Annotated in this window: 44 protein-coding genes and 1 rRNA gene (1 of these 45 running past the window's edge); 27 read left to right on the top strand and 18 right to left on the bottom strand. The window is 69.0% G+C overall.

Going from position 1 to position 57,671, the window contains the following annotated elements; genetic code table 11:
* On the bottom strand, window positions 1-18 hold the start of the coding sequence (locus ACFOWZ_RS21810; protein ID WP_382375270.1) for a PucR family transcriptional regulator. It extends 1,470 nt beyond the left edge of the window; only the first 18 of its 1,488 coding nucleotides appear in the window; the start codon lies at window positions 16-18; the stop codon falls past the left edge of the window.
* A 92-nt stretch (window positions 19-110) separates the two neighbouring features.
* Here ACFOWZ_RS21810 and ACFOWZ_RS21805 point away from each other — a divergent pair, with 92 nt between their 5' ends.
* Window positions 111-425 carry a DUF3099 domain-containing protein gene (locus ACFOWZ_RS21805; RefSeq protein ID WP_382375268.1) on the top strand — a complete coding sequence of 105 codons (315 nt, stop codon included), beginning with the start codon at window positions 111-113 and terminating at the stop codon, window positions 423-425.
* A gap of 472 nt (window positions 426-897) precedes the next feature.
* On the opposite strand, the gene ACFOWZ_RS21800 is transcribed toward ACFOWZ_RS21805, so the two are convergent.
* Window positions 898-1,800, bottom strand: a complete 903-nt coding sequence (locus ACFOWZ_RS21800; protein WP_382375266.1) for a carbohydrate kinase family protein — start codon at window positions 1,798-1,800, stop codon at window positions 898-900.
* 8 nt (window positions 1,801-1,808) lie between these two features.
* Window positions 1,809-2,699: a pseudouridine-5'-phosphate glycosidase gene (locus tag ACFOWZ_RS21795; protein WP_382375264.1), complete on the bottom strand. Its 891-nt coding sequence runs from the start codon at window positions 2,697-2,699 to the stop codon at window positions 1,809-1,811.
* A gap of 31 nt (window positions 2,700-2,730) precedes the next feature.
* Here ACFOWZ_RS21795 and ACFOWZ_RS21790 point away from each other — a divergent pair, with 31 nt between their 5' ends.
* The 5 genes from ACFOWZ_RS21790 (at window position 2,731) to ACFOWZ_RS21770 (ending at window position 21,500) form a co-directional block, all read left to right on the top strand.
* Window positions 2,731-2,982, top strand: a complete 252-nt coding sequence (locus ACFOWZ_RS21790; RefSeq protein WP_030464848.1) for a DUF3039 domain-containing protein — start codon at window positions 2,731-2,733, stop codon at window positions 2,980-2,982.
* Between the two features lie 233 nt (window positions 2,983-3,215).
* Window positions 3,216-12,050 carry an RHS repeat-associated core domain-containing protein gene (locus ACFOWZ_RS21785; RefSeq protein ID WP_382375262.1) on the top strand — a complete coding sequence of 2,945 codons (8,835 nt, stop codon included), beginning with the start codon at window positions 3,216-3,218 and terminating at the stop codon, window positions 12,048-12,050.
* Between the two features lies 1 nt (window position 12,051).
* Window positions 12,052-12,390 (top strand): hypothetical protein, encoded by a 339-nt coding sequence (locus ACFOWZ_RS21780; RefSeq protein WP_382375260.1) that lies wholly within the window; start codon window positions 12,052-12,054, stop codon window positions 12,388-12,390.
* 180 nt (window positions 12,391-12,570) lie between these two features.
* Window positions 12,571-16,899, top strand: a complete 4,329-nt coding sequence (locus ACFOWZ_RS21775) for a ricin-type beta-trefoil lectin domain protein (protein WP_382375258.1) — start codon at window positions 12,571-12,573, stop codon at window positions 16,897-16,899.
* A 254-nt stretch (window positions 16,900-17,153) separates the two neighbouring features.
* Window positions 17,154-21,500, top strand: coding sequence for a ricin-type beta-trefoil lectin domain protein (locus ACFOWZ_RS21770; protein ID WP_382375256.1), 4,347 nt, complete (start codon window positions 17,154-17,156; stop codon window positions 21,498-21,500).
* Window positions 21,501-21,536: 36 nt separating this feature from the next.
* Here the strand turns inward: ACFOWZ_RS21770 and ACFOWZ_RS21765 are convergent, their stop codons facing one another.
* Window positions 21,537-22,610, bottom strand: coding sequence for a YihY/virulence factor BrkB family protein (locus tag ACFOWZ_RS21765; RefSeq protein WP_382375254.1), 1,074 nt, complete (start codon window positions 22,608-22,610; stop codon window positions 21,537-21,539).
* A gap of 168 nt (window positions 22,611-22,778) precedes the next feature.
* On the opposite strand from ACFOWZ_RS21765, the gene ACFOWZ_RS21760 reads away from it, so the two are divergent.
* On the top strand, window positions 22,779-24,464 hold the full coding sequence (locus ACFOWZ_RS21760) for a DEAD/DEAH box helicase (protein WP_382375829.1): 1,686 nt from the start codon (window positions 22,779-22,781) through the stop codon (window positions 24,462-24,464).
* Between the two features lie 273 nt (window positions 24,465-24,737).
* On the opposite strand, the gene ACFOWZ_RS21755 is transcribed toward ACFOWZ_RS21760, so the two are convergent.
* The gene (locus tag ACFOWZ_RS21755; RefSeq protein ID WP_382375252.1) at window positions 24,738-25,529 is read right to left on the bottom strand and encodes a class I SAM-dependent methyltransferase; all 792 of its coding nucleotides are present in this window, start codon (window positions 25,527-25,529) and stop codon (window positions 24,738-24,740) included.
* A gap of 47 nt (window positions 25,530-25,576) precedes the next feature.
* Between ACFOWZ_RS21755 and ACFOWZ_RS21750 the strand changes: the two genes are divergently transcribed.
* From ACFOWZ_RS21750 to ACFOWZ_RS21730, 5 genes are all read left to right on the top strand, one after another.
* Window positions 25,577-26,152, top strand: a complete 576-nt coding sequence (locus tag ACFOWZ_RS21750; protein WP_382375250.1) for a TetR/AcrR family transcriptional regulator — start codon at window positions 25,577-25,579, stop codon at window positions 26,150-26,152.
* 195 nt (window positions 26,153-26,347) lie between these two features.
* Window positions 26,348-27,472: a sugar ABC transporter substrate-binding protein gene (locus ACFOWZ_RS21745; RefSeq protein WP_382375248.1), complete on the top strand. Its 1,125-nt coding sequence runs from the start codon at window positions 26,348-26,350 to the stop codon at window positions 27,470-27,472.
* 73 nt (window positions 27,473-27,545) lie between these two features.
* Window positions 27,546-28,319, top strand: coding sequence for an ATP-binding cassette domain-containing protein (locus tag ACFOWZ_RS21740; RefSeq protein ID WP_382375246.1), 774 nt, complete (start codon window positions 27,546-27,548; stop codon window positions 28,317-28,319).
* Between the two features lie 20 nt (window positions 28,320-28,339).
* Window positions 28,340-29,770 (top strand): sugar ABC transporter permease, encoded by a 1,431-nt coding sequence (locus ACFOWZ_RS21735; protein WP_382375244.1) that lies wholly within the window; start codon window positions 28,340-28,342, stop codon window positions 29,768-29,770.
* Window positions 29,771-29,774: 4 nt separating this feature from the next.
* Complete coding sequence (locus tag ACFOWZ_RS21730) at window positions 29,775-30,932, top strand: ROK family protein (RefSeq protein ID WP_382375242.1); 1,158 nt, start codon at window positions 29,775-29,777, stop codon at window positions 30,930-30,932.
* 60 nt (window positions 30,933-30,992) lie between these two features.
* Here ACFOWZ_RS21730 and ACFOWZ_RS21725 read toward each other — a convergent pair whose 3' ends face one another.
* The 4 genes from ACFOWZ_RS21725 to ppgK form a co-directional block, all read right to left on the bottom strand.
* Window positions 30,993-31,172: a DUF7455 domain-containing protein gene (locus tag ACFOWZ_RS21725; protein WP_030464836.1), complete on the bottom strand. Its 180-nt coding sequence runs from the start codon at window positions 31,170-31,172 to the stop codon at window positions 30,993-30,995.
* A gap of 416 nt (window positions 31,173-31,588) precedes the next feature.
* A complete protein-coding gene (locus tag ACFOWZ_RS21720) occupies window positions 31,589-32,131 on the bottom strand; it encodes a helix-turn-helix domain-containing protein (RefSeq protein ID WP_382375240.1) in 543 nt (180 codons plus the stop codon).
* A 236-nt stretch (window positions 32,132-32,367) separates the two neighbouring features.
* Entirely contained in the window at window positions 32,368-33,696 is a 1,329-nt protein-coding gene (locus tag ACFOWZ_RS21715) for an RNA polymerase sigma factor (RefSeq protein ID WP_030464834.1), read from the bottom strand.
* A 218-nt stretch (window positions 33,697-33,914) separates the two neighbouring features.
* Entirely contained in the window at window positions 33,915-34,676 is a 762-nt protein-coding gene (gene ppgK, locus ACFOWZ_RS21710) for a polyphosphate--glucose phosphotransferase (RefSeq protein WP_382375237.1), read from the bottom strand.
* A gap of 115 nt (window positions 34,677-34,791) precedes the next feature.
* Between ppgK and ACFOWZ_RS21705 the strand changes: the two genes are divergently transcribed.
* Window positions 34,792-35,586 carry an inositol monophosphatase family protein gene (locus ACFOWZ_RS21705; RefSeq protein ID WP_382375235.1) on the top strand — a complete coding sequence of 265 codons (795 nt, stop codon included), beginning with the start codon at window positions 34,792-34,794 and terminating at the stop codon, window positions 35,584-35,586.
* A gap of 218 nt (window positions 35,587-35,804) precedes the next feature.
* Here the strand turns inward: ACFOWZ_RS21705 and ACFOWZ_RS21700 are convergent, their stop codons facing one another.
* A complete protein-coding gene (locus ACFOWZ_RS21700) occupies window positions 35,805-36,071 on the bottom strand; it encodes a hypothetical protein (RefSeq protein WP_382375233.1) in 267 nt (88 codons plus the stop codon).
* A 16-nt stretch (window positions 36,072-36,087) separates the two neighbouring features.
* Window positions 36,088-36,798 carry an envelope integrity protein Cei gene (cei, locus tag ACFOWZ_RS21695; protein WP_382375231.1) on the bottom strand — a complete coding sequence of 237 codons (711 nt, stop codon included), beginning with the start codon at window positions 36,796-36,798 and terminating at the stop codon, window positions 36,088-36,090.
* A 421-nt stretch (window positions 36,799-37,219) separates the two neighbouring features.
* Between cei and ACFOWZ_RS21690 the strand changes: the two genes are divergently transcribed.
* The gene (locus ACFOWZ_RS21690) at window positions 37,220-37,519 is read left to right on the top strand and encodes a DUF4193 domain-containing protein (protein WP_030464829.1); all 300 of its coding nucleotides are present in this window, start codon (window positions 37,220-37,222) and stop codon (window positions 37,517-37,519) included.
* A gap of 60 nt (window positions 37,520-37,579) precedes the next feature.
* Here the strand turns inward: ACFOWZ_RS21690 and ACFOWZ_RS21685 are convergent, their stop codons facing one another.
* Complete coding sequence (locus tag ACFOWZ_RS21685) at window positions 37,580-38,041, bottom strand: DUF3093 domain-containing protein (RefSeq protein WP_382375229.1); 462 nt, start codon at window positions 38,039-38,041, stop codon at window positions 37,580-37,582.
* A gap of 24 nt (window positions 38,042-38,065) precedes the next feature.
* On the opposite strand from ACFOWZ_RS21685, the gene dut reads away from it, so the two are divergent.
* Together dut and ACFOWZ_RS21675 are read left to right on the top strand one after the other, a co-directional pair.
* A complete protein-coding gene (gene dut / locus ACFOWZ_RS21680; RefSeq protein WP_030464827.1) occupies window positions 38,066-38,539 on the top strand; it encodes a dUTP diphosphatase in 474 nt (157 codons plus the stop codon).
* A 3-nt stretch (window positions 38,540-38,542) separates the two neighbouring features.
* Entirely contained in the window at window positions 38,543-39,157 is a 615-nt protein-coding gene (locus ACFOWZ_RS21675; RefSeq protein WP_382375227.1) for a DUF3710 domain-containing protein, read from the top strand.
* On the opposite strand, the gene ACFOWZ_RS21670 is transcribed toward ACFOWZ_RS21675, so the two are convergent.
* Window positions 39,154-39,822 carry an alpha/beta fold hydrolase gene (locus ACFOWZ_RS21670; RefSeq protein WP_382375225.1) on the bottom strand — a complete coding sequence of 223 codons (669 nt, stop codon included), beginning with the start codon at window positions 39,820-39,822 and terminating at the stop codon, window positions 39,154-39,156. The genes ACFOWZ_RS21675 and ACFOWZ_RS21670 overlap by 4 nt on opposite strands.
* A 69-nt stretch (window positions 39,823-39,891) precedes the next feature.
* Between ACFOWZ_RS21670 and ACFOWZ_RS21665 the strand changes: the two genes are divergently transcribed.
* Together ACFOWZ_RS21665 and ACFOWZ_RS21660 are read left to right on the top strand one after the other, a co-directional pair.
* Entirely contained in the window at window positions 39,892-40,272 is a 381-nt protein-coding gene (locus tag ACFOWZ_RS21665) for an OB-fold nucleic acid binding domain-containing protein (protein WP_030464824.1), read from the top strand.
* Window positions 40,269-41,021, top strand: coding sequence for a DUF3159 domain-containing protein (locus ACFOWZ_RS21660; RefSeq protein WP_382375222.1), 753 nt, complete (start codon window positions 40,269-40,271; stop codon window positions 41,019-41,021). The genes ACFOWZ_RS21665 and ACFOWZ_RS21660 overlap by 4 nt, the downstream gene beginning before the upstream one ends.
* 53 nt (window positions 41,022-41,074) lie before the next feature.
* Here the strand turns inward: ACFOWZ_RS21660 and ACFOWZ_RS21655 are convergent, their stop codons facing one another.
* Window positions 41,075-43,636, bottom strand: a complete 2,562-nt coding sequence (locus ACFOWZ_RS21655; RefSeq protein WP_382375220.1) for a helix-turn-helix transcriptional regulator — start codon at window positions 43,634-43,636, stop codon at window positions 41,075-41,077.
* Window positions 43,637-43,687: 51 nt separating this feature from the next.
* A complete protein-coding gene (locus ACFOWZ_RS21650; RefSeq protein ID WP_382375218.1) occupies window positions 43,688-46,246 on the bottom strand; it encodes an AAA family ATPase in 2,559 nt (852 codons plus the stop codon).
* Between the two features lie 76 nt (window positions 46,247-46,322).
* Between ACFOWZ_RS21650 and ACFOWZ_RS21645 the strand changes: the two genes are divergently transcribed.
* Window positions 46,323-46,823: an RICIN domain-containing protein gene (locus tag ACFOWZ_RS21645; RefSeq protein ID WP_382375216.1), complete on the top strand. Its 501-nt coding sequence runs from the start codon at window positions 46,323-46,325 to the stop codon at window positions 46,821-46,823.
* Here the strand turns inward: ACFOWZ_RS21645 and ACFOWZ_RS21640 are convergent.
* Together ACFOWZ_RS21640 and ACFOWZ_RS21635 are read right to left on the bottom strand one after the other, a co-directional pair.
* The gene (locus ACFOWZ_RS21640) at window positions 46,820-47,476 is read right to left on the bottom strand and encodes a potassium channel family protein (RefSeq protein WP_030464818.1); all 657 of its coding nucleotides are present in this window, start codon (window positions 47,474-47,476) and stop codon (window positions 46,820-46,822) included. The genes ACFOWZ_RS21645 and ACFOWZ_RS21640 overlap by 4 nt on opposite strands.
* A complete protein-coding gene (locus tag ACFOWZ_RS21635) occupies window positions 47,476-48,138 on the bottom strand; it encodes a potassium channel family protein (RefSeq protein WP_030464817.1) in 663 nt (220 codons plus the stop codon). Before ACFOWZ_RS21635 ends, ACFOWZ_RS21640 begins: the two co-directional genes overlap by 1 nt.
* A gap of 82 nt (window positions 48,139-48,220) precedes the next feature.
* On the opposite strand from ACFOWZ_RS21635, the gene ACFOWZ_RS21630 reads away from it, so the two are divergent.
* The 4 genes from ACFOWZ_RS21630 to ACFOWZ_RS21615 all read left to right on the top strand — a co-directional run bounded on the left by ACFOWZ_RS21630 (window position 48,221) and on the right by ACFOWZ_RS21615 (window position 54,230).
* On the top strand, window positions 48,221-50,206 hold the full coding sequence (locus ACFOWZ_RS21630) for an APC family permease (protein WP_382375214.1): 1,986 nt from the start codon (window positions 48,221-48,223) through the stop codon (window positions 50,204-50,206).
* Window positions 50,203-51,393: a class I SAM-dependent RNA methyltransferase gene (locus ACFOWZ_RS21625; RefSeq protein WP_382375212.1), complete on the top strand. Its 1,191-nt coding sequence runs from the start codon at window positions 50,203-50,205 to the stop codon at window positions 51,391-51,393. The genes ACFOWZ_RS21630 and ACFOWZ_RS21625 overlap by 4 nt, the downstream gene beginning before the upstream one ends.
* Window positions 51,394-51,455: 62 nt before the next feature.
* Window positions 51,456-53,360, top strand: a complete 1,905-nt coding sequence (gene dxs, locus ACFOWZ_RS21620) for a 1-deoxy-D-xylulose-5-phosphate synthase (protein ID WP_382375210.1) — start codon at window positions 51,456-51,458, stop codon at window positions 53,358-53,360.
* A gap of 165 nt (window positions 53,361-53,525) precedes the next feature.
* The gene (locus tag ACFOWZ_RS21615; RefSeq protein WP_382375208.1) at window positions 53,526-54,230 is read left to right on the top strand and encodes a slipin family protein; all 705 of its coding nucleotides are present in this window, start codon (window positions 53,526-53,528) and stop codon (window positions 54,228-54,230) included.
* Here the strand turns inward: ACFOWZ_RS21615 and ACFOWZ_RS21610 are convergent, their stop codons facing one another.
* Window positions 54,231-54,641 carry a nuclear transport factor 2 family protein gene (locus ACFOWZ_RS21610; RefSeq protein ID WP_382375206.1) on the bottom strand — a complete coding sequence of 137 codons (411 nt, stop codon included), beginning with the start codon at window positions 54,639-54,641 and terminating at the stop codon, window positions 54,231-54,233.
* Between the two features lie 86 nt (window positions 54,642-54,727).
* Between ACFOWZ_RS21610 and ACFOWZ_RS21605 the strand changes: the two genes are divergently transcribed.
* From ACFOWZ_RS21605 to ACFOWZ_RS21590, 4 genes are all read left to right on the top strand, one after another.
* Window positions 54,728-55,168: a MarR family winged helix-turn-helix transcriptional regulator gene (locus ACFOWZ_RS21605; RefSeq protein ID WP_382375204.1), complete on the top strand. Its 441-nt coding sequence runs from the start codon at window positions 54,728-54,730 to the stop codon at window positions 55,166-55,168.
* 64 nt (window positions 55,169-55,232) lie between these two features.
* Window positions 55,233-55,916, top strand: a complete 684-nt coding sequence (locus ACFOWZ_RS21600) for a response regulator transcription factor (protein ID WP_030464810.1) — start codon at window positions 55,233-55,235, stop codon at window positions 55,914-55,916.
* 4 nt (window positions 55,917-55,920) lie between these two features.
* The gene (locus tag ACFOWZ_RS21595; protein WP_382375201.1) at window positions 55,921-57,048 is read left to right on the top strand and encodes a sensor histidine kinase; all 1,128 of its coding nucleotides are present in this window, start codon (window positions 55,921-55,923) and stop codon (window positions 57,046-57,048) included.
* Between the two features lie 384 nt (window positions 57,049-57,432).
* Window positions 57,433-57,671, top strand: a 16S ribosomal RNA gene (locus ACFOWZ_RS21590); the annotation flags it as partial.

Raw genomic sequence — 57,671 nt, 5'->3', positions numbered from 1 at the left:
GCGATCAAGGGCGACCACTCGCGGATGTTAACCGCCGACCGGGTGTCCCGAGCGCCACTCGAACGTGGGACGATGAGACACGTAGCCGATGGAGTTAACGAGGTGGTGTCGTGAGCAGTCCCGACCGGAACGACACCCCGGTGCTGATCACCGAGGCAGCTCCGTCGTACGAGGAGCAGCACGCCGCCCGGCGCAAGAAGTACGCGATCATGATGAGCCTGCGCTTCCCGTGCCTCATCCTGGCGGCCCTGTTCGCCCAGACCTGGTGGCTGGCCCTGTTCTTCATCGTGCTGTCCGTCCCGCTGCCGTGGATGGCCGTGCTGATCGCCAACGACAGGCCGCCGCGCAAGGCCGAGAAGGCCAACCGCTACGAGGTGGAGCGCCGCGCCATCGCACCCAAGAGCACCACCGTCATCGACGGCTGAGCGCGCCGAACCCCAGTCCGAACCTGTCAGCCGAACCCCGTCAGTCCGGCCGATGCTGACCGCCTAGGCCTTTGCAACGAGTCTTTTGTGGACGAAGTCAAAAGAGTCATTGCTAGGGCAGCAGCGCTGGGCAGCCATTGCAACGAGTCTTTTGACTTCGTCCGCAAACGTTTTTTGCATCCGGGTGGCTTGTTGGCGGTGAACTGATATATCGGCCGAAGCTCCGCATTGCGATGGGGCGGCGCGTTTCCGCACAAGGGCGGCGCGGATACCGCAGGGCAGGGGCGTCGTTGTCGCCGGTCGAGCTGGCGGAACTGATATATCGGCCAGCCCTTTGGGGTGTGGAGAGCGACCACTGCTGTCGCGAACGCCGCTGAGCACCGGATGCAGCTGCGACCAGGCAACGTGCAGGTCGGCATTGAGGCGTCGCCGTCCACGACGGCGACGACCAAACTGATATATCGGCCCGGCCTCAGCGCGGCGGCTGTGCGCCCACGACGCTGACCGCGCGCGACCCCGCCCGAACCCCGCCCAGCAGCGCATCACGCTTGGACGCCCCTGCCAGCCACGCGGCGAGGAAACCGGCGTCGAAGGCATCGCCGGCGCCCGTCGAGTCGACGCACTCAGTGGTTTCAGCGGGGATCGAGACGATCTCGTCCGCGTCCACCCACGACGCACCGTCCGGGCCCGACGTCACGACGACCGCCCCGACGTGGCTGAGCAGGGACTTCGCCGACGCCGGTTCCGAGGAGCCGGTGAGGGCGAGGAGCTCGTCGGCGTTGGGGAGCAGGAAGTCGACGCCGCGCACGTCCTCGAGGAACGCCTCGGCCGAGTGGATCAGGACGGCTGCCTGCGGGTCCACCGACGTCGTCCAGCCCGCGGCGTGTGCTGCCTCCAGGACGGCCAGGCCCGCGGGGCGGGACGTGGCGTCGAGCAGCACGTAGCCGGACAGGTGCAGGTGGCCGCCGGTGCCCGCGAGCAGGCCCGGGTCGAGGTCGGCCGGGGAGAAGCGGGCGTTCGCGCCGCGGTCGGGGAGCATCGAGCGCTGGCCGTTCTCGTCGACCAGGACGACGACGCAGCAGGTCGCCAGGTCCGGGTCCACAGCGAAGGCGCACTGGACGCCCGCGGAGGTCAGTTCGGCGTGCACCTGGCGTCCGGCCGAGTCGGCGCCCACTCGTGCCACCAGGACCGGTGACGCGCCGCACGCGGCGAGCCACACGGCCGTGTTGGCGCCGGCGCCGCCCGGTTCGATGGTGACCTTCGCTCGCACGTCGCCGCCGTGGGCGATAGGGCCGTCGTGGCGGGCGACGACGTCCAGGCCGGCGTCGCCCACGACCACGACCGGCCTCACTGTGCCACTCGCTGGGGCACCCATTGGCAAACTCACCGGGACAGCTCGACGGCGACGGCGGCGGCGACCGAGGCGTTGTTGACCACGAGCTCCTCGTTGGCGTCGAGGCTCACGCCCTTGCTGGCGGTGTGGAAGTGCTCCAGCAGCACCGGCGAGACGTCCTTGCCGCGGACGTCCTGGTCGATGAGCTCCTGCAGGCCCTCGGCCAGCAGGCGGTCGTGCAGGGCGGCGTCCATCTCGAACGCGTCGGGGATCGGGTTCGCGAGCAGCATGCCGCGCTCGCCCGCGGCGAACACGGCGGCGGCCTCGGCGGGGTTCTCGACGCGCCACGGCACCTCGAACTCCGACTCGCGGCGGTAGAACGCGGGGAAGCGGGAGGTCCGGTAGCCGACGACCGGCACCGAACGGGTCTCCAGCACCTCCAGGGTCGCGCCCATGTCGAGGATCGACTTCACGCCCGAGCAGACGATCAGCACCGGCGTCGTCGCGACCACGTCGAGGTCGGCCGACACGTCCCACGTCTCGCGGGCGCCGCGGTGCACGCCGCCGAGGCCGCCGGTCGCGAAGACGCGGATGCCCGCCTGGTGCGCGAGCGCGGTGGTCGAGGCCACGGTCGTCGCGCCGCTGCGGCCCAGCGCGTAGGCGGCGCCGAGGTCGCGCAACGACAGCTTGACCAGGTCACCCGAGTTGCAGACGCGGTCGAGCTGGGCGGCGGAGAGGCCGATGTGCGGCACACCGTCGAGAACGGCGATCGTGGCGGGGACGGCGCCTGCCTCGCGGACGACCTTCTCCAGGCGTGCGGCGACGGCCAGGTTGCGCGGTGCGGGCAGCCCGTGGGACAGGATGGTGCTTTCAAGAGCGACGACGGGCCGGTTCTCGGCCAGTGCGGCGGCTACTTCCTCGGCGATGTGCAGCGTGGTCACGAGGGGACATCATCCCAGGTACCCTGGGCGGGTGAGCACTCAGACTCTCCCCGAGGTCGACGTACGGCCGGAAGGCACCGACCACACCGGGGACGACGCCCCGAAGATGTTCCACTACGTGCGCAAGGCGAAGATCGCCGAGAGCGCCGTGATGGGCACCCACGTGGTCGCGCTGTGCGGCGAGGTCTTCCCGGTGACGCGGTCGCCGAAGCCCGGCTCGCCGGTGTGCCCGGAGTGCAAGAAGATCTACGACAACCTGCCTTCCGGCGGCGACGGCGAGTAGGCCGCAGCCCCAGAACTTCACACAGCCGCGCCCGGTACCTCGAACCACTCGAGGTACCGGGCGCGGCTGCTTTCACGCGTCTCGGTTCGTGTGACCAGAGTGTGAGCGGGTGGCAGGTACCCTTCGCGCGCACTTCAGCCCTGCGAAGGCGATAACCGAAAACCTGGGGGGACGCGTTGAGACACGCGTGGATCAGCGCTGCGCACAGACGCACGCGCAGACAGTTGTGCCTGTTGCTCGTCTTGCTGATGACGCTGCCGATCCTGTCCGGCGCCGAGTCGCCCTACGGCTGGTCTGGTGCTCTGCCGCTGGGGGCGTCGACCTCCGCACCGGAACAACGCAGCGGCACCGCGGACGGTTCCGGCCACGAGGCCTCCGCCGAGTCCACCCGGATCAACCGTGATCTCCCCAAGCGCGACCAGCCGAGGCCGAAGAACGCGGTCCCCGACCAGGCCGGAGCGCTCCCCGAGGTGAAGGTTCCCCCGGAGGAGGACCGGAAGGTCACGCCGAAGGTCGAGAAGCCCGCTCTCCCTTCGATCGACAAAGACGCCGTAGAACGCACGCAGGACCGCACCGAGACCACTCAGACGTTCGACAACCCGGACGGCAGCCGCACCCTGCGGCTCCACACCGGATCTGCCAACGTGAGGCAGCCGGACGGTTCGTGGCTCCCCGTGGACCTGACCCTGGCACGCGACGGCAGCAGGCTGAAGCCGAAGGTCGCTCCGACCGGTCTGAGCTTCGCCACCGCCAGCGCCGACAGCGCTCTTGTCCAGATCGACGTCGACGGCGACCACAGCATCAGCTACGGCATGCGCGATGTGGCCAACGTGCCGGGAGAGCCGCAAGGCGACCAGGTCACCTACCGCGGTGTGCGGCCCGGTACCGACCTCCGGCTCACCGCCACTCGCGACGGCGTGAAGGAGGACCTGCTGCTCGCCTCCGCGGCGGCGCAGTCGTCCTACTCCTTCACGCTCAAGCTCAAGCGACTCACCCCGCGCATCGACGTCCTCGGCGGCATCGAGCTCGTGGACGGTGACAAGGTCGTCGCGACCATCCCCGCGGGCGTCATGGACGACGCGGCGGGCGTGCGATCGACCGGGGTGAAGTACGCCTTGGACAAGATCGTCGACGACACCTGGACGCTGCGCGTGGACGCCGACCAGGCCTGGCTGCGCGACCCCGCCCGCAAGTTCCCGGTGACCCTCGACCCGACCACCGCGCGGTTCGACACCGATGCCGACGCCATGTTCGTCCGGTCCAACGGCTTCGGTGGCGCCAACGGCGGACTCGAGGTGGGCCGCGTCCAGGGCAACCCGGTCTCCCGCACCTACCTGCACTTCAACAACGCGCAGAACGCGTTGCGCAACCAGTACGTCGTCAGTGCCTCGCTGGCCGTCGACAACGTCTTCTCGACGAACTGCACCGCGCGGCCGGTGTCGGTGTTCGAGGTCACCCAGCCGTGGTCGTCTTCGATGAGATGGCCAGGTGCCGCAGTAGGACAGTCGTTGTCCTCGGCCACGTTCGCGCACGGTGGTGCGGCCGGCACCCCGTGTGCCAACCCGGCGTGGGTGTACTTCGCGCTCGACCCCGACCTGATGACGCGGTGGACGCACGGTTCCGCGCTGGCACACGGTCTTTCGTTGCGCATGTCCGACGAAACGCTGCCGGAGGGACGCCGTTTCGCGTCGGCCAGCACCGTGAACAAGCCGTACCTGGAGGTCCGGTACTCGCCGGAGGGCGCTTCCTACGAGGCCACTGGCGTCACGTTGCCGTCCAACGTCAAGGAAGGGAAGCTCAGCGCCAAGGTCACCAACATGGGCTCGTCGACGTGGTCGTCGGGTGGCGGTGTCCACTTCGGATTCATCATCAAGCAGGGTGACCGCGAAGTCGCGCGCCGCAACGGTTATCGCGCCGATGTCGCCCCGATGGCGACGCACCAGTTCGTGGATTTGCCGGTCCCGGCGCTCGCCCCCGGCGACTACGACCTCTTCCTGACCATGTTCAACCCGGACGGCGCGGACTTCCGCGACGTGCACGGTGTGCCGCACGGGCGGATGCCGCTGACGGTCTTCAACCGCGCGCCCAGCACGGACTACCAGCAGCCCGGCACCGGCGCGACGGTCGAGTCGCTGCGGCCGACGCTGTACGCCGAGGGCGTCGACGTGGACAGGTGGCCCGGCCGCGGTCTCACCCACAAGTTCAAGATCTGCACGGACGCCGCCCTCACTCAGGAGTGCCAGGAGACCCCCGAGTGGGGCGGGCAGTCGTTCTCACCGCAGCTCACCCGCTGGAACAAGACGTACTACTGGGGCGTCAAGACTTTCGACACGGTCGACGAGACGCCGTTCTGGGCTGGACCGCTCGTTCTCACCACACGGGTGCCGCAGCCCGCGATCACCTCGCACCTCGCGGGAAGCCCGAACTCGGTGCAGGGGCCGGGTCTCGACGCGAACATCGGCAACTACTCCACGGTCGTCACGGACACCTCGATCGCGACCGTCGGGCCGGACCTCACGATCAGCCGCACCTACAACAGTCTCGACCCGCGCAAGGACACCGCGTTCGGCACCGGCTGGTCGTCCCGGCTCGACATGCGGCTCAAGCGCGACGACGACCACTCCGACAACGTGGTGATCACCCACCCGACAGGCCGTCAGGTGCGGTACGGCCACAACCCGGACGGCACCTTCGGCTCACCCAGCGGCAGCACCGCGGACCTCGTCTACACCAGGTCCACCGGCCTGTACACGTTGCGGGACACCACCGGCGCCCGATGGCTGTTCGACGGGCTGGGGCGCCTCGTCAAGATCGTGAACCCCGCGGGGCTCACGGAGACGCTCGCCTACGACGACAACGACCGCGTCAAGACGATCACGAACGACACCAGCAAGCGGACGCTGACCGTCACGTGGCAAGGAAACCACGTGTCGTCGGTGACGACCGAGGTGCCGGAGACGGGCAGCCCGGCGCTGGTCTGGACCTACGCCTACGTCGGTGACCGGCTGACGACGGTCTGCGTTCCCGGTGCGGCACCGAACTGCACCACACAGGACTACACGGACGGTTCGCACTACCGCAGCACGGTCCTCGACGATCGTCCGAAGACCTACTGGCGGCTCGGTGAGTCCTCCGGTGACACGTTCGCCAGCGTCACCGCCCGCAGCAACGGCGAGCACGTCGCCCGGCAGCACAACGTCTCGCTGGGCACGGCGGGCGCGCTGGAGGGCACCTCGGATCTGGCGGCGAGGTTCGACGGCAACTCGAGCTACGTGACGCTGCCGGAGAAGCTCACCTCCGAGTCGATGTCGCTCGCGGTCGAGATGTGGTTCAAGACGACCTCGCAGGGCGTCTTGCTGAGCTATGCCGACAAGGCGTTCCCGGAGGCGGCGGACAAGTCGACGCCGGTGCTGTACGTCGGCACCGACGGCCTGTTGTACGGCGGTTTCTCCCGCCGTGACGCAGCTGGTCCGCGCCAGGTGGTCAGCCCGCAGGCCGTCAACGACGACCAGTGGCACCACGTCGTGCTGTCAGCCGCGGTCGACACCCAGACGCTGTACCTGGATGGGAAGAAGGTCGGCGAGCCGCTCGCAGGCCTCATCGACCACAAGCAGCAGACGAAGCTCACCCTCGGCGCCGGCTCCGGCAAGGACTGGCCGGCGACCAACGGCGGGAACTTCCACTTCGCCGGCTCGATCGACGAGGCCGCGGTCTACCTCCACCCGCTCGGCTCGCTCGCCGTGGCGGAGCACCACGCGGCCAAGGGCAAGCTCGACCAGCTGACCTCGATCAAACTGCCGCAGGACAACAGGCAGTTCGCCAAGCTCACCTACGACGACATCAACGACAGGGTGTCGACCCTCGTCGACCACACCGGCCGGTCGTGGTCGCTCGACACACCGCGGATCGAGGGAGCGACCCGCACCGCCGTGCTGCGCGGGCCCAGCAACTTCGGCGACTGGACGTACTCGTTCGACCTGGACAACGGCGGCCGGCTCAAGTCGGTCACGCACGACGGCGCCACGTCCCACAACGAGTACAACACCGCCGGATTCCTGTCCGCCACGATCGACCCGAGCGGCCTGCGCACCGAGCAGACCACGGATGCCCGCGGCAACGTGCTGAGCAGCAAGACGTGCCGTGCAGCCGATTCCTGCAACACCAGCTACTTCACCTACATCGAGTCGGCGGACGCGCTCGATCCACGCCGGGACAAGCTCGAGTCCACTTCGGACGCTCGCTCGACCGATGCGGCGGACACCCGGTTCCGCACCACCTACACCTACGACGCGGCGGGCAGGCCGACCGGTGTCTCCACTCCCGCTCCCGCGGGGGTGACCGTCCGGCCGAGCACGTCGATCACCTACTCCACCGGCGACGAGGACGGGGTCGGCGGTGGCAAGGTGCCCGCCGGCCTGCCGATCACGTCGACCGGCAAGCGCGGCCAGCTGACGTCGATCTCGTACTTCGCGAACGGTGACCAGGCCGCGATCAACAGCCCGTCCGGTCTGAAGGTCAGTTTCACCTACGACGCGCTCGGCAGGCAGAAGTCCGTCACCAGCGGCAACGTGGGAGGCGGAGTCTTCGGCACCACGGCCTACGAGTACACGCCGCGGTCGAAGGTCGCGAAGGTGACCGCGCCCGCCGTGCTGAACCCGATCACCGGCAAGACGCACCAGCAGGTGACGACGTACCGCTACGACAGCAACGACAACGTCCTGGAGACCACGGTCTCCGACGTGCTGCCGGTCGCGGACGGAGGTACGCCTTCACGCACCACGAAGACGGCGTACGACGCGCAGGACCGGTTGGTGCGCACGGAGTTCCCCGACGGTGGAACGGAAACGCGCGCCTACTCGGACAACGGCCTCACCGAGACCGTGACCGACGTCAACAAGGTCGTGTGGACCTCACAGTTCGAGGAACGCGGACTGTTGTTGTCGCGCACGGCGACCGCTCCCGGTGCCGACCCGGAGGACCCCGCCGCGGCGGGCCTGGTCGTCGAGTCCCACGTCTACGACCCCGCGGGCAAGGTGCGGTCGTCGGACGACGCGATGGGCCGCAAGACGACCTTCGCGTACTACGCCGACGGCCTCCTCGCCACCACCACGCGCATCGGCTACCACGAGCCCGACGGCACGGTGCGGGACGTGGTGCTGGAGGACCGCACCTACGACCCGGTGGGCAACGTCGCGGTGCTCGTCACGGCCGGCGGACGCAAGACCACCCAGACGTTCGACGCGGCCGGCCTGCCGGTCACGTCGACGTTCGACCCGGACGGACTGCGGCGTGCGGTGACCTACACGCGCGACGCTGACGGCAACGTCGTCCGGACCGAACGACGTGGTGCCGCCGACGACACCCGCGTCGAGACGACGGCGTACGAGTTCGACTCAAGCAACCAGGTGACGGCGGAACACGCGTACCTCAACGCGAACACCGCCTTCACCACCAGGTACGACCGCGATGAGCGCGGGCTGCTGAAGTCCGTGACCGACCGCCGCCTCAACACGACGACGTTCACCTACGACGCGAAGGGCAACCAGGTCAGCGTGACCTCGCCCTCCGTGGAGGCGTGGGTCGGTGGCGTGCGAACGGCGGGCTTCGCCGGCACGAACACCGCGGGGCGCAACGCGTTCGGGGAGCAGACGCACACCCGTGACGCGGCGAACTCCGTGTCGGTCACCGAGTACGACTCGATGGGCCGTGCCACCAAGGTCAGCCTGCCCGCGTACACACCGCCTGGCGGACAGCCGGTCGTGCACAGCAAGCAGATGGAGTACGACCACGGCGGCAGGCTGAAGAAGTCGATCGACGGGCTGAACCGGGTCACGAGCTACGACCACGACCCGTACGGCCGCGTGACGGCGACGACCCTGCCCCAGGTGGGCGAGACGCCGGCCGTGATCAGGGCGCGCTACAACCGCGCGGGTGAACTGCTCGCGGGCATCGATCCGATGGGGATCGAGACGCGGTTCACCTACGACGAGCTCGGCCGGCAGATCACCTCGACCGAGGTCGACCGCTCCTCCGGTTCGCCGCTCTACTTCACCACCACGACGAAGCACGACCTCGCGGGCAATGCGCTGTCGGTGACCAACTCGATGAACGCCACGTCGAGCGCCACCTACAACGCCGCGGGAGAGGTGCTCACCGCGACCGACCCGACCAACCGGGTGTCGAGGAGCACCTACGACATCGCGGGCCGCCTCACGACGGCCACCGATCCGTCGGGACTGGTCTCCAGCCAGACCTACGACCTGCTCGGCCGGGCGGTTCGATCGGCGAGCGTGGTCAACGGCACCGAGTTGCGTGCCGCCACGGCGGAGTACGACCCGGCCGGCAACGTGCTGAAGCGCATCTCGCCGCAGGGTCGCGTGTCGAGCTTCGAGTACGACGCGCTCGGCCGGACGGTCTCGCAGACCGAGAAGGTCGACGCGACCAAGTCGATCGTCACGTCGTTCGGCTACGACAAGCGCGGCAACCGCAGCCGGTTCGTGGACGGCCGCGGCAACGCGACGGTCTACACCTACACCCCGAGCGGCCTGCCCGAGTCGACGGTCGAACCGGCGACGGCGACCACGCCGAACGCGGCGGACCGCACGTGGACCACGGTGTACGACGCCGCGGGCCAGATCGTCCGCGAGCTCAAGCCCGGCGGCGTCTCGGTCGACCGCGAGTACGACGCGCAGGGCCGGGTGAAGCTGGAACGGGGCACGGGCGGCGAGGCGGCCACCGCGGACCGCACGTTCGGCTACGACCTCGCCGGCCGGATGATCACGATCGGCGGTCCCGCGGGCAGCAGCGGCTACACCTACGACGACCGTGACAACCTCCTCACCTCGTACGGTGCGGGCGGCTCGGCGACCTACACCTACAACGGTGACGGCACGATCGCCACCCGCAAGGACGTCACCGGCGAGGCGTCGTTCACCTACGACCTCGCGGGCAGGCTGCTCAGCACCGCCGACCCGTTGTCGGGCCGCACGGTCGACTACGGCTACGACACCGCCGGCCGGCTCGGCGTGGTGGCCGACCGCACGGTGAGCACGTGGTCGTCCCGCAGGCTCGCCTACGACCCGCTCGGGCGCCAGACGTCTGACCAGGTCCAACAGACCGTGGAAGGCGGCCTGCGCGTCCTGGTCGGCGCCGAGTACGGCTACGACCTCGACGGCAAGGTGACCTCGAAGAAGGTCACCGACACCGCGGGCTCGGTCAGCAACACCTACGGCTACGACGGCGCGGGCCGGTTGACGTCCTGGACCGGTCCGGCAGGCACCACGGCCTACCGCTGGGACGACTCGGGCAACCGCGTCGGCGCCGGCGCGACGACGTTCGAGTACGACGAACGCAACCGGCTGAAGTCCGGCGGGGGCGCGACGTACACCTACACGCCGCGCGGCACTCGTGCCTCCGTGACGCAGAACGGTCAGACCACGACGTCGAACTTCGACGCCTTCGACCGCCTGGTGTCCGCGGGTGCGGTCAACTACCGCTACGACAGCCTGGACCGCGTCACCGACCGCAACGGCGTGGCGTTCAAGTACCAGGGCCAGACCAACGACGCCGTCAGCGACGGCAGCAGGCTGGTCAGCAGGTTGCCCGACGGCGCGGCGTTCTCGGACAAGGCCGCGGGCAGCACCCTCAAGGGCCGCATGTTGTTCGCGGACCTGCACGGCGACGTCATCGGCCGGTTCCTCGGTGGCGCCGTCGACGGTCTGCGCACCTTCGACCCGTTCGGGTCTGTCACCAGCTCGTCCGGTGACGTGTCCCCGCTCGGCTTCCAGGGTGACTGGACCGATGGGGCGACCGGCTCGGTGAACATGGGCGCGCGCTGGTACTCGCCTGGTGCCGGCCAGTTCGTCAGCCGTGACGACTGGACGCTCGACCCGTCGCCGTCGTCAGCGGGCAACCGGTACGCCTACACGAACAACGACCCGCTCAACCAGATCGACCCCAACGGGCACGTGCCCTGCACCCCTGGGCCAGGTAAGTCGATTCCCGGTATTCCCTGGGGCTGGCTGAACATCTTCCTGTCCAGCTCTTCGGTGATGGATTGCGGGAACCGCGTCGTCTACTGCCCGCCCGGCAACAGGCTCCCGCACGCGGCGCCACCAGGCTCGTTCTGCGACACCGGGCCGTACAGCAGGCAGAACTACTACAACGAGGAACCGGCTCTCAGGCAGGGCTACTGCAAGCACTACACAGGCGGCAAGTGCCCTGACCGTCCGAACCAGACGAGCAGCGACCGGCCGAGCGTCAACCAGCCAGGTGTGGGTAACAGGCGCAACCCGCAGGTGGTGGCTCCGAAGCCGCCGCCTCCGCCGAAGTGGTGGCGGGACGCGCACCGGTACCTGCCGCGTCCGCAGTTCGACGTCAACCTCGTTCCGAGGTCGCCCGACGTCGTGACGCTGCCGCCGGCTGACCAGGTCAAGGACGATCGCGACCAGGACACCACGGACTCCACCAAGACGACGGAGGACGACAAGAGCAACAACGCTCCCGACGCGCAGCCGACCAATGATCCGAAGTCGACGCCGCCGCCGAATGGGATTCCGAGGCCGCAGATCGGCCTGGACGCCAACATCCTGATCTACTGGTACAACTACAACGGCAGATTTGACCACCTCACGGACATGATTGAAAGCACCGTGCAGGGGCACGACATTGTGATCTCACCCCAGGCTTACCGCGAGTTCATCTACGGGAGGTCGAGCACGCCCAATCGTGAGCGGCTCGAGTGGTACGGGAAGATGATGAAGGACCGTGGCCGGTCTGGTGCCATCGAGCGGGAGGATGAGGTTCGTGCTCTCACTCAGCGAAAGTTGTGGGATTCGGACAGGCAAAAGTGGAAGAAGATGCTCAGAGAGGCGGACGCTCGCGTCTACGACTCGGTGCGGCAGGAGAAGAATGGGTCGTTGCTGCTCTTCACAGGCGACATCGTGCTCTGTGAGCATGCGCGCCATGATGGCCATCCAGTCGTCTATCTGAACAGGGGCGACGGGCAACCGGGTAGTGCCAACAACGTTGGCACTATGTACTGGGACAGCTGCGGAAAGCAGAAATGAAATGGTCTTCAACATTCTTTGGATATCGCCACCGGAATGGTGTCCGAGCTGCGGTTCCGGAAAGAACAGGGGTGTCCAGTTCAAGTACGGCGCCTTGGATCAGGGTGACTACCGGATCGGTGACACGTTGCGGTGGGGCGAGTTGGACGAGGGGGAGCCTGGCCGCCGTCATGTTGTCGTGCTCGGTCAAGGACTTGGCTGTGTCAACTGTGGTTACAACGATGACGAGGATTTTCGGATCGATATCAAGTCCGATGTTCTGGTGTCGGCTGAGGTCGACGACGGGGAGATGGACTACCTCTCGCAAGGGCATTACTACTGGTTGGTGCTTGAAAGATAGCCTCACCGTTTCGATCGCGAATGGAATGAAATGAGAAGATTGCGACGTGCGGCCGTTTCGGCCGTGTGTTTCACGCTGGGGGCGGCTGTCGTCGCAACACCGGGTTGGGCGGCTGCGCCGCCTACCGGTGCCAGACCGGACGTGGTGAACTCCGCTGACGATGCCAGACCTGGTCAGACGGTGCCGAAGGATGCGAAGGGCCGCAGCCTCGTCTACGTCGAGGGCCCGCGGGCGGACCAGCTCAAAACCGCCGTGCTCGAAGCAGGAGGCTCGGTCAGCGGTGAGGCGGGTGGCCGGGTCAAGGCCGCAGTGCCGAAGGACAAGCTGGATGTGGTCGCGAGCCAGCCCGGTGTGACGGAAGTGCGGCTGCCTGACCGCGCGGTGCCGATGGCGATCACGTCGGAGGGCGTCGTCGCGGCGAAGGCGAACCTGTGGCATGACGCGGGGAAGAAGGGTGCCGGCGTCAAGGTCGGCATCATCGACATCGGGTTCGGTGATGTGGCCGCGTCGCAGGCGGCGGGTGAGTTGCCGGCGAACGTCACGATCAACAACGACAACTGCCTTGACGCCGCGGAGAAGCCGCAGCACGGCACCGGTATCGCCGAGATCGTGTACGACATGGCCCCCGAGGCCCAGTTGTTCTTGGCCTGTATCGAGGACACGTTCAGTTTCGACCAGGCCGAGACGTGGCTGCGGCAGCAAGGCGTGCAGGTGATCTCGTCGGCGGTCGGGTTCCTGGCGCCGGCCGGTAGCCGTGGTGACGGCACCGGCGATGCCGGCAGCCCCGCCGAGGTGGTCAAGCGCAGCCGGCAGGCGGGGATCCTGTGGAGCGTCGCGGCGGGCAACCAGGCACGGCAGCACTACGCCGGCAAGGCGATCGACTCCAACGGCGATGGCTGGGCGGAGTTCGGTGTGTCCCGGCAGAACGGTTTCCCGTTGGATCCGAGTGCTACAGCGACGGTGGGGTTGCGCTGGGATGCGTGGCCGAAGACGAAACAGGACCTCGACCTCTACATCTCGACTTCCGAGAATCCCCCGACCGGGCTGAACGACCCGAACGTCGTCGCGGTGTCGACGCGGTCGCAGAAGGACACGCCGGACGGTCTGGCACCGACCGAGTCGGTGACCTTCCGCAACACTTCGGGCGCCACCAGGACCTACTGGGTCTACGTGAAGAACCACAACGCCCCGCTCAACACGCCGATGGAACTGTTCGTCAACGGCTTGGGGCTCAAGCAGCAGCTGCAGCAGTACACCGAGGCCGGCAGCATCGTTGAGCCCGCCACCTCGCCGCACGTGATCGCGGTTGGTGCGACTCAGCCGGGGTCGGGGCGAGTGCAGGACTACAGCAGCCGCGGTCCGACGATCGACGGCCGGCAGAAGCCCGACATCACCGGCTACGACCAGGTGTCGACCAAGTCGATGCTCGTCATGAGCGGTACCTCCGCGGCAACGGCGCACGTCGCCGGCGCGGCCGCGTTGTTCAAGTCAGCGACTCCGGCGCTTGACGCGGGACAGCTTCAGACCGCGCTGCAGAACGCGGCGAACCCGAAGCAGTCCAGCAACACCTGGGGCAACGGTCCGCTCAGCGTCGGATCGCCCAGCACACCGCCCACCGCGCCGAACGGGTCGGGGTTCACGGTGTTGCAGCAGCAGTACCGCTTTCACAGCGAGGCGTATGCGGCGAACGAGGTCAAGACGCTCACGTTCTCCGATCTGCCGAGCGACACCAAGTCCGTGGCGATCACCGTGTCCGCACGCGGGACCGCCAGCGACATCGGTGACTTCGCCATCGAGGTCGCGCCCGGTGACCCCGCACAGCTGGGTGGCAAGGTCCCCGCGCTCAACGCGCGTGGGGACAGCGGTCAGACGTGGCAGTCGCTGACGATGTTCGCGCCACTGGACAACGCGCGCTCGCTCAAGGTGCGCAACCGCGGCAACGGAAGCGTGTACGTGGTGGTCGAACTGCTCGGCTACTTCAGCCCGCAGAACAGCACCGACACCTACGTCGCCAAGCCCAAGCCCGAGCGGGTGCTCGACACGCGGGGGTATCCGGTTGTCAGTGGTGGCAGCGACCGCAACACGCCGCTCGGCGACACCAACACGACGAACTTCGTGGATCTGCAGATCCGCGGTGTCGCCGGTGTGCCGCAGAGCGCGCGGGCGGTGGCCCTGAACCTCACGGGGTTCGAGGCTTCGGATCAGACGTTCCTGGTGGCGCACCACAGTGCCGAGACCCTGAGCTACACGTCGCTCGCGGTCTATCCCGGTGACCGGCGGACGAACCTGGTCATCGTGCCCATCGGCGCGGACGGCAAGATCCGGTTGACCAACAACAGCCCGTCGGTGGTCGGTGCCGCGCTGGACGTCGTCGGCTGGTTCGGACCGGATGCGGGTGGCGCGAGATACGTGCCGTTGACCGGCGTCAGCCGGGTCGCGGACACGGCCACGGGCAACGGCGTGCCGAAGGCTCCCGTGGGTCACGGCCAGGTGGCCACGTTCCAGGTGAGCGGGGTCTCGGACGTCCCGGCGTCGGCCACGTCGGCGGCGGTGCTGATGACCGGCAGGGACGACAACATCGGTACCGAGCTCAGCGCGGTGGCGAGCGAGGTCGGCTGGATCGCCTCCGGCCAGGTGTCCGCGCGCAAGCAGGAGACCGCGTCCGGGCTCGCCCTGATCCCGCTCGGGACCAGCGGCAAGGTCGACGTGCGCAACGAGCGCGGGCAGACCCGGCTGACGGCGGACGTCACGGGTTACTTCGTCGGTGGGACCAAGGTCGCCACCCCCGAGGTCGCGGGCAACTGCGTCACCGCCAAGGACGAGCCGGGGTTCAACGCCGCGTTCGACGGGCGGACCGAGTCGCACCTGCGGTCGTGGGTGTCGAACGGCCAGCAGATGTCGCCAGCGGGTTGTGAGCTCGTCACCGCGGACGGCGTGGACGTCAACTGGTACACGGCGCACACCTACGCCAACGACTACACGCTCAAGCTCGACTGGAAGGCCACGTCGGCCGACTCCGACTCCGGCGTGTACGTGCTGATGACCGATCCGGGCTCGACCGCCGGCTCGCCGCGCACGAACGGGTACGAGGTGCAGATCTCGCCGACGAGCGCCGCGCCGGAGTTGCAGACCGGTGCCATCGTCGGTGCGCGTCCACCGGACACGACGACAGCGGTCAAGCCCGTCGGTGAGTGGAACACGTTCGAGCTCAAGGTCCGCTGGAACACCGTGACCGTGTTCCTCAACGGGCAGCGGGTCAACGAGTACGGCTACTCGGACGCGACCGCGGTTGCGCACAACACGTTCATCGGGATCCAGAACGACAACGTGGGCCAGCCCGTCCGGTTCCGGAACATCCGGATCAAGCGGGACACGCCGGTGCTGGCGGGCAATCTGAAGAACGACTCGAGCGGCAAGTGTCTCGACGTGTTCGGTGGTGACCCGAAGCAGCCGGTCGTCCAGTTGTGGACGTGCCACACCGAGTTCGCCCAGTCGTGGACGATGCACGACGGAGTCGTGCTCGCCGGCGGCAAGTGCCTGCGAGCGCCCGGCCAGGCCGAGGGCACCATCGCCGTCCTCGCCGAATGCCAGGGTGACGAGCCCCAGCAGTGGGTTCTGCGAGGGGACAACAGGCTGATCCACCGGCACTCGGGCCGCTGCCTCACCCCGCAGTCCAGTGCTGAGGGAGCGCGGCTGGAGCTGCGCAACTGCGCGGCCTCGAACTCCTCGCAGACGTGGACCACGCCGGCGAACCGCAACGGCAGGGCCGGCATGGTCTTCGCCGCGGCGGGCCAGTGCCTCGACGTCTACGGCAACGATCCGACGCTGGACAAGGTGGGTGTCTTCACCTGCCACGGTGGTGTCGCCGAGACCTGGGCGGCGCCCGGCGACGGCACGCTTCGCGGTGGTGGCAAGTGCCTCAACAGCACGAGCACCAACGAAGGCGGCTGGGTCACTCTCGCGTCCTGCAACGGCTCGCAGTACCAGGTCTGGTCCCCGCAGGTGGACGGCACGCTGCTCAACCCGCTCTCGGGCCGCTGTCTCACCCAGAGCGCCGACGCGTACCAGCTCCTGATCACCACCTGCACGGGCGGGCCGTCCCAGGTGTTCCGGCCGGGGTCGTACGCGACCTGGAACGGGTCCGTGGTCGGTCTCCAGACGAAGTGCCTCGACATCAACGGCTCGACCCTCAAGGCGAACCTGTGGGACTGCAACGGGAGCCCGGTGCAGCACTTCTGGGCGACGGGAGACGGCACCATCAGGGCCAGCAGCCACTGCGTCGACATCGACCACCGCAACAACGGGGCGGACGTCGGTCTGGCCACTCCGTGCCGGGGCACCACGGGGCAGGTGTGGTCCGCCCGGTACGACGGCTCGATCGTGAACGCGTTGGCCGGCCAATGTCTCGACGTCTGGACCGCGAACGCGGCGAACGGCACGCCGGTGAGGATCTCGTCCTGCCACCGCGGCCTCAACCAGAGGTGGGCAACACCGGTGAACCCGAGTTGATCCGGGTGATCTGACTCCAGGTGGCTCGTCGCGGCGGGGGTTGCTCCGGCTTCCCCCGCCGCTTGCCCACTTCATCGACCGAACCGAAATACGGGGGGAATCAAATGAGAAGATTGCGACGGGCGGCCGTTTCGGCCGTGTGTTTCACGCTGGGGGCGGCTGTCGTCGCAACGCCGGGTTGGGCGGCGCCGCCGCCCACGGGTGCCAGACCGGACGTGGTGAATTCCGCGGGCGATGCCAGACCTGGTCAGGCAGTGCCGAAGGACGCGAAGGGCCGCAGCCTCGTCTACGTCGAGGGCCCGCAGGCGGACCAGCTCAAGACCGCCGTGACCAAGGCGGGAGGCGTGGTCAGCGGCGAGTCCGGCGGCCGGGTGAAAGCCGCCGTGCCCAAGGACAAGCTGGACGCGGTCGCGAGCCAGCCGGGTGTGACGGAGGTGCGGCTGCCTGATCGTGCGGTGCCGATGGCGATCACGTCCGAGGGCGTCATCGCCGCGAAGGCGAACCTGTGGCACGACGCGGGAAAGAAGGGTGCCGGCGTCAAGGTCGGCATCATCGACGTCGGCTTCGGTGACGTCACCGCCTCGCAGACTTCGGGTGACCTGCCGGCGAACATCACCATCAACAACGACAACTGTCTCGATGCCGCCGAAAAGCCGCTGCACGGCACCGGTATCGCCGAGATCGTGCACGACGTGGCGCCCGAGGCGCAGCTGTTCTTCGCCTGTATCGAGGACACGTTCAGCTTCGACCAGGCCGAGACGTGGCTGCGGCAGCAAGGCGTGCAGGTGATCTCGTCCGCCGTCGGGTTCCTGGCGCCGGCCGGTAGCCGTGGTGACGGCACCGGCGATGCCGGCAGTCCCGCCGAGGTGGTCAAGCGCAGCCGGCAGGCGGGAATCCTGTGGAGCGTCGCCGCGGGCAACCAGGCACGGCAGCACTACGCCGGCAAGGCGATCGACTCCAACAGCGACAGCTGGGTCGACTTCGGCATCTCCCGGCAGAACGGCTTCCCGCTGGACGCCGGTGCGACCGCCACGGTCGGACTGCGCTGGGACGCGTGGCCCAAGACCAAGCAGGACCTGGACCTCTACATCTCCACGTCCGAAAACGCGCCCACCGGCCTGAACGACCCCAACGTCGTCGCGGTGTCGTCGCGGTCGCAGAAGGACACGCCGGACGGCCTGGCGCCGACCGAGTCGGTGACCTTCCACAACAGCACCGGCGCCACGAAGACCTACTGGGTCTACGTGAAGAACCACAACGCCGCGCTCACCACGCCGATTGATCTCTTCGTCAACGGCCTCGGTCTCAACCAGCAGCTCCAGCAGTACACCGAGGCCGGCAGCATCGTCGAGCCCGCCACCTCGCCGCACGTGATCGCGGTCGGAGCGACCCGGCCCGGGTCGGGTCGCGTGCAGGACTACAGCGGTCGCGGTCCGACGGTCGACGGCAGGCAGAAGCCCGACATCACCGGCTACGACCAGGTCTCCACCAAGGCGATGGGTGTTCTTTCCGGCACCTCCGCGGCGACCGCGCACGTGGCCGGCGCGGCCGCGTTGTTCAAGTCGGCTAGCCCCGGCCTGGACGCGGGACAGCTGCAGACCGCTCTGCAGAACGCCGCGGATCCGAAGCAGGCCAACAACACCTGGGGCAACGGCTCGCTCAGCGTGGGGGCGCCCAGCACGCCGCCCACCGCGCCGGCCGGTTCGGCGTTCACGGTCGACTCGATTCCGGAGCGCGTGCACTCGGAGTCGTACAACGCGAACGAGGTCAAGACGCTCACGTTCCCCAACCTTCCCGGCGGCACGAACGCCGTCGCGATCACCGTGCACGCCAAGACCGACGGCACGAACACCGGCGACTTCGCCATCGAAGTCGGCACCGGTGACCTCGCGGCCAAGGACGGCAAGGTGCCGACGCTGTACGCGCGTGGAGACAGCAGGAACAGCTGGCAGTCGCTGACCCTGTTCGCGCCGTTGGACAACGCTCGCTCGTTGAAGCTGCGCCACCGCGGGGCCGGCAGGGTGTCGGTCGTGGTCGACCGCCTCGGGTACTTCAACCCCTCGACGAACGTGAGCACGAACACCTACTTCGCCAAGACGAAGCCGGAGCGAGTGCTCGACACGCGGGGCTTCGCGGGCAGCGCGCGCAACACTCCGCTCAACGCCACCGGCGGCGAGGAGCTCGACGTGCAGATCCGCGGTGTCGCGGGCGTGCCGGCGAACGCGAGGGCCGTGGTCGCGAACCTGACCGCCTTCGAGGCCTCGGAAGAGGCGCACCTGCACGCGCACGCGGGCATCGCCGCCCAGCGGCCGGGGACCACGTCCATCGCGGTGAGTCCCGGTGACCGGCGGACCAACCTGGTGGTGGTGCCGATCCGCTCGGACGGCAAGATCCGCCTGAGCAGCTCCGGCAACGCGCACGCGATCGTCGGTGCCGCGCTCGACGTCGTCGGCTGGTTCGCCGAGGACACCACCGGTGCGCGGTACGTGCCGATGACCGACTCGAGCCGCGTCGCGGACACGGCTGCCGGTAACGGACTCACGAAGGCACCCGTCGGGCACGGCCAGACGGCGTCGTTCCAGGTCGCCGGTGTTGCAGGGATCGATTCGGCGGCGACGACCGCGGCGGTCGTGCTGACCGGGCACGACGACCTGGTCGGCACTGAGCTCAGCGCCGTGGCGACCGAGGTCGGCTGGTCGGCGGCCAGCCAGGTGGGGACCCGCCGGATGGAGACGGCGGCCGGACTCGCGCTGGTGCCGTTGGGCAAGAGCGGCAAGCTCGGCGTGCGCAACGAGCGCGGGCAGACGCGCTTGACGGCCGATGTCACCGGCTACTTCGTCGGTGGCACCAAGGTGCCCGACAGCGGTGCCGCCGGGAACTGCGTGACCTCGCCGGACGGGCCGGGCTTCGGCAGCGCGTTCGACGGGCGGATCGAGTCCGGATTCGGTGGCTGGAGGTCGAGCGGTGCGGCGATGACCGTGGACGGGTGCGAGCTCGTCACGGCGGACGGCGTCGACGTCAACTGGTACGCGGCGCACACCTACGGCAACGAGTACACGATGAAGCTCGACTGGAAGGCCACCTCGGCCAACTCCGACTCCGGTGTGTACGTGCTGATCAAGAACCCCGGCACGAACGCGGGTGCTCCGGACACGTCCGCGGGGCACGAGATCCAGATCGCGCCGGCCGGCGCCACGGACCCGGTGCTGCAGACGGGTGCCGTCGTCGGTGTGAAGGGGCCCCAGGCGACGACCGCGGTCAAGCCGGTCGGCGAGTGGAACACGTTCGAGATCAAGGTGCGCTGGAACCAGGTGACGGTGTACCTGAACGGTGTGCTCGTCAACGAGTACGGTCGGCCCGACGCGACCACGGTGTCGCGCGAGACGTTCATCGGCCTGCAGAACGACAACGTCGGTGATCCCGTGCGGTTCCGCAACATCCGGGTCAAGCGGGACAGCCCCGTGCGGTCCGGTGAGATCAGGGCGCAGAACGATATGTGCGTCGACGTGCTCAACGCCGACGCGACCCTGCAGAAGATCCACATGGTGCCGTGCGTCGGCAACTGGGCCCAGACCTGGACGATGGTCGACGGCGCCATCCAGGCAGGCGGCCGGTGTCTGACAATGGCGAACGGCAACGCGCACGTGGTGGCCCAGCTTCTGGAGTGCAAGGGCCACGACCTCCAGCGGTGGGTCCTCCGCGGTGACGGCAGGATGATCACCCCGGAGTCGGGCCGGTGCCTCTCGCCGGTCAGCGCTGCCCAGGGCTCGGAGCTGGAGCTGCGCGACTGCGCGACTTCCGACTCGGCCCAGGTCTGGCGGGTGCCCGACCAGAACGGCAAATCCGGGCAGCTCGTCGGGCCCGGCGCCAAGTGCCTCGACGTGCCCAACAACCTGCCGTGGAACCATCGGGTGGGTCTCTACCCGTGCAACTCGACGGAGGCGCAGAACTGGACCGCGCCCGGCGACGGCACGCTGCGCGGTGGGGGCAAGTGCGTCGACGTGACGGACGGCAAGATCGCGGACGGCAGTGCGGTCTCGATCTTCGACTGCAACGGCTCACAGGCCCAGCAGTGGGTGTCGCAGCCGGACGGCACGCTGGTGAACCCGGTCTCCGGGCGTTGCCTCACGTCGGAGCCGCAGGACTGGGTGCAGATGACGATCAACGACTGCAACGCGGGACCGAAGCAGCGATGGCGCATGAGCGCGACCGCGGTGGCGTACGGATCGTTCGTCGGCATGGCCACCAAGTGCATGGACCTGTTGAACGCTCTGCCGGAAGGCCCCGTCAACCTGTACGACTGCAACGGCACCCCGGCGCAGCAGTGGTCGGTCGTCGGTGACGGGACCGTCCGCATCTTCGACCACTGCCTCGACATTCCGACCGGAGCCGAGAACGTGGGGGTCGCGCTGAACTCGTCCTGCCGCGGCAACATCGGCCAGGTGTGGTCGGTGCGGCCGGACGCGTCGGTGGTCAACACGTGGACCGGGATGTGCCTGGACGTCAGGAACGGGATCACCGACAACACCACGCCGTTGCAGATCCACCGGTGCAACGGCACTCCCGCGCAGCAGTGGGCCACGCCGGTGCGCCCGAGCTGACCCGAGAGGCGGTGAACACGGCGGGGGTGGCTTCGGCTACCCCCGCTGTTTTTCTTCCTCCGGGTGCTGACGCTGCTGCTGGATCTCCAGCCGATCGGTCAGCTGCGTGTCGGCGGGGGAGGGCGCCGAGTAGGTGTCGCTGTCGTGCCTGCTCTCCTCCCGGATGCGGGAGGCGGCGCGCTCCATCTCCAGCCTGCGCCAGCGGCGACGCTGGCGGCGGGTCATGCGGGCGGGCCACATGTCCTGGATGGCGCTGTTGAAGTACGCGCCGATCGTGATCGCGAGGCCGATGAAGAACACGAAGAGCAGGAACGCGATCGGCGTCGCCAGCGCGCCGTAGGTGTAGCCGGTGGTGGTGATCCACTGGATGTACAGGCGCAGGCCGATGGACGTCAGGATGAACACGGCCATCGCGAGGACCGCGCCGGGCAGCACGCGGTGGTACGGCAGTCTCCGCGGCAGCGCGACCTTGTAGAGCGCGGACAGCGACAGCACGAGCAGCAGCGCCACGCCGGGGTAGTAGAAGCGGCCCACCCACGTCGTGATGTAGGGCTGCCAGGACGCCGGGAAGAACTGCGGCAGGACGTCCGGCCCCAGCGCCAGGACCGGCAGGCCGACCACCAGCGCCACCAGCGACACCATGTACAGCAGCAGCGCGAAGATGCGCTGCCAGAGCTCGTTGCGCACGCCGTACTGGCCGTGGGCGACCGTGATCGCGTCGACGAACGACGACATGGCCGACGAACCCGCCCAGAGCGAGATCAGGAAGCCGACCGACACGATCTCGCCCTTGCCCGTGGTGAGGATCTCCGCGACCGTGGGCTGGATCACGCCGTTGACGACGTCCGCGCTGAAGATCGTCCGGGTGAATCCGATGATCTTCTCCTGGACGGCCGAGACGACCTCGGAGCCGAACCAGTCGCCGAGATAACCCATCGCGCCCAGCACGCCGAGCAGCAGCGGAGGGAACGACAGCGTCTGCCAGAAAGCCGCCTCGGCGGCTTCTGAGAAGATGTTGCCCTCCCACGCTTTCGACAGCGTGCGCGCGAGTAGGCGCAGCGGCCCCTTGCGGCCGGACCTGCGCGCGTCGTTGTCGGTAGGCGAACCCATCGCAGTGACAAGCATGGTGCATGGGGCCACGTTTCGCGGCATCGACGCCCGGAACAGGTAGAGTCACGGTGCCCTCGGCAACGGTCTGCCTGAGGGCAGTTGCATGTCCAAGCCATGTCTGACCTGCACAAATGAGGAGAAACACGTCTCGTGACAGCGACAGCAGCAATGCGACCGCTGCGGGCATGGCAGCGCCGGGCGCTGACCAAGTACCTGGCCGCGAAGCCCCAGGACTTCCTCGCCGTCGCCACGCCCGGCGCCGGCAAGACGACCTTCGGGCTCCGCGTCGCCGCCGAGTTGCTGGCCGACAGGACGATCGAGGCCGTCACGATCGTCACACCCACGGAGCACCTCAAGCACCAGTGGGCGAAGGCGGCCGCCGAGCAGGGCATCCAGATCGACTCGAACTTCCGCAACACCAACGCGATGACCTCCCGCGACTACCACGGCGTGGCCGTGACGTACGCGCAGGTCGCCGCCCACCCGACGCTGCACCGGGTGCGCACGGAGAACCGCAAGACGCTCGTGCTGCTCGACGAGGTGCACCACGGTGGTGATGCCAAGTCGTGGGGTGATGCGATCCGCGAGGCGTTCACGCCCGCGGTCCGCCGGCTGTGCCTCACGGGCACACCGTTCCGCTCGGACGACTCGCCGATCCCGTTCGTCGAGTACGAAGAGAGCAACGGCGGCTTCAAGACGTCCAAGGCGGACCACACCTACGGCTACTCCGACGCGCTGCGCGACGGCGTCGTCCGGCCCGTGCTGTTCCTGGCGTACTCGGGAGAGGCGTCGTGGCGGACCAGTGCGGGCGAGGAGTTCACCGCGCGCCTGGGCGAGCCGCTGACGCAGGAACAGACCACGCGGGCGTGGCGCACGGCCCTCGACCCGGCCGGCGACTGGATGGCGTCCGTGCTGCGCGCCGCAGACCAGAGGCTCACCCAGAAGCGCGAGAACGGCATCCCGGACGCGGGTGGCCTGGTGATCGCCACCGACCAGGAGACGGCCAAGGCCTACGCGCAGGTCCTGCACCGCGTGACGGGCCAGGTCGCCACCGTCGTCCTCTCGGACGACCCGAAGGCGTCGGGCAAGATCGCCGAGTTCGCCGCGACCAACGAACGCTGGATGATCGCCGTCCGCATGGTGTCCGAGGGCGTCGACGTGCCGCGGCTCGCGGTGGGCGTGTACGCGACGTCGTCGTCGACACCGCTGTTCTTCGCCCAGGCCATCGGACGCTTCGTGCGCAACCGCAAGCCCGGCGAGACCGCGTCGGTGTTCCTGCCGTCCGTTCCGGTGCTGCTCCAGCTCGCGTCCGAGCTGGAGGCGGAGCGCGACCACGTCCTCGGCAAGCCGCACCGCGAGAAGGACGGCTGGGACGACGAGCTGATGGCGGCCGCGAACCAGACCAAGGACGAACCGGGCGAGGACGAACGCGCCTTCACGGCCCTGGGCACCACCGCCGAGCTCGACCAGGTGATCTTCGACGGCTCGTCGTTCGGCGCGCCGACCATCGCGGGCTCGGAGGAGGAGCAGGAGTACCTCGGTCTGCCGGGGCTGCTCGAACCGGACCAGGTGCGCACCCTGCTGCTGCAGCGGCAGGAGGAGCAGATGGCCTCCGCGGCGAAGCGCCCGAAGGTCGAGGCGCCCGTGCGGGAGGCGAGGCCTGCCAGCGTGCAGGAGCGCCTCACGTCACTGCGCAAGGAGCTCAACACTCTCGTCGCGATGCACCACCACCGCACCAAGAAGCCGCACGGCAAGATTCACAACCAGCTGCGCGAGTACTGCGGGGGGCCGCCTACGGCGATGGCGACCATAGAACAGCTGGAAGAGCGGATCGCGACTCTTCGTTCTTGGTAGGGCGCGGGTCCTGTCGCCAGCGAGGTGCGGCGTTCTGCTGTCGTGTCCGCCGTGCGGGATCTCGTACGGGCTGGTTCTCGTGCTCGCGCCGCACTGACCGAGCCCCGCATACATCGTTGCTACTGGTAGGAGCCTCGAACACCTTTGCAATGAGTCTTTTGACTTCGTCCGCAAACGTTTTTTGCATCCGGGGTGTAGATCAGATAGGTGCCCTCGCCGATGTGGTGGCCCGAGGCGCGAACAGGCGTTTTGCGTGCGGTGATATCCGATATATCAGTTGCGGGTGACGGCGACGGCGAGGGTTTCGTAGTTCGACACGAAGCTGCCGCCGGCCGCGTCGATCGCCGCGCCCGCGCTGTCCAGCACCTCGGTGACCTGGTCGCTCGTGAGCAGGGCCATCGGGCTCATGGTGAGGATCAGGTCGAGGTACTCGGCGGTCGTGTAGGTCTGGTCCCACTCAGCGCTCCACTGCTGGGGATCGGTGAACTCCCCGGTGCCGACGAAGACGTCTGCTGTCTGCTGGCAGCCAGCGCGGTAGAAACCGATCGACTCCTCGCGGGAGTGGCCGACGCGGACCGGTGACTGGGGTGCCACGCGCTGGAAGGCGTCGGCGAGGGCCTGGGCGATCGGGTCAGGTGTGGAGAACACGTGCCAGATGGCCGCGAACACGCCGCCGGGGCGTAGCAGTCGGGCGACCTGGCGTACTCCTGCCTCCGCGTCGACCCAGTGCCAGGACTGGCCGGCGACGACGGCGTCGAACTCGCGGCCCGCCGGGTTCCAGGTCTCGAACTTCGACACCTCCACCGGGACGCCCGTGCCGCGGGCGAACTCGGCCATGAGCTCGTCGTGCTCGACGCCGATCACCTCGCACCCGGCCGCCAGCAGCTGGCGGGACAGTTTGCCCGTGCCGCAGCCGACGTCGACGACGCGCGGGCCGGGGCTGGCCGTCACGATCCGGCGCACCAGTTCGTCGGGGTAGGGCGGGCGGGTGCGGTCGTAGCGGGCGGCATCCGCGCCGAACGAGCCGGCGAGGCGTTTGCCGAGGTCATCGTCTAAAGTGGGCATGTGCCCACCATAGTGGGCGGGCGCCCACTCGGCTAGGAGGAACCAGCTTGCCCACCGGTGTGCACCTGCGTGACGTGCGGGAGCAGTTGTTCGGCGCCGCGGACCGGCTGCTGGTTCAGGGCGGGGCCAGTGCTCTCACGAGCCGTGCGATCACGGCCGAGGCCGGGGTCGCCAAGGGTGTGTTGCACCGGCACTTCGACGACTTCGACGCGTTCCTCGCGGAGTACGTGCTCGATCGCGTCGACAAGATGGACGAGCGGGCGAAAGCGCTGCTGGGGGCGGCGGGCACCGGCGAGGTCGTCGAGAACCTCGCCGAGGCGATCAGTGCGGTCTTCGGCTCGGTCGCCGTCGCGATCGTCGCCCTCGTGACGTTCCGGGACGACCTGCGCAGGCGGCTGCGCGAGACGTGGCCCGCGGGCGTTCCGGTGCTGACCGACGCCGCGATCATGATCAAGAACTACCTCGAACGCGAGCGTGAGCTGGGGCGTGTCGGCAAGATCGACGCCGACGGTGTCGCGCCGATGCTCATCGGCACGGCGCACCTTCTCTTCGCCGACCGCGACGCCCCGCCGGACGCCGAGGCCGTGCGGCGGATGGTCCGGTCTGTCCTGAACGTGCCGTAGCGATATCCGATATATCGGTGCTGGATGCAGTAGCGCGGTGGTAACGCTCTCACAACTCTGAGTCATCAAATTTCGCCACGGTTACCGCATCGTTGCGACTTAATCGATCCAGTGTGGTTCCGGTCACGCATATGTCGGGCATACGTTGTGCGCCACAACATTCTCTGTGACACAGCGCAGTGAAAGGGATGGCGGATGCGCAGCAAGACTCTCGCTTCCATCGCCGTTACCGCGGGCCTCGCCCTGGCGGTCTCGGCGTGCGGCGCCAACACGTCCTCCAACACCGGAGGAAGCACTGACTCGAACTCTGGCAGCGGCAATGGCGCGAAGGTCGGCGTGATCCTTCCGGAGACCGCCTCCTCCGCTCGCTGGGAGGGCTTCGACAAGCCGCTCCTCAAGGCCGCTCTGGAGAAGGAGGGGCTCGTCCCCGACATCCAGAACGCCCAGGGCGACGTCCAGAAGTTCAGCACCCTGGCCGACGGCATGATCAACGCCGGCGTCAAGGTCCTGATCATCGCGACGCCCAACAGCGAGGTCGGCGCCTCCGTGGCCAAGAAGGCCCAGGCCCAGGGCATCCAGGTCATCGACTACGACCGCCTGAACCTCGGTGGCTCCTCGTCCTACTACGTGTCGTTCGACAACGTGAAGGTCGGCGAGCTGCAGGGCCAGGGCCTCGCGGACGCGATGAAGAGCGCCGCACCGGGTGCCAACGTCATCGAGATCGAGGGCGCGCCGACGGACAACAACGCGACCCTGTTCCACGAGGGTCAGCAGAAGGTCCTCAAGCCGCTGTACGACTCGGGCAAGCTCAAGCTGGTCCAGTCCCAGCCGATCGACAACTGGGACAACCAGAAGGGTGGTCAGGTCTTCGAGCAGATCCTGACCAGCAACGGCGGCAAGGTCGACGGCGTCGTCGCCGCGAACGACGGTCTCGCCGGTGCGGTGATCACCGTCCTGAAGAAGGTCGGCCTGGCCGGCAAGGTTCCGGTCACCGGTCAGGACGCCACCCCGGACGGTCTGCAGGCCGTGCTCCGCGGTGACCAGTACATGACCGTCTTCAAGCCCATCAAGGACGAGGCCGAGGCCGCCGCCAAGCTGGCCGCCGCTCTCGCCAAGGGCGACACCGCCGGCGCCGACGCCCTCGCGTCCGGCAAGACGAAGGACGGCAAGGGCAACCGCGACGTCAAGTCCGTGCTGCTCACCGCCCAGCTGATCACCAAGGACAAGGTCAAGTCCGTGGTCGACGCCGGCTTCGTCAAGGCCTCGGAGATCTGCGTGGCCGACACCCAGGCCGCCTGCACCGAGCTCGGCATCAAGTAGGACCGCTTGCGTCGTGGCGGGGTGCGGACCTGCGCACCCCGCCTCGGCGCGTGGTAACCACGGAGGAAACCCAGTGAGCGAGCCGATTCTCGAGCTGCGCGGCATCAACAAGAGCTTCGGTCCCGTGCACGTCCTGCACGACATCGACTTCACCGTCAACCCCGGTGAGGTCACCGCGCTCGTCGGCGACAACGGCGCGGGCAAGTCGACGCTGGTCAAGTGCATCGCGGGCATCCACCCGGCCGAGTCAGGCGAGATCCTGTTCGAAGGCGAGCCGGTGCACATCAAGGGCCCGCGCGACGCCGCGGCGCTCGGGATCGAGGTCGTCTACCAGGACCTCGCGCTGGCCGACAACCTGGACATCGTCCAGAACATGTTCCTCGGCCGGGAGCGCACCAAGCGCGGTCTGCTCGACGAGACGGACATGGAGCAGGCGGCCCGCAAGACGCTGGCCTCGCTGTCGGTCCGCACGGTCAAGTCGGTGCGCACCCAGGTCTCGTCGCTGTCCGGCGGTCAGCGCCAGACCGTCGCGATCGCCAAGGCCGTGCTGTGGAACAGCAAGGTCGTGCTGCTCGACGAGCCCACCGCGGCACTCGGTGTCGCGCAGACGCGGCAGGTCCTCGACCTCGTCCGCCGGCTCGCGGAGCAGGGCCTGGGGGTCGTCCTGATCAGCCACAACATGAACGACGTGTTCGAGGTCGCCGACCGCATCGCGTGCCTGTACCTGGGCAGGATGGCGGCCGTGGTGGGGTCGAAGGACGTCACGCACGGCCAAGTGGTCGAGCTGATCACCGCCGGCCGTTCCGGTGACCTGGGCATCGCCCGCCCCGAGGCGGCGACGATCTGATGAGTTCCGAAGAGGCGAGCATGACCGACACCACCAAGACGCCCGAGCAGGAGACGCCGCAGCAGGGCGCAATCTCCGACTTCGGCATCGACACGACGTCGCAGTCCACCGGCGAGGCCGTGCGCGACTACTGGGCCAGGGTCCGCGGCGGCGAGCTCGGCTCACTGCCCGCGCTGCTCGGGCTCATCGTGCTGCTCATCGTGTTCAGCTCGTTGTCCGACACGTTCTTCACCCTCGGCAACCTCGCCAACCTGCTCCAGCAGGGCGCCAGCATCACGATCATCGCGATGGGCCTGGTGTTCGTGCTGCTGCTCGGCGAGATCGACCTGTCGGCCGGTACCGCGTCCGGTGTGACGGCGGCGGTGATGGCACTGCACCTGATCCACAACGGCAACCTGCTCGGCGGCATGGGCGACACGGTGTTCTACGTGTTCTGCGGCCTGATGGTGCTCGCGATCGTGCTCGCGGTGCTGATGAAGATCTGGGCGGGAGCGGCGCTGTCGCTGGTCGCGCTCCTGATCGCCGTCATCGGCATTCCCGCGAACGCCTGGCTCGAGATGCTGCTCGCGGTCTGCGTCGGCGCGGCCATCGGCTGCGTCACGGGCTTCCTCGTCGCGAAGGTCGGCATCCCGTCGTTCGTCGTGACCCTGGCGCTCTTCCTCGTCTGGGGCGGCGTCGTGCTGCAGCTCATCGGACAGGGCGGCACGCTCGGCCTGCGCGACGACACGATCTTCAACGTCGCCAACGGCAACCTGAACTTCGTGGGCTCGTGGGTGCTGTTCGTCGTCGCTGTCGGCGGGTACGCGGCGGTCGTGCTGACGCGGCACTTCTCCCGGCTGCGCAGGGGACTCGTCGCCCAGCCGACGTCGCTGGTGCTGGCCAAGATCGGTGCCCTCGCGGTGCTGGCCGCGGTCATCACCTACGCGCTCTCGCTGAACCGCGCGCCGAGCAACCTGATCGTGATCCAGGGTGTGCCGTACGTCGTGCCGCTGGTGCTCGTGCTGCTCGTGGTCGGCACGTTCGTGCTCGACCGCACCAGCTACGGCCGCCACGTCTACGCCGTCGGCGGCAACAAGGAAGCCGCACGCCGCGCCGGTATCAACGTCGAGCGCATCCGCATGAGCGTCTTCGTGATCGCCTCCTCGGCGGCCGCGATCGGCGCCATCGTGTACTCGTCGAAGGTCGGCTCGGTCGACCCGAACGCCGGTGCCGGCAACACGCTGCTGCTGTCCGTCGGTGCGGCCGTCATCGGTGGTACGTCGCTGTTCGGCGGCAAGGGCCGGCTGCGCGACGCGGTCATCGGTGGCGCGGTGCTCGCGATCATCCAGAACGGCATGGGCCTGCTCAAGCAGCCCGCCGCGGTCGTGTTCATCGTGACCGGCCTGGTCCTGCTGCTCGCCGCGAGCGTCGACGCGTTGTCCCGCCGCCGGGCTGCCACCGCGGCTCGATGACGAGGTGACTGGACCTACGTCCGGCACCCGTCCCGACGAGATCCGCAGGCACAACAGGACGGCGCTGCTGCGTCGCCTGCACGTCGACGGACCGTCCACCAGGGCGTCGCTCGCGGCTGAGCTCGGGCTCAACCGCAGCACGATCAAGGCCCTGGTGGACGGCCTCGCCGAAGCCGGAGTCGTCGCCGAACGCGTGCCCGCTCTGCGCAGCGGAGCGGGCCGCCCCTCCTTGCTGGTCCTGCCTCAGCCGAACGCGGCGGTCGTCATCGCGATCGACGTGCGGGTGGAGCACGTGGCCATGGGGTTCGTCGGCCTCGGCGGGGAGATCCTCGGGCGGGACAGCTGGAACCTGCACCGGACGCGTGATCCGGGGGAGGTCATCACGCACATCGTCGAGTCGGCGCGCCTCATGGCCGACGACCTCGACGCCACCGCGGTCGGTGTCGGCGTGTCGGTGCCGGGCGTCGTGCGCCGCGCCGACGGGCACGTGCACGAGGCCCCGAACCTGCACTGGACGGGCGTGGCGCTCGGCAAACGCCTGGAGGCGGTGCTGAAGCTGCCCGTTCAGGTCGGCAACGACGCGGAACTCGGCGCGCTCGCGGAACACGTGCGCGGCGCGGCGCAGGAGTCCTCGGACATGGTCTACATCTCCGCGGACGTCGGCGTCGGCGGCGGCGTGATCCTGTCGGGGCAACCGTTGCGCGGCTCCGGCGGGTACGTCGGCGAGCTCGGGCACATGGTCGTGAACCCGCGCGGTGGTCGTCGTTGCTACTGCGGCTGCGTCGGCTGCTGGGAGACCGAGGTCGGCGAACCGGCGCTGTGCCGGGCGCTGGGCCTGCCCGACGACGCCCCGCGCGGCGCTGTCGTCGCGGCACTGCGGGCACTGGACGACCCGAGCGTGCTGGACGAGTTCGCCGACTGGCTGGCACTGGGGCTCGCGAACATCGTCAACGTCCTCGGCCCGGAACTGGTCGTGCTCGGCGATCTCTACACGGCACTGCCGGCGTCAGTTGTGGACTCGGTGAGCACCGCCGTGCAGCAGCGCAGCCTCGTCTCACGCGCGGTCGGCGGAACCCAGGTCGTGACGTCGCCGCTGGGCCGTGACGCGAAGCTCGTCGGCGCCGCCGAACTGGCCTTCGAACCGGTCCTCGACACCCTCTAGAAGCGAAGGGGGCGGAGATCCCGAAGGATCTCCGCCCCGAGCGGCTAGGTGGGGTGGAAGTCAGCCCTGCTGAATCTCAGCAGCGAGCTCGCGCAGTTTCTCACTGTGTGCGCGGGAGTGGTGCCCGCAGAACAGCAGCTCGCCCCCGGACGGGAGAACAGCGCGAACCTGGGCAGCAGCCCCGCAGCGGTCGCAGCGGTCGGCAGCGGTCAACTCGGGGCGGGTGAGTGCTGCAGTCATGATGGATCTCCCTCCGTCCCAGCACCGCAAACGTTGTGTTTCGGTGCCCTCTTACCAAGCTGCGACCACGGCGCCCCTGGCTGGTGCGCGGTGCTCGCTGGCTCCACTCTGACAGACGTTCTCGCGATAGTCAGTGTTCCCGTGTACGTGGCGACTCGCGTCACTATGCGATTTACCCGTCTGTCGCAGGTTCACACCTCGGTTCGCCACCGGTTCACCGTCTTGACAGGCACTGTCCGCAACCGGAAACCCGCTGGTGGAGCAGTGGATTCAGGCCGTTCGGTCGGTTGCGTGCGGCCGGGAGTGTGATATTGGTTGCGCTTGTCCGCCCGCAGCGAACAGATCACGAACGTCCCACGATTCGGACGCGGAACCGTGATCACACTCCCGGCCGAACGCTAGCTCGGCACTCCCGATCAGCTCGCGAGGGCCGTGCTGATCGCCCGTGCGGCGTGCCCCACGGCCTCCCTCAGAGCGGTGGCGCTGCGGCCGTTGTCGAGGACCGCGGAGACGGTTCCGATGACGCTGCTGGACGGCGTGCGCACCGGTGCGCTCACGAACTCCATGCCCGCCGGCACCGTGGCGCCGGGCCGCAACCGGACCACGTCCTCGGCCCGCACGATGCTCGCCGCCGCGACGAGCACCCGGTCGCGGCGCGGCACCGCGAGGATCGTCGACGTTCTGATCGTCACGGACAACGCGCGCAACGGCTGCCGTGCGACCCGCAGGATGCCGGGGGCGGGCTCCCACGCCTGCCCGAACCGGAACATCTGCGCGCCGATGCGGTAGCGGCCGCGCACGTTCTCGACCGCGCCGAGCACCTCCATCTGGTCCAGAAGGCGGTGCACCGTCGTCTTCGGCATCTCGCACCGGTCGGCGAGTTGCGTGAGCCCCAGCTCACCCTCGTCCATCAGCTTGTCCAGCAGCGAGAAAGCCCCTTCGAGTACTGACCTGCCCATGTTTCCATCCCCCTCGTTCCGATCTCCGGAACTGTCCCTGTGCACCCCTCCGGCACAGCCACACACTGATGGTGTCGCGGGATGCATAGGCGGCACATGAGTACATGGGTACTCATCTTTTGCATGCGTTCGATCACGCCTGGTCACGGCGCCCCAGAGGAATCCACAGGGGAACCGGAACAAAAAGATCCCCGCACCGAACCGGTGCGGGGATCTCTGCGTATGCCTGAGTAGGACTAGTCGAGGTAGTCGCGCAGGACCTGGGAGCGCGACGGGTGACGCAGCTTCGACATCGTCTTGGACTCGATCTGGCGGATGCGCTCACGCGTGACGCCGTAGACCTGGCCGATCTCGTCCAGCGTGCGCGGCTGGCCGTCGGTCAGGCCGAAGCGCAGCCGGACGACGCCCGCCTCGCGCTCGGACAGCGTCGCGAGCACCGACTGGAGCTGGTCCTGGAGCAGCGTGAACGACACGGCGTCGACCGCGACGACGGCCTCGGAGTCCTCGATGAAGTCACCGAGCTGGCTGTCGCCCTCGTCACCGATCGTCTGGTCCAGCGAGATGGGCTCACGCGCGTACTGCTGGATCTCCAGCACCTTCTCGGGCGTGATGTCCATTTCCTTGGCGAGCTCTTCCGGCGTGGGCTCGCGGCCCAGGTCCTGGAGCAGCTCGCGCTGGATGCGGCCCAGCTTGTTGATGACCTCGACCATGTGCACCGGGATGCGGATGGTGCGGGCCTGGTCGGCCATCGCGCGGGTGATCGCCTGACGGATCCACCAGGTGGCGTACGTGGAGAACTTGTAGCCCTTGGTGTAGTCGAACTTCTCGACCGCGCGGATCAGACCCAGGTTGCCCTCCTGGATCAGGTCCAGGAACGCCATGCCGCGGCCGGTGTAGCGCTTGGCGAGCGACACGACGAGACGGAGGTTCGCCTCGAGCAGGTGGTTCTTGGCGCGCTCGCCGTCGCGGACGATCCAGCGCAGGTCGCGGCGCAGCTGCGGGGTGAGCTTCTCCGCCTCCTCCTCGGAGCGGCGGACGCGCTCGGCGGCGTAGAGGCCTGCCTCGATGCGCTTGGCGAGCTCGACCTCCTCCTCGGCGTTGAGGAGGGCGACCTTGCCGATCTGCTTCAGGTACGCCCGGACGGAGTCGGCCGAAGCGGTGAGCTCCGCGTCCTTGCGCGCTTGGCGCAGGGCCTCGGACTCCTCCTCGTCCCAGACGAAGTCGCCCTCGTTCTTGGGGTCCTCCGCCTCCTCGGGCTCGTCCACGACCGGCTCGTCCACGAGCTCGACGTCGTCGACCAAGTCCTCGGCGCCCGGAGCGCCTTCCATGTCCTCCGGCTCTTCGCCGTCCTTCTTGGTGGCACCCTTCGCGGCAGGATCGGCCTTGCCGGCCGTCTTGCGCGGGGTCTTGGCGCCGGCGGCCTTCGCGGCGGGCTTCTTCGCTGCCGCAGCGGTCGTCTTGCGCTTCGGCTTCTCCTCGGCCTCACCGGCCGCGGTCGCCTTGGTCGTCTTGGCGGCGCTCGCGGCGGAGCTGGAGCGTCGGGTTGCGGTTTCTGCGGCTGCCACGTACGCCCTTTCGCGACGGTCGTTCAAGGCAAACCAGAGGGCGCGAAACCTCGGTCGCCAGAGTTCAGGGGATCTCCCCGCCGATCTTGCTTGGCGGGTGTGCGTTCCATTGTAACGACGTCGGTGACGCGGTGTTGCGCCCCGAGGTGCTTCGGGGCGCTCTCACCTGCGTTGTCGCAGCTAGATCGAGTCGGACACGTTTCGGTGTCGAATGGTCGTCAGGGCCTGACGCCGTGTGCGGCAGCCCAGGCAGCGCCCACGATGCCCGCGTCGTTCTTCAACGCGGCGGCGACGACCTCGGTGCGAACCTCGAGCAACGGCAACCACTTGTGCGCCTTCTTGCTCACACCGCCGCCGGCGATCACGAGGTCGGGCCAGATGAGGTCCTCGAGCACGTTGATGTACCGCGTGACCCGAGGCGTCCACTCCTCCCAGCTCATGCCCTTCTCCTCCTTCACAGAGGCGGCCGCGCGCTTCTCCGCGTCGTGCCCGTCGACCTGAAGGTGTCCGAACTCGGTGTTCGGGACCAGCTTGCCGTCGAGGAACACCGCGCTGCCGATGCCCGTGCCGAACGTCAGCAGCACCACGGTCCCGTCCTTGCCGACGCCCGCGCCGAACGACATCTCCGCGATGCCGGCCGCGTCCGCGTCGTTCATCACGACGATGTCCTCGGGCTTGCGCTTGAGGCGCTCCGCGAAGAGCTTCTGGGCGTCGCAGTCGATCCAGCCCTTGTCCACGTTCGCGGCGCTGAGGGCGACACCGTGCTTGACCACGCAGGGCAGCGTGATGCCGACCGGCCCGTCCCACTGGAACTTCTCGACGATCTCGGCGACGACCTCCGCGACCGCTTCCGGCGTCGAGGGCTGAGGCGTGGGGATCCGCATGCGTTCGCCGTCCAGTGCTCCTGCTTCGAGGTCGACCAGGCCGCCCTTGACGCCGGAGCCGCCGATGTCCACACCGAACCCGCGGGTGATGCCCATCCCCGTGGTCCTTCCTACTAGATCCTGCTGGCTTCGATTCAGTAACCGTGGTGCGCAGACATTAGCCTGAGGTAGTCCGATAGTCCCGTGCTAGTGACGCAGGAGGGAACCGGTCGTGTTCGATCCCCGGCCACTCGTTGACATCGCGACCGCCATCGGACGGGAAGCAGGCGCTCTTGTTCAGCGCATGCGTGCTTCCGCCGTCGTGTCGTTCGACACCAAGAGCACCTCGACGGACGTGGTGACGGCAGCGGACCGCGCCTCGGAACAACTCGTCCGGACGCGTCTGTCCGAGTTGCGGCCGGGCGAGCCGGTGCTCGGCGAGGAGGAGGGCGGAGAGGTCGTCGACGGCCTCACGTGGGTGGTGGACCCCATCGACGGCACCGTCAACTACCTCTACGGCATCCCCTGGTACTCGGTGTCGATCGCCGCGCAGCTCGACGGCGAGTCGGTCGCGGGTGCGGTGGTGGAGCCGGCGACCGGCCGGGTGTGGACCGCGGCGCGGGGGCACGGGGCCTTCCTGGACGGCTCACCGCTGCACGTGTCCGCGACGACCGACCTGTCGCTGTCCCTGCTCGGGTACGGGTTCGCATATCGGGCGGAACGGCGCCAGCGGCAGGCCGACACGTGGGCGGCGATGGCGACGCGGGTGCGTGACATGCGCCGCGCGGGCGCGGCGTCGCTGGACCTGTGCTCGGTGGCGGCCGGGCGGCTCGACGCGTATGCCGAGCACGGGCTGGGGCGGTGGGACTGGGCGGCCGGCGGGCTGATCGCCGCGGAGGCCGGTGCGGTGGTGCGGTTGCCGGGGTCGTCGCCCGAGCTGGGGGAGGACGCGACGTTCGCCGCGGCGCCCGGGATCGCGGAGGCGATGCACGGTGCGCTCGTGGAGAGCGGGTTCGGCAAGGTGTGACGTCGTCAACGTTGATCGCGCCGGATCAACGTTGACGGAGCGGAATCAACGTTGATGGGTTGTCGACATGTCGATGGCCTCATGCAACGGCGCACGCGACATATCTGCTGGTCAGCGCGCTGATATATCGGTTATGCAAAAGACGTTTGCGGACGTCCGCAAACGTCTTTTGCATAAGGGTCGTTGCGTGGGGCAGCACGGCCCCACAGGTGCGTTCGTCAGGCGGCAGACTGTATGCACTCGCCCAGGAGCGGTTCCACGAAACGGGCGACCTCGGGCCCCACGAACACGGCGAGCCCGACGACCCAGATGTCGCCGAAGTCCAGCGACCGGTCCACCAGCACGAAGACCACGGCCAGGGCCGTGAGCGCGTCGAACTTCAGGCTGAACCAGATCCACCGCAGATCCTGGCGCAGGAACACCGCACGAGCCACGGGTCGGCCGCGCCAGAGGACGTGCTCGCCCGGAAGAAGATCGACCCCCAAGGGGGCGCGGTAGCGGTCAGCCGCAGGTCACGTCGCGTGCGCCGGCCAGGTTGTCCGCGTTCAGCGTCGGCGGGGCGGCTGCCGCGACCTGGCCGCCCTGCTGTTCCGGCTGCTGCTCGGCCCACTCCTTGAGCTGGTCGAGCACCTTGCGGGCGTCGCTGTTCGGCTTGACCTCGTCGAACTTCTTGCCGATCGCGATGTCGACGGTGGCGTCCTGGCGGTCGTCGCGCACGAGCTCCAGGCACGGTTCCAGCAGCGACAACGTCCTGGCCGCCTGTGCGCCGGGGGCGCCGAAGCGGATCTGGCCGCGGCAGTTCATGTCGCCCGCCGGGTAGATCAGGTCGTTGCCGGGGTCGGCCACCTGCTTGAGGCCCAGCTCGGTGAACATCGTGGCCACGGCCTTGGCGTGGTTGCGCTGCGTCGAGGCGTTCACGACCTTGAAGTTGACCTCGCCGACCGGCACCGGGTTGGTGCGGTCCAGCGCGTCGTGCTCCAGGACGGTGCCCAGCGCCGGGGGCGGGGCCGTCGGTGTGGCGGCGGCGGGGTCGGCCGCGGTGGTCGAGTGGCCGGGCGCGTTGCACTTGATGGCCGCGTCCACGTCGCTTGCGTTGCCGAGCACCTTCACCCAAACGAACACGGAACTGACCAACAGCACCGCGAACAGCACGAGGGCGGGCACGGGCCGACGCCGCTTGTAGGGCGTCAAGCTTCCCGATGCGGGTCCCACGTCCGAAGCCCTCCCCGTGTTCCGTCCCCTGTGATCAGCCTAGGCCCTGCCCAGCTGACGCGCCCCCTGGCGGGCGTGACCCAACGCACCGGCCTGATTGCTCACAGTCAGGACGGTACCGGCCCGGCGCCAGGTTGCACGCCGGGGTTAACACGCTCCCGCACAGGGTATCGGTCCTGCGTAGAAAGGTTGTGTCACCCGTCCGGTCGGTAAGGGGTAACCCGATGCCGGGGCACTCGGACAATGAGCTACCCTCTGCGCGCTCCGCCGACATGTGGATCAAGCCGACGGTCACGTCAAGGGGGTTGGCTTGCCACCGAGTGCGAGAGACCTACGTCACCTTGACGTGGGGCACAAAAGAGGGCGCTGGAGCGTTAACCAGCGACACGAACAGTCTCCGTAGACCGCAGGGGTGAAGAAGATGGCGACCGACTACGACGCGCCGCGTCGCAGCGAGGCGGACGAACTCGCTGAGGACTCCCTCGAGGAGTTGAAGGCCCGGCGGAACGAGACGCAGTCCGGCGTCGTCGACGTCGACGAGGACGCGAGCGCGGAGAACTTCGAGCTCCCCGGTGCCGACCTTTCCGGCGAGGAGCTCACGTTCAAGGTCCTGCCCAAGCAGGCCGACGAGTTCACGTGTTCGAAGTGCTTCCTGGTGCACCACCGCAGCAGGCTCGCCGAGGACAACAACGGCGTGTACATCTGCCGCGACTGCGCCTGATCCGAGTCCGCCAGAAAGAACTGGGCGCTCACCCTCACGGGTGGCGCCCAGTTGTGTCTTTCAGGACTTGATCGCCGCGGCGAGCTCCTCCGGGCGCCGCGTGCTGATCACCCAGTAGGGCGTCGGGTCCTCCGGGTCGTTCACCCGCACCCGCACGAGCGGCTTGACCCAGCCCCGGTGCACGACGAACGCGGCCGGGTCCAGCTCGGGGCCCATCGCCCGGCGCCGGTCCTGCGGCGCGATGATCTCGACCTCGCCGAGCAGCTCGAGAGGGATGTGGGCGTCGCCCGCCCTCAGCTCGCCGTCGGCCACCTCGACCTTCGTCGACCCCATCCGCACGATCAACACGAGCGTCAGCGGCAGCAGGATCACGTACGGCAGCCACGACCGCACACCGGGGAAGCCCATGTGCACCTCGGCGGCCAGCAGGCCCGCCGCCAGCAGTGGCAGCGGCCAGATCCACCACGTCACGTACAGGCGTTCGCGGAAGGTCGTAGTGGCGGTCACGGCAGTCTCACTCACGTCGTCAGGGTAATCTCGGCCGCCGTGTCCAGCGTCGAGGTGTTGCTGACCCGGCTCGATCCGGGGGTTCCCGTGCCCGCCTACGCCCGTCCCGGCGACGCGGGCGCCGATCTGGTCACCACGTCGGACGTGGTCATTCCACCAGGCGAGCGCGCCGTGGTCGGCACCGGTGTCGCGATCGCGCTGCCGGACGGGTTCGCGGGCTTCGTCCACCCCCGTTCCGGACTGGCCGCGCGGGCCGGGCTGAGCGTGGTCAACACGCCCGGCACGATCGACTCCGGCTACCGCGGTGAGATCCGCGTTTGCCTCGTGAACCATGATCTCCGTGAGCCGATCGTGCTGTCGCGCGGCGACCGGATCGCCCAGCTCGTCGTGCAACGCGTCGAGCACGCGGTGTTCCGCGAGGTCGCCGAGTTGCCGGAAACGGAACGCGGTGCGGGAGGCTATGGCTCGACGGGCGGGCACGTGGTGCTCGCCAGCACGCAGACGGAGGGTTAAGGCATGTTCGGAAGGCGCCGCAAGCGCGGTCGTCACTCCGCGGGGGCGGTCGACACCGGTCCGGAGCACGACGAGGTGTTCGACGACGTCGAAGGTCCGTGGGACTCCACCGTGGCGCCCCGCGACGACGTGCAGCGCCTCGACCTGGGATCGGTGCAGCTGCCGATGCCGGACGAGGCCCAGCTGCAGGTCGAGATGGACCAGCAGACCGGTGCCGTGCGCGCGGTGCACGTCCTCACGTCCGTGGGGCAGTTGACGGTCAGCGCGTTCGCCGCGCCGAAGTCGGGCGGCCTCTGGAAGGAGGTCGGCGCCGAGCTGATCGCCGGCCTCAAGGAGGACGGCGCCCGCATCAACCGCGAGAACGGCGAGTGGGGCGAGGAGATCACCGCGCGCAACCAGGGCGTGCAGATCCTCTTCGTCGGCGTCGACGGCCCGCGCTGGATGCTGCGCGGTGTCGCGGCCGGTCCTGAGGAGCACTTCGCGCAGAACTCCGAGGCGTTGCGCGAGATGCTGCGCGGCACCGTCGTCGTGCGCGGTGACCAGCCGATGCCGCCCCGCACCCCGCTGCCGGTCGAGCTGCCGGAAGCGATCGCCCGCCACATCGAGCAGCAGGGTTAAGACAGCTCCTGACGCGCCTGCTGCCACGCCTGCACCGCGCGCCCCAGTGCGCGCGGGTAGGCGTCGAGCGTCGTGGTGACGAGCACGGCGCGTGGAATGGCGTCCGCCCACGCCCGAGCGACGTCGATCGGGTGCACCGGGTCGTCGGTGCACCCGACGATTCCCGTCGGCACCTTCAGCGTCTTCAGCTCGTCGAGCGTCGGGGCGAGTGACTCCGAGGCTTCTTCGAGGTGCGGCACGAGCTGGTCGCCGTAGCCGTGCCACGCCCTGGACAGTTCGTCGTGCAGCCAGCCGGTCGTGCCGGAGAGCGCGGTCGCGAGGCCTTCGTCGCGGACGACGCCCGCGCTCACCTTGGCCGCGAGCGCCGCGGGTGCCCGGTGCGGTGCGCCGCTCCACGCGGGCAGCGCGAGGATGAGCCCCGCGCACCTGTCCGGGTTCCGCACAGCCCACGTGGCGGCGACGTGCGCACCCAGTGAGACACCGCCCACCACGATCGGGTGGCCTTGGAAGGCATTTTCGAGCGCCGTCAACCGTTCACTGAGTGTGCGAACACGTGGAGCGGTGAAAACAGCGCCGACCTGCGACAACGGCTCGGCGAACACGGAACGGACAAAAACCTCGTCGGAGGCGGTTCCGGGCAGAAGGACGACGGTCTCGGCAGGCACGCCCGAGATTGTCGGCCCTCGTGCGTACCCTCACTCACAGACGGTCCACACCACGGGGCCACTTGAGCAATGCAGGAGTCGGGGATGAGCGGCTATTGGCGCCGCTTGGTGCGTCGCTTGACCAGCGACGTCGCCGAGCTCGACGCGGACGACCTCTCGCGAAAAGCGGAGGCCGTCGGCGCGGTGAAGGCCTGCGACTGCAAGTCCGGTGAGGAGGTCACCGTGCTCGGAAGGCTCCGCAGCGTGGAGCTCTGCCCCCGTGACGCGGCCGCCACTCTGGAAGCTGAGCTCTACGACGGCACCGAGGGCGTGACCCTCGTCTGGCTCGGCCGCCGTCGCATCGCGGGTATCGAGCCTGGTCGGACGATCAAGGCCCGTGGCCGCATCGCCGTGCGCGACGGGCGCAAGGTGCTCTACAACCCCTATTACGAGTTGCAGAACGCTTCATGACTTCAGCTGAGACCGAAGAAAAGCAGCCCACCGTCCTCGAGCAGATGGGCGGCGTGAGCGGAATGCTCTACTCGTCGCTGCCCGTCCTCGTCTTCGTGATCGTCAACTTCGCCGCCAAGAACCTCATGGCCGCGATCATCAGCTCCCTCGCCGCCGCCGTCGTCATCGGCGTGATCCTGGCGGTGCGCAAGGGCACGGTCCAACCCGCGATCTCCGCCGTCTTCGGCGTGGGCGTCGCGGCGTTCATCGCCTACAAGACGGGCGAGGCCAAGGGCTTCTTCCTCTTCGGCATCTGGCAGAGCATCGTCTACGGCAGCGCGTTCCTGCTGTCGATCATCGTGCGCTGGCCGCTCGCCGGCGTGATCTGGACGTTCCTCAACGGCAGGGACCGCTCCTGGCGCAGCGACAAGGCCTCGGTCCGCGACTACGACATCGCGACCTTCGTGTGGGCCCTGGTCTTCTTCGCCCGCTTCGTGGTCCAGCGCTGGCTCTACGACGAGGACCAGGTCGGCTGGCTCGCGGTGGCCCGCCTCGCGATGGGCTATCCGCTGATGGCCATCGCCCTGCTCGCCACGGTCTGGGCGGTCCGCCGGGCCGACAAGCGCCTCAAGGCCGCCGAGGAAGCCCGTGCGGCCGAGGCGAGCGAGGAAGAGGTGCTGGCCCGCACCGCCGACGACCTGCTGACCCCGGACATGGACGAGCTCAAGCGCGTCGTCGAGACCGAGTCGCGCGACAAGTCCCGCGACTGATCCTGCTCCGCTTCGACGGCCGGTGTCTCCTCGGAGGCGCCGGCCGTTCGTCGTCAGGACGGCCCGAGCACCGTGCGCAGCTCGTCCCTCCCCGTCACCCCGAGCACGCCGTAGATCGCGTGCAGGTGGTTGTCGACCGTGCGCTTGGACGTGTGGAGCTTCTCCGCGATCTGCTGGTTGGTGAGCCCGGACGTCGCGAGCCTCGCCACCTCGGCCTGGCGCCGGGTCAGGTGGGTCAGGCCGTCCACGCGCAGGGCGGGGGTGCGGACGCCGTCGAAGTCGCGCATCAGCAGCGCCTGGCGCGCCGAGGCCTGGGAGGCCGCGCGTGCGTTGTCCTGAGCGCGGTGCAGCCGGGCGGCGGACGCCAGGGCCTCGGCCGCGTACAAGGTGGCGCCCAGACGCAGGAAATCCGTCGCCACCGCCTCCAGGGCGGTCGGTGCGGCGTGCGCGAGAGCGGTCGCGTGTGCCGCGTAGGCCTCGGTCAGCGGGTCGCCCATGGTCGACGTGAGGGCCGCCAGGCGCAGGGACGTGTCGACGCCGAAGCGCGCGGCGTCGTGCAGGGCCCAGGCCTCGCTGCTGTGCACGCCCAGTTCGGCGCTCTCGTCGGCGGCGGCCATCGCGGCGTCCGCGGCGGCGCGGACGTCGCCGGTGCAGGCGAGCACCCACGACCGGGCCACCGACACGGTCACGCCGGTCAGCTGCCAGGCGGGGCGGCGGGCTTTCTCACCGCGGGCGAGGGCCTCCTGCGCGAGGTCGCCGTCGCCGCACAGGGCCGCGGAGGCGGCGAGGTTCGCGAGCGCGATCGTGTCGAAGATCAGCGGATTGTCCGGCGTCTTCGGACTGCCCTCACGCGCGAATCGCAGGGCCTGTGCACCGTGGCCGCGCAAGCGCGCGCAGAAGGACAGCACGCTGTAGAGCGATGTCGCGCCCGTGAAGGCCAACTCGTCGAACGACCTGTTGTACATCGTCAGCGCGAGGCTTTCCGCCTCGGCGAGCCGGCCGCTGAACGCAAGTGCGAAGCAACGCATGCGCAGCGCGCCGTCGTCCGGCTCCTGCGGTTCGTCACTCGACGCCAGCTCCTCGGCCTCGTAGCCCGCGATCTCCTCCAGGCCTTCGCGGAACCGGCCCGCGTGCACGAGACACAACGCCCTGGTGCGTCGCATGTGGACGGACAGATGTGGTGCCACCGGCCGATAGGTGTCCTCCAGGACTTCGGCCGCGGGACGGTACTGCGCCTCCTCCAGGGTCCTGACCACGGTCAGCCAGTCCCGCAGGTCCGCCGGGAGCCCCGGAACGTCGACGGCGTCGAGCACCGCGACGGCGGCGTCCGCGTCGCCGAGTCCGAAGTGGAGGTTCATGGACCTGGTGGCGCCCAGGCGACTCAGGTCCTCAGCCGACAACGGGCCGCTCATCACGTCCGCCAGCGTGGACTCGGCCTGGTCCGGCGCACGGCCGTGCATCAGCACCTGGCCGAACACGTGCCCGACCCGGCTCAGCCCGCCGGCGTCGACGGCCGCGCGGCACAGGCGTTCGGCGAGCGTCACGTCCTGCGCCGCCCACGCCTGTTCGGCCGCCGCGGCCAAGAGGTCCAGCGAGATCGGCGAGCCGCCGTCCAGCCGCCACGTGGCGATGCGCATCAGATCCTCGCGGCGGCGTGCGCCCGTCGCCTCCAGACCGGCGGCCAACGCGCGTTGGTGCGACTGCGCGCGCAATTCAGGACACGTCCCACGAAGCAGGCTGCCGTACAACGGATGCCCGAGCCGCACGACCGTACGGCGTCCCGACGACTCGACGAGGATCAACGCCCGTGTCTCGAGGTCGTCCAGCGACTCCTCCTGCACCAGCGACGCCAGCAGGTCGAGCTCCACCGGTTCGGAGTAGGCGAGCAGCTCCAGCGCGTGCCGGTGCGACGGCTCCAACCGGCCGAGGTTCTCCTGCACGAGCTCCCCGAGCCGCCCGCCGAGCTCGATCGCGCCGTGCCACGACCAGATGCCCTCGGCGGTGCGCAACGACCCGACGGCACGGCCGGACACGACGAGTTCCCTGAGGTACAAGGGGTTTCCGGTGCTGCCCGACCACAGCAACGACGCCGTGCGCGTGTCCACCGGCCCGTCCAGCGCCCGTTCCAGCAACAGGTCGGACTCGGCGCGGGACAGGTCACCGAGCGGATAACGCGTCAGCAACCCTTCCTGCCACAGCTCGGAACGTTCACTCGGCCGTGAGGTGACCAGCACCCGTGCGTGCCCGTGGCGGATCATGTGGTGCAACAACCCGATGGAGGCGTCATCGAGCAGATGCGCGTCGTCCACCACGATCGTCAACGGCTGCGGTTCGGCCAGTAGGTGCTCAACGGCGCGACCGAGCGGGTTCGCCGTGCGCATGTCGGCGGGCAGCATCGCGGCCAGCGCGCCGAACGGGATCGACGACGTCGCCACGGTCGCGTAGCAGCGCCGCACGGTGACACCGGTCTGCTCCAGCCGTGTCACGACTTCGTCCGTGAGACGGGTTTTGCCCACCCCGGCGGCCCCGACGAGCGCGGCGCCCTTCCCGTCGGGTTCGGTGAGCGCGGACATCACGTCCTCGAGCTCCCGCACCCTGCCCACGAACGGCCACACACCTCGCAGTGTGCCGAAGACGCGGGCTTGCGCGCACATCGATTAGCGCGGTCAGGCCTGGCCGAAGAGCGCGCGCAGCCCATTCCGTCCGGTCACACCCACCGCCGCGTACGTCGTGTGCAGGTGGTTGTCCACGGTGCGTTTGGCGATGGCGAGCCGTTCGGCGATCTCCACGTTCGTCAGGCCCGCCACGGCCAGACGCGCGATCTCCAGCTGACGTGGTGTCAGCGCGGCAAGCGTGCTCGTGACGACCAGACCTGGCGTGGTCGCCCCGTCGAACGACTCCGCGAGCGCCGAAGCCTGCCGCTCCAGCCGGTCCGCCTCACGGGGCCGGTCGTGCAGCCGCGACAACCTGCTGGCCTCCGCGAGCGCCTCGGCCGCGTACAACGTGGCTCCGCACGCCGTGAACGCCGCCGCCACCTCCTCCAGGCCTGCCGCGTCACGCAACGCGCGCGCTTGCGCGTGTGAGGCGCACGCCGTCGTCAGCGGATCCCTGCGGGACTTCGCGAGCTCCAGCAGCCGTGGCGAGGTGTCCGCACCGAACCGCGCCGCGTCGTGCAGCGACACGATCTCCTCGGAGTGCGCGCCGTGTGCACGCGCGGCGGCGGCGTTGTCCAGAGCGGCCTGCATCGCCTCGTTGACGCGTCCTGCACCGGCGAGCACCCACGACCGTGCGGCGCCCACGGCGAACTGCGCGATGCGCCACGCGGGCCGCAACCCGGCCTCAGCGCGCGCCAGCGCCCGTTCCGCACGATCGGACTGCCCGTGCAACGCGGCAGCGGCGGCGAACTCGGCCAGCAGCAGCACGTCCCACATCATCGGCCGCGAGTTCGGCCGGCCGTCGGACTCGGGAACGCCCTCCGCGGTGATCCGCACGGCGGCGGCGGCCTGTCCGCGCAACCGCGCGCTCTGGCTCAGCAGCACCCGCGGCGGCACCTGCGTCACCGACCAGCGGCCCTCCTCGATCACCTCGGCCAGCGCCTGTGCGGCCCGCTTCTCCGCCTGAGCCAGGTCGCCGCAGCGCAGGATGCTCTCGTTGCGCACGCCGTTCGCCGCGTTCGCCAGCGACGGGAACCGCCCCGCCGTCGCGAGGACCGCGTCGTGGTTGTCCTCGACGCGCGCGATGGCCTCGGTGTAGCGGCCGGCGAACTGGTCGGCGAACGCCAGCACCTGCCGCCCCGCCGTCGCCGCCCAGCCGCCCTCGGCGATCAGCAGCTCTCCGCCGAGCCGCGCGATCGGCAGCGGCGCGGCCTCCAGCGCGAACGTCAGCGCGAAGAACAGCACCGCGTGCTCCAGCTCCGGCGGCAGCTCCCGCGCGGTGACCTCGTCCAGCACCGCCACCGCGGCCTCCTCGTCGCCGAGGCCGAAGAACAGGTTGAACGCGCGCGTGCAGCCGACCTGGATCAACGTGAGGACGTCGCCGCCCGCCGCCATGGTCTCGGCGAGCACGTCCTCGGCCTGCGCGCACTGCCGCTGGTACATGAGCACCAGCCCGAGCACGAGCCCGACGCGGGACGTGGCCCCGCGCGCCACCGCCGCCCGCGACAGCCGTTCCGCGAGCTCCCAGTCCTGGGCCGACAGCGCCTGTTCGGCGGCCCGCGCGAGCACGTCGGGCGACTCCGCCGTGCCGCTGTCGAGGCGCCACGTCGCGACCCGCACCGCGTCGCCGGGCCGGTCCGCGCCTCCTGCTTCGAGCCGGTCAGCCAACGCTCTTCGATGCGCGCGCGCTCTCAACGTGGGGCACGTCGCACGCAGGCGCGCGCTGTAGAGCGGATGGGCGACGCGCGCGCGTCCGTCGTCACCGATGCGCACGAACCCCATGTCCACGAGCTCCCGCGGGATCGGCATCAGCTCGGGTTCGAGCGGCTCGCCGTACGACAGCAGCTCCAGCGCCCGCCGTTGCGGTTCCGCGAGCCGTCCCAGCGTCAGGTCGACGAGCTCTGCGAGCCTGCCGGACAGCTCCAGCGGCCCGTTCCAGCTCCAGCCGCCCTGAGTCGCGGTGAGCGCGCCCGAGTGCACCCCCGCCGCGACGAGTTCCTTGAGGTACAACGGGTTGCCCTGGCTGTTGGCCCACACGAGGTGCCGCGTCGAGGCGTCGGCAGGCCCGCCGAGCGCCGTCGTGAGCAACTGGTTCGCGCGTTCCTGGTCGAGTGCGTCGACGTCGACGACAGTCAGTCCTTCCAGACCCCAGCCGGGCCGCGCCGTGCAGATGACCCGCGTCAGCCTGTGGCGCACCACGTGCTGCAACACCAACAACGACGCGTCATCGAGCAGATGTGCGTCATCGATCGACAACACCCGTCGCCCGCCACGAGAGAGATGTTCGGCCGCGGCACGGACGGAGGACAACGGCAGAAGCGACGCCCCTTGCGAGGCGGGCAGGTCGGCCGGGACGTGCGAGGCGATCGCGCCGAGGGGGATCCGCGAGGTGGCGACCGTGGCGTAGCACCGCACCACCGCGTGAGGCACGGCGGCGAGAATCTCGGCCGCCAGGCGTGTCTTGCCGACGCCGGGAGGGCCGGACAGCAGCACCGCACCGTCCGCGGAAAGCGCTCGCAGCGCGGCCCGCAGTTCACTCTCGCGCCCGACCAGGGGCAGCTGATCGCTCACAGCTGGTAAGTGCTCGCTTCCGCAGCGCAGATACCTTCAGGTGTATCAGGTCGTGCGCGCGCAGCGTCGTCTCGCCATGAACCTTCTCAAGCGCAAGGCCACGTTCATGGCAGCACTGACGCTCGTCGCCGGCGGCGTCCTCGTCACGACCTCCTCCTCGGCGGAGGCGCAGACGACGTTCCAGATCTCGTCGCGGTTCAACAACCGGTGCATGACCGCGGCCACCGGCCAGAACGGCGCCGGGATCATCATGGTCGACTGCCAGAACGCGCCGACCCAGCGCTGGTACTGGGACGGGCTGCGGCTGCGCAACGCCGACGGCGGCAGATGCCTCACCGCCGCCTGGGGCAACGGTGACAACGGCGCCCACCTGCAGATGTACGACTGCCAGGCCAACAGCCCCGCCCACCAGCTCTTCTACCGCCCCGCCTCGCACAGCTACGAGGTCGGCCGGATCCGGTCGTGGATGTACGGCAACCGGTGCGTCGAGATCGCGGGCGCGAACTGGTGGCAGGGCGCCTCCGTGCAGCTGTGGGACTGCCACGGCGGCGGCAACCAGTACTGGAACGCGCCCTAGTAGCCGAGGGCGGTCTTGATGTCCTGCTCGACGGCGGCGGTCGTGACGAACAACAGCTCGTCGCCGCCCTCGAGCGTGTCGTCCGGCTGCGGCACGATGACCCGTCCGCCGCGCAGGATCGTCACCAGCGCGGCGTCGCGGGGCAGCGTGAGCTCCGAGACGGCACGGCCGGCGAACGGCGTCGACTCGTCGAGGGTGATTTCGACGAGGTTCGCCTGGCCCTGCCGCAACGTCAGCAGCCGCACGACGTCACCGATCGTCACGGACTCCTCGACCATCGCGGCGAGCAGCCGTGGCGTCGACACGGCCACGTCGACGCCCCACGACTCGGTGAAGAGCCATTCGTTCGTGGGGTCGTTCACGCGCGCGACGACGCGACGGACCGCGAACTCCGTCTTGGCCAGAAGCGACACCACGAGGTTGACCTTGTCGTCACCGGTCGCGGCGATCACCACGTCGCACAGCTGCATGCCGGCGTCCTCCAAAGAGGACAGCTCGCACGCGTCGGCCTGCACCCACTCCGCCTGCTCGACCGAGTTCGGGTCGAAGTGCGCCCGGTCCCGCTCGATCAGCATCACCTGGTGCCCGTCGGACACGAGCTCCTGCGCGATGGACCGCCCCACCGCGCCCGCGCCAGCGATCGCGACCCGCATCAGCTCTCCTCCGGTGCCTGCAGCGCCGCCGCCGCGACGTCGGTGATCGTGCCGGACAGCGCCGCCACGTAGATGGTGTCGTCGGCCTGCACGACGGTCTTGGCGTCCGGCAGCACACCCGTGCCGAACCGCATCAGGAACGCCACGCGGGCGCCGATGGCCCCTTCGAGCTCGAACACGGGCCGGCCGACCCACGTCTCGTCGACCTCGATCGGCAGCACCGCGACGGTGCCGGACGGGTCGCGCCACGCGGTCGCCGCGCCCTCGGGCAGCAGCATCCGCAGGAACCGGTCGGTCGACCACGGCACGGTCGCCACCGTCGGGATGCCCAGCCGCTCGTACACGGCCGCGCGCTTGTGGTCGTAGATGCGGGCGACGACGTGCTCGACGCCGAACGTCTCCCGCGCCACGCGCGCCGAGATGATGTTCGAGTTGTCGCCGCTGGAGACCGCCGCGAACGCCCCGGCGCGCTCGACGCCCGCCTCGATCAGGACATTGCGGTCGAAACCGTTGCCGACGACCTGCTGGCCGTGGAAGTCGCTGCCCAGCCTGCGGAACGACTGCGCATCCTTGTCGATCACGGCCACCTGGTGGTCGAGCCGCTCGAGGGCCCTGGCCAGGGAGGCTCCCACCCGGCCACATCCCATGATCACCACGTGCACGACATGCCTCCTCAGGCGAACTCTGCGCAGAACCTACCGAGCATTAGCCCGTCCCGGTGAGCGGACCCCTTACGCTCTGGCCGTGTCCAAGCTCGCCACCGCTGCCAAACGCCTCCTGGTCGGACGGCCGTTCCGCAGTGATCGCCTCGCTCACACCCTCCTGCCCAAACGAATAGCCCTCCCGGTGTTCGCCTCCGACGCCATGTCGTCGGTCGCGTACGCGCCGGAGGAGATCTTCCTGATGCTGTCGGTGGCGGGGCTGAGCGCCTACGCGCTGGCGCCGTGGGTGGGCGTCGCAGTCGTCGTGGTCATGCTGACAGTCGTCGCCAGCTACCGGCAGAACGTGCACGCCTACCCGTCGGGCGGCGGCGACTACGAGGTCGCGACGGTCAACCTGGGCCGCAGAGCAGGACTCACCGTGGCGAGCGCCCTGCTCGTCGACTACATCCTCACGGTCGCGGTGTCGATCTCGGCTGCGGCGGCGAACATCGGGTCGGCGATCCCGTTCGTCGCGACCCACAAGGCGGAGTTCGCGGTCGCCGCGATCGTCGTCCTCACCGCGATCAACCTGCGCGGCATCCGGGAGTCCGGCAGCGCGTTCGCGATCCCCACCTACGCGTTCATGATCGGCATCTTCGGCCTGATCGGGTGGGGCCTGTTCCGCGGGTTCGTACTCGGTGACGAGATGCGCGCGGAGAGCTCCGGCCTGGAGATCCACGCCGAGGGCGACCACCTGATGGGCCTCGCGTTCGTGTTCCTGGTGCTGCGGGCGTTCTCGTCCGGTTGCGCGGCGCTCACCGGCGTCGAGGCGATCAGCAACGGTGTGCCCGCGTTCCGCAAGCCCAAGTCCCGCAACGCCGCCACGACCCTGTTGATGATGGGCGGCATCGCCGTGACCATGCTGATGGGGCTGATCGTCCTCGCGCAGCTGACCGACGTGCGGATGGCCGAGTCGCCGGAGCACCAGATCACCAACGCCCCGGCGGGCTACGAGCAGAAGACGATGGTCGCGCAGGTCGCGCACGCGGTGTTCAACAACTTCCCGCCCGGCTTCTTCTTCATCACCGGTGTCACCGCGCTGATCCTGGTGCTCGCCGCGAACACCGCGTTCAACGGCTTCCCGGTGCTCGGCTCGATCCTCGCCCAGGACCGTTATCTGCCGCGCCAGCTGCACACCCGCGGCGACCGGCTCGCGTTCTCCAACGGCATCGTGTTCCTGGCGGGCTTCGCGGTCGTGCTGGTGATCGCCTTCGACGCCGAGGTCACGCGGCTCATCCAGCTCTACATCGTCGGTGTGTTCGTGTCGTTCACGCTGAGCCAGCTCGGCATGATCAAGCACTGGCAGCGGCTGCTCAAGACCGAGACCGACGCCCAGGCGCGCACCCGGATGCGCCGCTCGCAGGCGATCAACACGTTCGGTCTCGTCATGACCGCGACCGTGCTGATCATCGTGCTGATCACCAAGTTCACCAAGGGCGCGTGGATCGCCATCGCCGCGATGGCCGCCATCTACGCGTTGATGACGGCGATCCGCAAGCACTACGACACCGTCGCCGAGGAACTGCGGCAGCAGGAGCGCGTGCGCACGATGCCGGCGCGCAACCACGCGATGGTGCTGGTGTCCAAACTGCACATGCCGACGTTGCGCGCGTTGTCCTACGCCAAGGCCACACGCCCGGACGTGCTGGAGGCCGTCACGGTCAACGTCGACGACGGCGACACCCGCAAGCTCGTCGCGCAGTGGGAGAAGGAGAACTTCAAGATCCCGCTGAAGGTGATCGAGTCGCCGTACCGCGAGATCACCAGGCCCGTCCTCGACTACGTGAAGCGCGTGAAGTCCGACAACCCGCGCGACGTCGTCACCGTGTTCATCCCCGAGTACGTCGTCGGCCACTGGTGGGAGCAGCTGCTGCACAACCAGAGCGCGTTGCGGCTCAAGGGAAGGCTGCTGTTCCAGCCGGGAGTGATGGTCACCAGCGTGCCGTGGCAGCTGGCGTCGTCGACGAAGGTCCGCGACAAGGACGTCATCGCGCCCGGCGCCGTCCGAAGGGGACTTGACGACCGATGAGCTGGGTTGGCGAGAAGTTCGAAGTAGAAGTCGGATCAGTTGCACACGGTGGGCACTTCGTTGCACGGCACGAGGGGCGCGTTCTGTTCGTGCGTCACGCACTGCCTGGCGAGCGCGTCATCGCGTCGGTGTACGAGGACAACGGCGGGTCCTTCTGCCGTGCGGACGCCGTGGAGGTTCTTCAGCCATCACCTGACCGCGTCGAGCCGCCGTGCCCGTTCAGCGGGCCGGGGATGTGCGGTGGCTGCGACTTCCAGCACGTGTCGTGGGACGCGCAACGGGAGCTGAAGGCCCAGGTCGTCCGCGAGCAGCTCGCGCGCCTGGGCAAGATCGAACGTGACGTCGTCGTCGAGGCCCTGCCGGGTGGTCCGCTGGAGTGGCGGACGCGGATCCGGATGGCCGTCGACAGCGAGGGCAGGCCGGGTTTCCGCGGCACCCGATCCCACGAAGTGATCCCGGTCGACCACTGTGTGATCTCCCGGCCGGGCATGGTCGAGGCGGTCGCTGACCGAACGTGGCGAGCCCAGGAGCTGACCATCGTCCAGGACGGTGACGGCAACCGCCATGTAGGTGAGGTGCGCGGGCGACACACCGTGCGACGCGCCGGATCCGGTACGGCCGTGGAGACCGCCGCTCACCGGAAGTGGCGAATTTCGGCCGACGGCTTCTGGCAGGTGCACCCGGCGGCCGCGGACACGTTCGCGACCGTCGTGGGGGAGTGGATCGCGGCCGAACCGGGCCAACGCGCGTGGGACCTCTACGGCGGTGCGGGACTCTTCGCGTCGGTGCTCGCACGGCAGGTCGGCGAGACCGGATCCGTGCTGGTCGTCGAGTCTTTCGCGGGCGCCGTGGAGGACGGTCGCCGCAACCTTCGCCGCATGTCCCAGGTCGAGTGGGTGGTGGACAAGGTGGAGCGAGCCGTGACGCGCAAACTGCCCGTCGAGGACCCTCATGTCGTGGTGCTCGACCCGCCGCGCAAGGGTGCGGGCAAGGTCGTTGTGGCTGAAGTCGCACGACGCCGTCCCGAACGGGTGGTCTACGTGGCCTGCGACCCCGCCGCTCTGGCGCGTGACCTGGCTGAATTCACAGTTCAGGGCTACCGGCTGGAGGACCTGCGGGCGTTCGACGCGTTCCCGATGACACATCACGTGGAGTGCATCGCCCTGCTCGTTCCTGAGACGAGGTGACAAATCGTCTCAGGCGAGTCTCCGTAGACTGGGCCGAAGTCTTCAGGAGTGAGGTGGGCGTGGTGACCCTGCTGGAGTCCGTGCACGGACCAGCTGATCTGAAACGGATGGACGAGGCGCAGCTGAAGCAGCTGTGCGGGGAGATCCGTCGTTTTCTGGTCGACAAGGTGTCCAAGACGGGCGGGCACCTGGGCCCGAACCTGGGTGTCGTCGAGCTGACCGTCGCGCTGCACCGCGTGTTCGACTCGCCGCAGGACCCGATCGTCTACGACACCGGTCACCAGTCGTACGTCCACAAGATCGTCACGGGTCGCCGCGACGGCTTCGACCGGTTGCGCCAGCAGGGCGGGATGTCCGGTTACCCGTCGCGGTCGGAGTCCGAGCACGACGTGCAGGAGAGCTCGCACGCCTCGACGGCGCTGTCCTACGCCGACGGCCTGGCGAAGGCGAAGCAGATCAACGGCGCGCACGGCCACGTGGTCGCGGTCGTCGGTGACGGCGCGCTGACCGGCGGCATGTGCTGGGAGGCGTTGAACAACATCGCGGCGGACAAGACGCGTCCGGTCGTGATCGTGGTCAACGACAACGGCCGCTCGTACTCGCCGACGATCGGTGGTCTCGCGGACCACCTGTCGTCGCTGCGCCTGCGTCCCGGCTACGAGCGCGTGCTGGAGAGGGGCAAGAGCGCGCTGCAGCAGACGCCGATCTTCGGCAAGCCCCTCTACGCCGCCCTGCACGCCGCCAAGCGCGGCATCAAGGACGCGCTGGCGCCGCAGGCGATGTTCGAGGACCTCGGCCTCAAGTACATCGGCCCGGTCGACGGCCACGACATGGGGACGCTCGAGTCCGCTCTGCAGCGCGCCAAGGCGTTCGGCGGACCGGTCATCGTGCACGCCGTCACCCGCAAGGGCATGGGGTTCGCGCCGGCCGAGAACCACGAGGCCGACCAGATGCACGCCACCGGCGTCATCGACCCGATCACCGGCGAGGACCTGAAGCCGTCCAGCCGCACCTGGACGCACGTGTTCTCCGATTCGCTGGTCGAGATCGGCCGCGAGCGCTCCGACGTCGTGGCGATCACCGCCGCGATGCAGGGCCCGACCGGCCTGGACGCGTTCGCCAAGGCGTTCCCGGAGCGCTTCTTCGACGTCGGCATCGCCGAGCAGCACGCGCTGACCTCCGCCGCCGGCCTCGCGATCGGTGGTCTGCACCCCGTCGTGGCCGTCTACGCGACGTTCCTGAACCGGGCGTTCGACCAGCTGCTGATGGACGTGGCGCTGCACAAGCAGGGCGTCACGGTCGTGCTCGACCGCGCGGGTGTCACCGGCCCGGACGGCGCGTCGCACCACGGCATGTGGGACATGTCGATCCTCGGCGTCATCCCCGGCGTGCACGTGGCGGCGCCGCGTGACGCGGGCACGCTCGCCGAGGAGCTGCGCGAGGCCGTGGCGATCTCGGACGCGCCGTCGGTCATCCGCTACCCGAAGGCTTCGGTCGGCGCGGATCTGCCCGCTCTTGAGCGCGTTGGTTCCGTTGACGTGCTTCGGCGGTCGGGCAACGACGTGCTGTTGGTGACCGTCGGTGCGTTGGGCGAGCTCGGGCTGGAGGCCGCGCAACGGCTGGAGGACCAGGGCATCGGCGTGACGGTCGTCGACCCGCGGTGGATCTACCCGATGTCGTCCGACCTCGTGGAGATGGCCGCGTCGCACAAGCTCGTGGTGACCGTCGAGGACGGTGGCCGGCACGGTGGCTTCGGTTCGGCTCTCGCGGCCGCACTGCGCGACGCCGACGTCGAGGTGCCGTTGCGCGACATCGCGTTGCCGCAGCAGTTCCACGACCACGGCTCCCGCGGTGAGGTGCTGGCGTTGTGCGGCATCACGGCGCAGGACGTCGCACGGCGCGTGACGGAGTGGGCCGCGCGGCTGGAGTGCCTGCCGGTCGAAATCGACGAGCCCGCGGACAAGTAGTTCGGTTACTCTTCCGTCTCGCGCCCGCTGAAGCGACCCGGCAGGACTTCCTGTCCGGGTTCCGCGCTCAAGGCGGGTGTTGGGTGCCTTAGAAGCATTCAGGTTCGATCCCTGAGCGCCACGACCCCGGTCGCACGTGGGGATGTCGGGCTTTGCGAGTCCCTTGTGGACTCCCGCCTCGACGTTCCGCCGACCGGGGTCGTGGTCTACCTGGAGACGGTGGAGACGATGAAGCACACGTTGTACCCGTGGGAGCGGGGTGTTCGGTTCGATCGCGGCGTGTTGGTGGGTGAGGTGGAGCCCGGACAGCACAAGTTCCCGCGGCGTGTCGTGCTGCACCGCGTCGACGTCCGTCCACGCACGATGACCCCCGCCGCGCAGGACGTGCCGACGTCCGACGGTGTGCTTGTCCGCGTGACCGTTGTTGTGCGGTGGGCCGTGTCGTCGGCGACGACCTTCGTCGTGGCGTCTGCTGGTCCTGAGGCTGAGCTCTACACGGCCGTGCAGCTCGCATTGCGCGGTGCGGTGCTCACGCGTGCGCACTCGGCTGTCGATGCCGAGCGCGACGCGATCGCTGCCGAGGTGCTGGAGGCTGTTGCCCTTCGGGCGGCTGAGCTGGGTGTGTCGGTCTCCGACGTGGCCGTCCGGGATGTCGTCATGCCCGGTGAGCTGCGGCGTGCCGCGCTGGCCGAGCTGGTGGCGGCCTCGGAGGGACGTGCCGCGCTGGAGCGGGCCCGCGGCGAGACCGCGGCGCTGCGGTCGTTGCTGAACGCGGCCCGGCTGGCGGAGGAGCACCCGGCGTTGCTGGAGCTCCGCGCGCTGCAGGCCGCGTCGACCGTCGTGGTGGATCGGCCCGCCCGCAGGTCCTGATCACCTCTCGTTCAGCCAGACGAGGGTGGTTCGGTACTCGCGCAGCCGCCAGCCGTCGGGCGTCCTGACGACGACGCCGTCGAGGCGCAGGCCGGCGGTCCGGTGGGGCGCCTGGCCCGCGCGGAAGAAGTAGGTCACCGAGTTCGCCGAGGTGGTGGCCTTGTCGCCGTCGACATCCACCAGCAGGTCCGTGGTCACGTGCTGGGTGAGCTCGTCCGGGTCCTCGGCCTTCCGCATGACGGCGACGAGCTCGTCGATGCCGTTGAGCTCGCCGTTGCGGGGCGACGAAACCGAGATGTCGCGGTCGAAGACGGTGTGCGCGTTGTCCCACCGCTTCTCGTCGAGCAGACGGTTGAGCCGGCTGAACAGGTCGACGATCTCGATGCGGTCTAGCAGGACTTCAGTGTTCATGCGATCCCCTATGTTGGTGGCGCCAACGTTGGCGCCACCAACATACACGTTATCGTTGGCCGCGCCAACGGCTTAGGATGACGTTCATGGAGGAGACCCCCGCACGCCTGGCGGACAAGCCGAGCTGGCTGCTCACCCAGCTGGCCGTGCACGCGCACCGGCTGGCCTCCGAGGGCTTCGTCGAAGCGGGGGCGCGCGGCTACCACTACCGCGTCCTGGCCGCGCTCGACGAGTTCGGCGTCGCCAGCCAGGCCGAGCTCGGCCGCCGCTGCAACATGGACCGCAGCGACGTCGTGGCGGCGGTGACCGAGCTGGAGGAGCGGGGTTTCGTCGACCGCGCACAGGACCCGAAGGACCGCAGGCGCAACACGGTGATGGTCACCGAGCTCGGCAGGACGCAGCTGTGTCGGCTGGACCGGGCGCTCGACCAGGCGCAGGACGATCTGCTCGGACCTCTGTCGGAGCAGGACCGGCAGACCCTGACCCGGCTGCTCGGCGTTCTCCTCGCCCACCACCAGCGCGATTGAGGCCGACAGGCCGCGTGAAGGTGCCGTTAAGCGTGGTCTCAGGTGAATGTGGCACCTTTGACGCGTGCGGATTCTGGTAGTCGAGGACGAGGCGCCTCTGGCCGACGCGATCGCTCGCGGCCTGAGGCGTGAAGGCATGGCCGTGGACGTCGCGTACGACGGCGAGACCGGGCACGAGAAGTCGACCGTCACGCGGTACGACGTGGTTGTGCTCGACCGCGACCTGCCGGGGATGTCCGGTGACGAGCTGTGCAAGGAGATCCTCAGCTCCGGCGCGCTCACCAGGGTCATGATGCTGACGGCGAGCGGGACCATCGAGGACCGCGTCGCCGGGTTGTCGCTGGGCGCGGACGACTACCTCGCGAAGCCGTTCGCGTTCCCCGAGCTGGTCGCGCGCGTACGGGCGTTGGCGCGGCGTGCGACGCCTGCGACGCCGCCCGTGCTGTCCGCTCAGGACGTCGAACTGGACCCGGCGCGGCGGACGGTGTCGCGCGGCGGGCAGCCGATCGAGCTCACCCGCAAGGAGTTCGGCGTGCTGGAGGTCCTGCTCGCGGCGAAGGGCTCGGTCGTCAGCAGCGAGGAGCTGCTCGAACGGGTGTGGGACGAGAACGCCGACCCGTTCACCACGACCGTGCGCGTCACGGTCATGACGTTGCGCAAGAAGCTCGGTGAACCGGGCATCATCGACACCGTCGTGGGCTCCGGCTACCGGGTGCCCAGCGCTTCGATCGGACCTGCTGAGGACTAGCCCCATGCGCAGGCGCGGACCCGGACTGCGTCTCCGGATCACGCTCCTCACCACCGCGCTCGTCGCGGTGGTGAGTGCTGTGCTGCTCTTCCTGGGGTGGACGCTGGTCGGGCGGGTCTTCGACTCCTCGCCCTCGTTCCCGTCCGGGAGCCAGGTCACCGTCGACGGGGTCAACGTCGACGTGACGGTGCTGACGAACGCGTTGACGCAGGCTGCTCGTGAGGACCTGCTCCGCGCGGGGCTGATCGCGTTCGCGTGCATGGTGCTGGCCGCCGCTGTGCTGGCGTGGACGTTCACCGGCCGGGTGCTGAAGCCGTTGCACGACGTCACGGGTGCCGCGCGCCGGTTGTCGGCGGAGTCGCTGGGGTCGCGGCTGCGGTTGGAGGGGCCGCGCGACGAGGTCGCGGACCTCGCGGACACGTTCGACGCGATGCTCGACCGGCTGGAGGCGGCCTTCGACTCGCAACGCCGGTTCGTGGCGAACGCATCGCACGAACTGCGCACTCCTCTCTCGGTGGTGCGCACGGAGCTGGACGTGACTCTGTCCGATCCGGACGCAGACGTGGAAGAGCTGCGACGCATGGCCGGCGTCGTGCGCGCGGCAGGGGAGCGCGCGGAACAGTTGGTGTCCGCGCTGCTGCTGCTCGCGCGCACGGACGGAATCGGGCTCGCGGTGCGTGAGCCGGTCGACCTCTCTGCTGTCGTGGAGTCCGCGTGGAAGGCCGTGCGGGCGGAGGCCGAGGCGCGCAACCTGCGCACGGTGTTCCGGTGCGCGCCGGCGCTCGCGATCGGGGATCCCGCCCTGCTGGAGCGCATCGCGGGGAACCTGCTGGAGAACGCCGTCCGGCACAACCACGTCGGCGGGTGGATCGAGACCGTGGTGGAGACGGGGCCGCAGTGGTCCGTCGTGCGGGTGTCGTCGTCGGGTCAGCTGATTCCGCCGGACCGCGTCGAGGAGCTGTTCGAACCGTTCCGGCGCGGGGGCAAGGACCGCACGAGCCACTCCGGTACCGGTCTGGGGCTCTCGATCGTGCGGGCCGCAGTGGCCGCGCACGGAGGGTTTGCGCAGGCAGTGGCCGTGCCGACAGGTGGTCTGTCGGTGACGGTGCACCTGCCGAGCGCACCCCGCTAGCGGCAGATACAAGATTGTCGGCGTGGCCCCGGTCACACTGTGCGTCGATCTTGGCGGGTTTGGGCCGTCCGCGTGGTGGCTGACCTGCGGTTACGCGGTGCGGGACCCCCGATTTGGATGTTGGTGGGCGCCCGTGTAAATTTCTCTCTGCCAGCGCGGAACGGGCCGGGAAACACCGGAACGGAGCGCGGCGAAAGACTTCTAAGCCTGACACAGCCCCGGAAGTGACTCTCCTCGGAGATGAGCTGCGGTGAGCGCGTGTTCTTTGAGAACTCAACAGCGTGCCGAAACACAGCCAGTAATATGAATACTCCTCGTCAGGAGTATTCCTTTGAGTAGACCAGATTGCCAGACATATTCCGTCTGGAGCGATCAACACAATCCTTATTGGAGAGTTTGATCCTGGCTCAGGACGAACGCTGGCGGCGTGCTTAACACATGCAAGTCGAGCGGTAAGGCCCTTCGGGGTACACGAGCGGCGAACGGGTGAGTAACACGTGGGTAACCTGCCCTGTACTCTGGGATAAGCCTTGGAAACGAGGTCTAATACCGGATACGACCACTGATCGCATGATCGGTGGTGGAAAGTTCCGGCGGTATGGGATGGACCCGCGGCCTATCAG

This window comes from Lentzea rhizosphaerae (assembly GCF_042649515.1).
Classification (GTDB): domain Bacteria; phylum Actinomycetota; class Actinomycetes; order Mycobacteriales; family Pseudonocardiaceae; genus Lentzea; species Lentzea aerocolonigenes.
Note: the sequence above shows the minus strand (reverse complement) of the source record. Positions and strands in the feature narration are given on the sequence as shown.

Coding starts and splice junctions, on each gene's coding strand:
- ACFOWZ_RS21690 (WP_030464829.1), top strand. CDS start 37,220: ATGGCGACCGACTACGACGCGCCGCGTCGCAGCGAGGCGGACGAACTC.
- ACFOWZ_RS21625 (WP_382375212.1), top strand. CDS start 50,203: ATGAGCTGGGTTGGCGAGAAGTTCGAAGTAGAAGTCGGATCAGTTGCA.
- ACFOWZ_RS21765 (WP_382375254.1), bottom strand. CDS start 22,610: ATGGGTTCGCCTACCGACAACGACGCGCGCAGGTCCGGCCGCAAGGGG.
- ACFOWZ_RS21665 (WP_030464824.1), top strand. CDS start 39,892: ATGCAGGAGTCGGGGATGAGCGGCTATTGGCGCCGCTTGGTGCGTCGC.
- ACFOWZ_RS21660 (WP_382375222.1), top strand. CDS start 40,269: ATGACTTCAGCTGAGACCGAAGAAAAGCAGCCCACCGTCCTCGAGCAG.
- ACFOWZ_RS21755 (WP_382375252.1), bottom strand. CDS start 25,529: ATGCCCACTTTAGACGATGACCTCGGCAAACGCCTCGCCGGCTCGTTC.
- ACFOWZ_RS21780 (WP_382375260.1), top strand. CDS start 12,052: ATGGTCTTCAACATTCTTTGGATATCGCCACCGGAATGGTGTCCGAGC.
- ACFOWZ_RS21735 (WP_382375244.1), top strand. CDS start 28,340: ATGACCGACACCACCAAGACGCCCGAGCAGGAGACGCCGCAGCAGGGC.
- ACFOWZ_RS21725 (WP_030464836.1), bottom strand. CDS start 31,172: ATGACTGCAGCACTCACCCGCCCCGAGTTGACCGCTGCCGACCGCTGC.
- ppgK (WP_382375237.1), bottom strand. CDS start 34,676: ATGGGCATCACCCGCGGGTTCGGTGTGGACATCGGCGGCTCCGGCGTC.
- ACFOWZ_RS21675 (WP_382375227.1), top strand. CDS start 38,543: ATGTTCGGAAGGCGCCGCAAGCGCGGTCGTCACTCCGCGGGGGCGGTC.
- ACFOWZ_RS21760 (WP_382375829.1), top strand. CDS start 22,779: ATGCGACCGCTGCGGGCATGGCAGCGCCGGGCGCTGACCAAGTACCTG.
- ACFOWZ_RS21800 (WP_382375266.1), bottom strand. CDS start 1,800: ATGGGTGCCCCAGCGAGTGGCACAGTGAGGCCGGTCGTGGTCGTGGGC.
- ACFOWZ_RS21610 (WP_382375206.1), bottom strand. CDS start 54,641: ATGAACACTGAAGTCCTGCTAGACCGCATCGAGATCGTCGACCTGTTC.
- ACFOWZ_RS21745 (WP_382375248.1), top strand. CDS start 26,348: ATGCGCAGCAAGACTCTCGCTTCCATCGCCGTTACCGCGGGCCTCGCC.
- ACFOWZ_RS21645 (WP_382375216.1), top strand. CDS start 46,323: ATGAACCTTCTCAAGCGCAAGGCCACGTTCATGGCAGCACTGACGCTC.
- ACFOWZ_RS21720 (WP_382375240.1), bottom strand. CDS start 32,131: ATGGGCAGGTCAGTACTCGAAGGGGCTTTCTCGCTGCTGGACAAGCTG.
- ACFOWZ_RS21605 (WP_382375204.1), top strand. CDS start 54,728: ATGGAGGAGACCCCCGCACGCCTGGCGGACAAGCCGAGCTGGCTGCTC.
- ACFOWZ_RS21595 (WP_382375201.1), top strand. CDS start 55,921: ATGCGCAGGCGCGGACCCGGACTGCGTCTCCGGATCACGCTCCTCACC.
- ACFOWZ_RS21640 (WP_030464818.1), bottom strand. CDS start 47,476: ATGCGGGTCGCGATCGCTGGCGCGGGCGCGGTGGGGCGGTCCATCGCG.